We start from the raw sequence: 45,256 nt of genomic DNA, 5'->3' as shown, positions 1-45,256 counted from the left end.
GAGGGGGGGGACTCGAACCCCCACATCCTAAGGACACTAACACCTGAAGCTAGCGCGTCTACCAATTCCGCCACCTTCGCCCAGTGCGAGCAATATCAACGTGGATTATGGTGCGAGGGGGGGGACTTGAACCCCCACGTCCGAAAGGACACTAACACCTGAAGCTAGCGCGTCTACCAATTCCGCCACCTTCGCATACCATCGACACTCAAAAAGTATCGTTACCACGGAGGCGAATTCTAGAGATTTTATGCAGGGCGTCAACTGTTAATTATCGAACTTAACGTGATTGCCGAAAAAAAAGGCGTTTCTTCGGCTTTGGCGTTTTATGCAGGCCGGATAAGCGATAGCGCCATCCGGCGTTGCTCGATGTCACGCCGGATGGCGGTGTAAACGCCTTATCTGGCCTACAGCGGTTAGGCTTTTTTCGCCTGGCGCGTCATGATGGTGCGATAGACCTTGAAGCGCCCGGTCTGCGCGATAACTTCGTGGAAGCCAAACACTTCATCCAGAACCTTCGGATAAGGCAGGAAGGCGTTTGCCACGATACGCAGTTCACCGCCACTGTTCAGATGACGCACGGCGCCGCGAATCAGCGTTTGCGCGGCATCAAGGCTGGTCTGCATTCCGTCGTGGAACGGTGGGTTGGAGATGATCATATCAAATCGGCCCGTTACGTCAGAAAAGACGTTACTGGCGATGACGTCACCTTCAATGCCATTGGCTGCAAGCGTTGCACGGCTGGCTTCAACGGCGGCGGCGCTAACATCGCACAGGGTTAAGCGCACTTTCGGCGAGTGGCTGGCTAAGGCGACGGAGAGAACGCCTGCGCCACAGCCGACATCCAGCACTTTGCCTTTGGTGTGCGGCGTCAGCGTGGAGAGCAGCAGTTGGCTGCCAACATCCAGGCCGTCACGGCTGAAGACGCCCGGCAGCGTTTTGATGGTCAGATTTTCTGTCTGGTATTCATCCCAGTATTTTTCTGCATCAAAGACCGGCTGTTTTTCCAGACGACCGTGGTACAGGCCACAGCGACGTGCGCTGTCGACTTTGTTTAACGGTGCGTATTCGGCCAGCATCTGCTCTGCGCTACGTACGCCGCTGCGATTCTCACCGACAACAAAAATATCGGTGCCAACTGGTAACAGCGACAGAATGTTCATCAACTGGAACTGGGCTTCTGGCTTATTCTTTGGCCAGTAGTAGATCAGCGTATCGCTATCGGCAACGTCATCGGCCTGCGCGACGAGGCTGAAGCGGACGTTGTCGCCCATCTGGCGGTTAAGCACCTGCCAGTGGTGAAGTTGCTGAGTGTGCGCTCGGCTGGCGGCGCTTTCAAAATGGGCAGGCAGGTCATCCTGCAAATCACCGGCAAACAGAATACGGCTTTGTTCGAAATCATCACTGTGGCGCAGCAAGACTTCACTTGCCGGGGTAAAAGCAGACATGGAATGCTCCTTAAATTGTACAGCGGGGGATTATAGTTGTTTGATGGCACGGATTCGACAAATTTGCTATATTTGCGCCCCTGATAGACAGGAGTGTTTCGCTATGACATCCCGACGAGACTGGCAGTTACAGCAACTGGGCATTACGCAGTGGTCGTTGCGTCGTCCTGGCGCACTGCAGGGCGAGATCGCGATTTCCATTCCTGCGCATGTCCGTTTGGTGATGGTTGCTGCACAGTTACCCGCGCTAACCGAACCATTGATGAGCGATATTTTACGCGCATTAACCGTCAGCCCGGATCAGGTTTTACAACTGACGCCTGACCGTGTCGCCATGCTGCCGCAAGGCAGTCGCTGTAATAGCTGGCGGCTGGGAACCGAAGAGCCGCTGCTGCTGGAGGGCGCTCAGGTCGAGAGTCCTGCGTTTAATGAATTACGGGAAAACCCAGCGGCACGCGCCGCGTTATGGCAACAAATCTGCGCATATGAACACGATTTCTTCCCTCGAACCGACTGATTTACCCGCAGCATTTCATATTGAAAAACGCGCCCACGCTTTTCCGTGGAGTGAAAAAACATTTGCCAGCAACCAGGGCGATCGCTACCTCAATTTTCAGTTGAGAGTGGATGACGTGATGGCGGCTTTTGCGATTACGCAGGTCGTGCTGGATGAAGCTACGCTGTTCAATATTGCCGTCGATCCTGACTTTCAGCGTCGTGGGCTGGGGCGTGAGCTGTTGGAGTATTTGATCGATGAGCTGGAAAAGCGTGGCATTTTGACGCTGTGGCTTGAAGTGCGCGCCTCGAATGCGGCCGCTATCGCGCTGTACGAAAGCTTAGGCTTTAACGAGGCGACAATCCGTCGCAATTACTATCCAACGGCCGATGGTCACGAAGACGCCATCATCATGGCGTTGCCAATCAGCATGTAAGACAAGGTGTAATGATGAAGAAGTGGGACTGGATTTTCTTTGATGCCGACGAAACGCTGTTTACATTTGACTCGTTTACCGGCTTACAGCGGATGTTTCTCGACTATAGCATTACCTTTACCGCTGAAGATTTTCAGGACTACCAGGCCGTGAATAAACCGCTGTGGGTGGATTATCAAAACGGCGCGATTACCTCATTACAACTTCAGCATGCCCGTTTTCAGAGCTGGGCCGAACGCCTGAAGGTTGAACCGGGCCAGCTTAATGATGCATTCATCAATGCGATGGCGGAGATCTGCTCGCCGTTGCCGGGGGCGGTTTCTCTGCTCAATGCGATTCGTGATAAAGCGAAAATCGGCATCATTACTAACGGCTTTACCGCGTTGCAGCAAATCCGCCTTGAGCGGACGGGGCTGCGCGATTATTTCGATCTGCTGGTGATTTCTGAGCAGGTTGGGGTGGCAAAACCTGATTCCCGTATTTTTGACCATGCGCTGGAGCAGGCGGGCAATCCTGACCGTTCTCGCGTGCTAATGGTGGGTGACACCGCAGAGTCCGATATTCTTGGCGGCATTAACGCCGGGCTATCCACCTGCTGGCTAAATACGCACCACCGCGAGCAGCCAGCGGGCATTCAGCCGACCTGGACCGTAGCGTCATTAAGCGAACTGGAGCAGCTCCTGTGTAAACACTGATTGCCTCCCCCCCGTTGATGGGTAAAATAGCCGCAATTTTTCGTATTCAACTTGCCCGGCCCGTTGCCGTGCTTACCTAAGAAGATTTGACTATGACGTTGTCTCCTTATTTGCAAGAGGTGGCCAAACGCCGCACTTTTGCCATTATTTCTCACCCGGATGCCGGTAAAACGACAATTACTGAAAAGGTACTGTTATTCGGACAGGCCATTCAGACCGCCGGTACGGTAAAAGGCCGTGGCTCCAGCCAGCATGCAAAATCTGACTGGATGGAAATGGAAAAGCAACGTGGTATCTCCATTACCACCTCTGTGATGCAGTTTCCGTATCATGACTGCCTGGTGAACCTGCTGGACACCCCGGGGCACGAAGACTTCTCCGAAGATACCTATCGTACTCTGACGGCGGTGGACTGCTGCCTGATGGTTATCGATGCTGCAAAAGGCGTTGAAGATCGTACCCGTAAGCTGATGGAAGTTACCCGTCTGCGCGATACGCCGATCCTGACCTTTATGAACAAACTCGACCGTGACATCCGCGATCCGATGGAGTTGCTGGATGAAGTTGAGAACGAACTGAAAATCGGCTGTGCGCCGATCACCTGGCCGATTGGCTGCGGTAAGTTGTTCAAAGGTGTCTATCACCTTTATAAAGATGAAACTTACCTGTATCAGACCGGTAAAGGCCACACCATTCAGGAAGTGCGTGTTGTTAAAGGTCTTAACAACCCGGAACTTGATACTGCCGTGGGTGAAGACCTGGCGCAGCAGCTGCGTGACGAGCTGGAGCTGGTGCAGGGCGCGTCCAACGAGTTCGACCATGAGTTGTTCCTTGCGGGCGAAATCACCCCGGTCTTCTTCGGTACCGCGTTGGGTAACTTCGGCGTTGACCATATGCTGGACGGCTTAGTGGAGTGGGCGCCTGCGCCGATGCCGCGTAAAACCGACACCCGCGTCGTCGAAGCCTCAGAAGAGAAGTTCACCGGTTTCGTGTTTAAAATTCAGGCCAACATGGACCCGAAACACCGTGACCGTGTGGCGTTCATGCGTGTGGTATCCGGCAAGTATGAGAAAGGCATGAAAATGCGCCAGGTGCGCATTGGTAAAGACGTGGTGATCTCCGACGCACTCACCTTTATGGCCGGTGACCGTTCTCATGTGGAAGAAGCGTATCCGGGCGATATTCTCGGCCTGCATAACCACGGCACTATCCAGATCGGCGATACCTTTACCCAGGGCGAAATGATGAAGTTCACTGGTATTCCGAACTTCGCGCCGGAGCTGTTCCGTCGTATTCGCCTGAAGGATCCATTGAAGCAGAAACAGCTGCTGAAAGGGCTGGTTCAGCTGTCAGAAGAGGGTGCAGTGCAGGTATTCCGTCCGATCGCCAACAACGATCTGATCGTCGGTGCGGTGGGTGTGCTGCAGTTTGACGTGGTGGTTTCACGTCTGAAGAGCGAGTACAACGTTGAAGCGATTTATGAATCCGTCAACGTGGCGACTGCGCGCTGGGTAGAATGTTCTGACGTGAAGAAATTCGAAGAATTTAAGCGTAAGAACGAAATTCAGCTGGCGCTGGATGGCGGCGATAACCTCACCTATATCGCGCCAACCATGGTTAACCTGAATCTCACCCAGGAACGTTACCCGGACGTTCAGTTCCGTAAAACACGCGAACACTAATCGACCTTCCAGGGCACGGTATCCGCCGTGCCCTGCAACTTTTCCTGTCTTTTAAATCCCTTGCGGAATGTTCTTAAAACCTTGCGTTTTTCTTTTGTTTGCCTGTTTTTTAGTCAATTCGGGCAGCGATCACGAAATCCTGAACTATATTTAACAATGTGATGACATAAATATCGGCGTTAAATGCTTTTTAGGCTGCCTGTTGCAGCTTCTATTGCTGATATTTATTCCACTTACAAAATTAGTTGCTGGTTCAGGCCGTGTAACGGCAGAGCCTGGCTTTTAGCAAAACATACAGGAATACATCGATGACAATGACAGGACTTAAGATTTCTAAAACGCTGCTGGCCGTGATGCTGACCTCCGCTGTTGCAACGGGTTCTGCTTATGCAGAAAACGCCACGATGGATAAAGCGCAATCCGGCGTCGAAAGTGCGGGGCAGAAAGTCGATAGCTCTATGAACAAAGTCGGTAATTTCATGGATGACAGCACCATCACCGCGAAAGTAAAAGCCGCGCTGGTGGACCACGATAGCATTAAGAGCACCGATATTTCCGTCAAGACCGACCAGAAAGTAGTAACGCTAAGCGGCTTTGTTGAAAGCCAGGCGCAGGCTGAAGAAGCGGTGAAAGTGGCGAAAGGCGTTGAGGGTGTGACCTCCGTTAGCGACAAACTGCACGTGCGTGATAGTAAAGAAACCTCCGTTAAAGGCTATGCGGGCGATACGGCAATCACTAGTGAAGTAAAAGCCAAGCTGCTGGCCGATGATATTGTCCCATCCCGCAAAGTGAAAGTTGAAACCACCGATGGTGTGGTACAGCTTTCAGGAACCGTTGAATCACAAGCTCAAAGCGATCGCGCTGAGAGCATCGCCAAAGCGATTGATGGCGTGAAAAGCGTTAAAAACGATCTCAAAACTCACTAATTAGACTTAATTCGCCCTCCTGACGTTTGTCGGGAGGCGTATTGTGCACCACACTGAAAATATCGCCGATGGGTAGCCTGAGCGCTCATATCAAGCGGTGAAATTAACTATGGTAAAGGAGAAGCATATGTTTCGATGGGGCATCATATTTCTGGTTATCGCGTTAATTGCCGCTGCACTGGGTTTTGGTGGACTGGCGGGTACCGCTGCAGGCGCAGCGAAAATTGTTTTTGTGGTGGGTATCATTCTGTTTCTGGTCAGCCTGTTTACCGGGCGTAAACGACCCTAGTACGTAAACCGTAAAGATAACTTGCTACTGAGCCAGTCCAGCGGACTGGCTTTTACGGTTTTAGCTGCAGGCAATTTGCGTTACTTTGTTGTCCTATTACAAAAACAACAGGAAGGCAGAGGTGGGGCAGAGAATACCCGTCACGCTCGGTAATATCGCGCCGTTATCGTTACGTCCGTTTCAACCAGGCAGTATGGCGCTGGTGTGCGAGGGCGGGGGACAAAGAGGCATCTTCACCGCAGGCGTACTGGATGAATTCATGCGCGCGCAGTTCAATCCCTTTGATCTCTTCTACGGGACGTCCGCTGGTGCGCAAAACCTTTCAGCTTATCTCTGTAACCAGCCCGGTTACGGTCGTAAAGTCATCATGCGTTACACTACCCGACGTGAGTTTTTTGACCCGGTGCGCTTTGTGCGCGGGGGAAACTTAATCGATCTCGACTGGCTGGTGGATTCGACCTCGTCCCAAATGCCGCTGGCGATGGACAACGCTGAGCGCTTGTTTGCCGCGGGGAAAGCGTTTTATATGTGCGCCTGTCGGGGTGATGACTACACGCCGGGCTATTTTTCGCCGAACCGGCAAAACTGGCTCGATCTTATTCGTGCCTCCAGCGCGATTCCCGGGTTCTACCGCACAGGGGTTGTGCTGGACGGTGTGAATTACCTGGATGGGGGCGTCAGCGACGCCATTCCTGTGCAGGAAGCGGCGAAGCAGGGGGCGAAAACGCTGGTGGTTATCCGCACTGTGCCTTCGCAAATGTACTACACCCCGCAGTGGTTCAGGCGTATGGAACGTTGGCTGGGCGAAAGCAGCCTGCAACCACTGTTGAATCTGGTGCAGCACCATGAAGCTACCTATCGCGCGATTCAGAGCTTTATTGAGAAACCGCCGGGCAAGCTGCGTATCTTTGAGATCTACCCTCCCAAACCGCTCCACAGCATGGCGTTGGGAAGCCGTATTCCGGCCTTGCGGGAAGACTACAAAACCGGACGTCTGTGCGGTCGTTACTTCCTCGCTACCGTCGGCAAACTGCTGGGGAAAAACGTGCCGCTGCCTCGTCAGACGCCGAAGATTGTGGTGCCGGGACCGGTGGTGGTTCCTCCCGCGCCGGTGGCCAACGATGCCCACGCGCCGGTGGTGGCCAATGCGCCTCAGGCCAACGATACAACGTTTAATAATGAGGATTTGGCGTGAGTTATCGTTTTATCGATACGCACTGTCACTTTGATTTCCCGCCGTTTACCGGCGATGAACCTGTCAGCATTCAGCGCGCGGCGGAGGTTGGTGTACAGAGCATTATCGTTCCGGCCACCCAGGCGGCGAATTTTTCCCGTGTACTGGCGTTAGCGGAAAATTATCCTCCATTATTTGCCGCGCTTGGTTTACATCCCATTGTTATTGAACAACATAGTGATGACTGCCTGGACCAGTTGCAGCAGGTGCTGGATAAGCGCCCACAAAAGCTGGTGGCGGTAGGTGAGATTGGATTGGATCTGTATCGCGACGATCCGCAATTCGACAAGCAAGAGCGGGTGCTGGAAGCGCAACTTAAGCTGGCGAAGAGGTACGAACTGCCGGTGATCCTGCATTCGCGACGCACGCATGACAAGCTGGCGATGTACCTTAAACGCCATGCTTTGCCACGAACAGGCGTGGTGCATGGGTTTTCCGGGAGCGTGCAGCAGGCCGAACGCTTTGTGCAACTGGGATACAAAATTGGCGTGGGCGGCACCATTACCTATCCGCGTGCCAGTAAAACCCGCGAGGTAATGGCGCAGCTGCCGCTGGAGTCGCTGTTGCTGGAAACCGACGCGCCGGATATGCCGCTCAACGGCTTTCAGGGGCAGCCTAATCGCCCGGAGCAGGTAGTCAGAGTCTTTGACGTCTTATGCGAACTGCGCCCGGAACCTGCGGACGTGATCGCTGACGCGCTGTATCGTAATACCACGGCGTTGTTTGATTTTTGAATTCCGGATGCGGCGCTATTGCATCGCATCCGGCCATCACAGGTACAGCGCCGGGAAAATCAAATTATCCACCCCGCGTTCGCGCAATCTTTGCGCCAGGTGTTCCACATCCTCCGGCGTGGCGCTCGGCCAGTCCTTCGCTTCGCCATACACCCCGTGCGCATGAAAGGCATTCAGCCGTACCGGCACGTCACCTGAACCTCTGATAAACGCCGCCAGCGCATCAATATGCTGTAGATAATCCACCTGACCAGGGATAACCAGCAGGCGCAGTTCCGCAAGTTTCCCTTGCCCGGACAGAAAGGTAATGCTTTGTTTAATCAGCGTGTTATCGCGACCGGTCAACTGACGATGACACGTGCTGTCCCAGGCTTTTAAATCCAGCATTACGCCGTCGCACACCGGCAGCAGCTTCTGCCAGCCGGTTTCGTTCAGCATGCCATTGCTGTCGACCATACAGGTCAGGTGTTGCAGTTGCGGATCGGTTTTGATCGCACGAAACAGCGCCACAATAAACGGTAGCTGGGTTGTCGCTTCGCCGCCGCTGACCGTAATTCCCTCAATAAACAGTGCTGCCTTGCGAATATGCTGCAGCACCTCATCAACGCTCATGGTCTGCGCCATCGGCGTGGCCTGCTGGGGGCACATATGAAGACAGGTGTCACACTGCTGACATAAATCAGACTGCCACCACACTTTCCCCGCGCTCAGGCTCAGCGCCTCATGCGGGCAATGCAGCACACACTCCCCGCAGTCGTTGCAGCGTCCCATCGTCCACGGATTGTGGCAGTTTTTACAGCGCAGATTACATCCCTGCAGAAACAGAGCCAGGCGACTGCCCGGCCCGTCGACGCAGGAGAAAGGGATAATCTTACTTACCGAAGCGCATCTGCTGTTCATGGCTAATCACGCGAGGTTGTCGTTCCAGAATGCGCGTATTACGCGCGGCTTCTTCGCCAAGCCAGGTGGTGTTGGTGCGAGAACCTTCGGCGCGATATTTTTCCAGATCCGACAGACGCACCATATAGCCGGTAACGCGAACCAGATCGTTGCCGCTCACGTTGGCGGTAAACTCACGCATCCCGGCTTTAAATGCGCCGAGGCACAGTTGCATCAGCGCCTGAGGATTACGTTTGATGGTTTCATCCAGCGTGAGAATGTCGCTGATCCCCGCGTGATAAAACGCGTGATGCGGCGCGACGGTTTGCAGATGAGTGATCGGGTCTGGCTCATCGCCGTAAGGCAGGCGTGCCCCCGGCGTGGTGCCGATGTCAGAACTGATCCCCGACTGTGCATGCAGCATCGCACGCTGATTCCAGCCATATTTCACCGGGGTGTTTTCGACAAACTCCGCCAATTGGGCGCTGATGCGATAGCCAAGCTGATTGGCGAACTCATCTTTTCCGTAGCGCGCATTTTGTCCCGCCTTATCGCACAGTAGATTCACCGCCTCCGCCAGGCCATACATGCCGAACATAGGCACAAAACGTTCGGGATCAATCAACCCTTCCTGCACGAGGAAGCTATTCTCAAAGAAATGTGATTTTTCATAGAGGAATTCACATCGTGAATCAATGATGGCGATTTGCTGTTGGCAATAGTGCGGTAGAGTGCGCGTAAAGAAGTCATCGACAGAGGCGCTGCGCTCTGCGATGGCTTTCAGATTAAGCCTGACCAGCGTGCTACCACCCCCGGCGAGCGGCAAAGAGTTGTAACAGCTGACGACGCCATACTGGCCTTTTGTGAAAATTTTATCATTTTCAGGGCCATTGGAAATATGTGGCTTACTGCACTCGCAGATATTTTTCGCCACGCTGAGCAGCAGATCGTCAGGTGTGATTTGCGGGTCATAAATGAATGTCAGATTAGGTGAAACCTGCTTTAACTCTGCATCTGCGCGTAAAATTGCACGGGTAACTGGAGTATCGGCGGGGCCGATATTGGCATGCATAAACGCGTCTGGCAGGGTTCTGTCGAGATAACGCCAGAAACGTTTTATTCGAATATCGATCTCTTCTTGTGTTAGAATTCTAACATGCGGTTGCAGCAGAGCATCGAGCTGGCCGAGATAAACCGGCATCGACGTCACTGACGGAACGTGGTGGTACAGGATGGTGAGTAAGGATAACGCGTCATCAAGATCCTTTGCCCCTTCCAGCTCTAGCCACGATGAACCATTGGCCAGAAAACGCGCGTAATCGGGTAAAACGTAGCGCGGTTTGAACGGGGCATGACCTTCGTACATATCGCAGATTACCCCATCATCCAGCGCCTGACGTGCCTGTGCAGGTAGTTGCGGATAAGGCAGCGCGTTTTCAGCTTCCAGCGCCAGAAAGTGGCGTTTCTGCTCAGGGCTGAGCACCGGGCTGGTCACGATTTGTTGGCAACGCTGTTGCAGCGCGAGTTCGCTTGAAGTGGGCATCGTTGATTCCTTTTTGTCCCGAAGGTGTAACGCCATTGTAGAAAGCAACGCCGCCACAACCTTTGATCCGGATGCGCCTGATGCCACCGCATCCCTTTAGAAAAGGTAATTTATTTGAAGTAGATCTCATTAGAGTAATGCAAATCTGTATGTGGTTTTCATTAACTGTGATGTATATCGAAGTGTAATAGCGAGCGGATGTTAGAATACTAACAAACTCGCAAGGTGAAATTTTATACGGCGATGCCGTTGGAGAATGTTATGACCGATTTAACAGCAAGCAGCCTGCGTGCACTGAAACTGATGGACCTGACCACTCTGAATGACGACGACACCAATGAAAAAGTGATCGCGCTGTGTCATCAGGCGAAGACCCCGGTTGGCAACACTGCCGCAATCTGTATCTATCCGCGTTTCATCCCTATTGCGCGTAAGACTCTGAAAGAGCAGGGTACGCCGGACATCCGCATTGCAACCGTCACCAACTTCCCGCACGGCAACGACGACATCGAGATTGCGCTGGCGGAAACTCGCGCGGCGATCGCCTACGGTGCCGATGAAGTTGACGTGGTGTTCCCGTACCGTGCGCTGATCGCCGGTAACGAGCAGATTGGTTTTGATCTGGTTAAAGCTTGCAAAGACGCGTGTGCGGCGGCAAACGTGCTGCTGAAAGTGATCATCGAAACCGGTGAGCTGAAAGAAGAAGCACTGATTCGCAAAGCATCTGAAATCTCCATCAAAGCCGGTGCTGATTTCATCAAAACGTCTACCGGTAAAGTGCCGGTCAATGCGACGCCGGAAAGCGCACGCATCATGATGGAAGTGATCCGCGACATGGGTGTTTCTAAAACTGTAGGTTTCAAACCGGCTGGCGGCGTGCGTACTGCAGAAGATGCACAGCAGTTCCTGGCGATTGCCGATGAACTGTTTGGCGCTGACTGGGCTGATTCTCGTCACTACCGTTTTGGCGCATCCAGCCTGCTGGCTAGCTTGCTGAAAGCGCTGGGTCACGGCGACGGCAAGAGCGCAAGCAGCTACTAAGCCCGTAGGCCGGATAAGGCGCAGCCGCCATCCGGCATTAAGACGACTGCCGGGTGGCGCGTTGCTTACCCGGCTTACAACGGCCTTCTACTCTTTTCCCCTGGGGGTTACCGTGTTTCTCGCACAAGAAATTATTCGTAAAAAACGTGATGGTCATACGCTGAGCGATGAAGAAATTCGTTTCTTTATCAATGGCATTCGCGACAATACCATTTCTGAAGGGCAAATCGCCGCCCTGGCGATGACCATTTTTTTCCACGATATGACAATGCCTGAGCGTGTTTCGCTGACCATGGCAATGCGTGATTCAGGAACCGTGCTGGACTGGAAAAGCCTGCAGTTGAACGGCCCGATTGTGGATAAACACTCTACCGGCGGCGTAGGTGACGTAACGTCACTGATGTTAGGCCCGATGGTTGCTGCGTGCGGCGGCTATATTCCGATGATCTCCGGGCGTGGCCTGGGGCATACCGGCGGTACGCTCGATAAACTGGAAGCGATTCCTGGATTTGACATCTTCCCGGACGACGCGCGTTTCCGTGAAATTATTAAAGACGTGGGTGTGGCGATTATTGGGCAAACCAGCTCGCTCGCACCGGCGGATAAACGTTTTTATGCCACCCGCGATATTACCGCGACGGTGGATTCCATCCCGCTGATTACCGGTTCCATTCTGGCGAAAAAACTGGCGGAAGGGCTGGATGCGCTGGTGATGGATGTGAAAGTGGGCAGCGGTGCTTTTATGCCGACCTACGAGCTTTCTGAAGCCCTTGCTGAAGCGATTGTCGGCGTGGCAAACGGTGCGGGTGTACGTACCACCGCGCTGTTAACTGATATGAACCAGGTGTTGGCCTCCAGCGCAGGTAACGCGGTCGAAGTCCGCGAAGCGGTGCAGTTCCTGACCGGTGAATACCGCAATCCACGTCTGTTAGACGTCACCATGGCGCTGTGCGTGGAAATGCTGATCTCCGGCAACCTGGCGAAAGATGACGCCGAAGCCCGTGCGAAATTGCAGACGGTGCTGGATAACGGCAAAGCAGCAGAGATTTTTGGTCGCATGGTGGCGGCGCAAAAAGGCCCGACCGATTTCGTCGAAAATTATGCGAAGTACCTGCCGACGGCAATGCTCAGCAAAGCGGTATATGCTGATACCGAAGGCTTTGTCAGCGCGATGGATACCCGTGCGCTGGGAATGGCGGTTGTTTCCATGGGTGGTGGTCGTCGTCAGGCATCGGACACCATTGATTACAGCGTTGGCTTTAGCGATATGGCGCGTCTGGGCGACAGCGTAGACGGACAGCGCCCACTGGCGGTGATCCACGCCAAAGACGAAGCCAGCTGGCAGGAAGCGGCGAAAGCGGTCAAAGCGGCAATTAGCCTTGACGATAAAGCGCCAGAAATTACACCGACAGTCTATCGTCGTATTACCGAATAACTGTATACTGATCTGATCGCTTTTTTGCGGCGCAGATGTATGGAGAACAAGATGAAACGTGCATTTATTATGGTGCTGGACTCCTTTGGTATTGGTGCGACTGAAGATGCGGATCGCTTTGGCGACGTAGGTTCAGACACTATGGGACATATTGCAGAAGCCTGTGCGAAAGGTGAAGCTGACAATGGTCGCAAAGGTCCACTGAATCTGCCTAACCTGACCCGTCTGGGCCTGGTGAAAGCTCACGAAGGTTCTACTGGTAAAATTGCTGCTGGCATGGACGGCAACGCGGAAGTGATTGGTGCCTACGCATGGGCGCATGAACTTTCTTCCGGGAAAGACACGCCGTCTGGCCACTGGGAAATCGCGGGTGTTCCGGTTCTGTTTGACTGGGGATATTTCTCCGATCACGAAAACAGCTTCCCGCAAGAACTGCTGGATAAACTGGTAAAACGTGCCAACCTGCCGGGCTACCTCGGCAACTGCCACTCTTCCGGTACCGTGATCCTGGATCAACTGGGTGAAGAGCATATGAAAACCGGCAAGCCGATTTTCTATACCTCCGCTGACTCCGTGTTCCAGATTGCCTGCCACGAAGAGACTTTTGGCCTGGATAAGCTCTATGAGCTGTGCGAAATCGCCCGTGAAGAGCTGACCGAAGGTGGTTACAACATCGGTCGTGTTATCGCCCGTCCGTTTATCGGAGATAAAGCCGGTAACTTCCAGCGTACCGGTAACCGTCACGACCTGGCCGTTGAGCCGCCAGCACCGACCGTGTTGCAGAAACTGGTCGACGAGAAAGACGGTCACGTGGTTTCCGTCGGTAAAATCGCGGATATCTACGCTAACTGCGGCATCACCAAAAAAGTGAAAGCCACCGGTCTGGACGCGTTGTTCGACGCCACCATCAAAGAGATGAAAGAAGCCGGTGATAAGACCATCGTCTTCACCAACTTCGTTGATTTCGACTCTTCCTGGGGACATCGTCGCGATATCGCCGGTTATGCTGCGGGCCTGGAACTGTTCGACCGCCGTTTGCCTGAGTTGATGGAGCTGGTGGGTGAAGATGACATTCTGATCCTGACCGCTGACCACGGCTGCGACCCAAGCTGGACCGGCACTGACCATACCCGTGAGCACATTCCGGTACTGGTTTACGGCCCGAAAGTGAAACCAGGTTCTTTAGGTCACCGTGAAACCTTCGCGGATATCGGTCAGACGCTGGCGAGCTACTTTGGTACGTCGCCGATGGACTACGGTAAAAATATGCTCTGATGCAATTGCCCGGTGGCGCTTCGCTTACCGGGCCTACGGTTTTGTAGGCCGGGTAAGGCGCAGCCGCCACCCGGCAAAAACAACAATATAAAAGGAACTGAAGATGGCAACTCCACATATTAATGCAGAAATGGGTGATTTCGCTGACGTCGTATTGATGCCGGGCGACCCGCTGCGCGCAAAGCATATTGCTGAAACTTTCCTCGAAGATGTTCGTGAAGTGAACAACGTTCGCGGCATGTTAGGCTTCACCGGTACTTACAAAGGCCGTAAGATCTCCGTAATGGGCCACGGTATGGGTATCCCGTCCTGCTCCATCTACACCAAAGAGCTGATCACCGACTTCGGCGTGAAGAAAATCATTCGCGTAGGCTCCTGCGGCGCTGTGCGTATGGACGTTAAACTGCGTGACGTGGTTATCGGTATGGGCGCTTGCACCGACTCCAAAGTTAACCGTATCCGTTTTAAAGATCATGACTTTGCAGCTATCGCTGACTTCGACATGGTGCGTAACGCAGTTGATGCGGCAAAAGCGCTGGGTGTAGACGCTCGTGTGGGCAACCTCTTCTCCGCTGACCTGTTCTACTCTCCGGACGGTGAAATGTTCGACGTGATGGAAAAATACGGCGTTCTGGGCGTGGAAATGGAAGCGGCGGGTATCTACGGCGTGGCGGCGGAATTCGGTGCGAAAGCGCTGACCATCTGCACCGTATCCGACCATATCCGTACCCACGAGCAGACCACTGCCGCTGAGCGTCAGACGACCTTCAACGACATGATCAAAATCGCACTGGAATCCGTTCTGCTGGGCGATAAAGAGTAAGTTTTGTTGTGGCCCGGAGGCGCTGCGCTGGCCGGGCCTACGGGAATGCCGCTATTAATGCCTGATGGCGCTTCGCTTATCAGGCCTACGGGAGCGGTCTTGTAGGCCGGATAAGGCGCAGCCGCCATCCGGCAATTCGCCACTAATCGCTTAGCGAACGGCCTTCGCTACCCAAGCAGCCAGCTCACGCAACTCGCTTTCCTGATCTGGATACTCCGCAAGCAGCGCTTCACAAGTCTGCTGTAAAATATCGGCGCGATACTGGCAGCCCTGTAGTCGTTCTGCCAGTACTTCCAGCGGCGCAGGATTGAGGCTATCGGTGTAGACTTGGGTGCGGGTAATCACGCCTTTTTCGACGTCGAAATGCAGCTCAACGCCACCCCAGGTGAAACGTTCGTCCAGTAAATGTGAAAAAGCAGGCGCCTGACCAAAATTCCACTCCCAACTGCTCTGGCGGGCAAAGGTTTCGGCGAAGTTCGGCAGATCCGGCGCTTTGTCTGGGGAGATGATCTCGGCTTCTACGCGTTCGCCGTAGTGGGCAAAAAAGGCTTCCGTGATGGCCTGACAGACCTGTTGATGAGTGATGCCCGGTAACAGCTCGGTCAAATTCGCTACGCGCGAGCGAACCGAAGTGATGCCTTTGGCGGCAAGTTTCTTTTTATCGGGATTGAGATAGTTTGCCAGGCGGCTGAGATCGGCATTCAACAGCAGCGTGCCGTGGTGGAATCCGCGATCTTTCGTTTCCCGATAAGCAGAGCCGGAAACTTTGCGATCGCCGTCCGGCGTTTTCACCACCAGATCGTTACGCCCGGAGGCATCAGCTTCTACGCCCAGCGAATTCAGCGCATTGAGGACGATCGCGGTGGAGATGGTTTTGTCGTATTCCGGTTTACCAGCCATAAAGGTAAAGCAGGTATTGCCTAAGTCATGGAACACCGCGCCGCCACCGCTGCTGCGCCTGGCGAGCCGCACGTTGTCTTCTTCCATGCGGCGTGTATTACACTCTTTCCACGGGTTTTGCGCCCGGCCAATTACCACCGTATCGGCGTTACGCCACAAGAACAGAACGCGCTGCGTGGCGGGCATCTGGCGAAAAATGCACTCTTCGACCGCGAGGTTAAACCACGGATCGTAAGAGTCTGAGATAAGCAGGCGTAGTGTTGTCATGGTTGATTTCCCTTCTGTTTTACAGTTTTTACAGCTTTTACTCTATCTTCTCGTTGTCTTCTTCCTGCACCGGTTTGTTGGCAGTGAGAAGGAAAGGAGATTGCTGCCAGCGGGTACGCTTACCTTGCAATAAGGTACGGGTCAGCACTACACCGATTGCCAGTGACAGTAGCAGCATCAGGCGTAAGATGTTGGTGGTGTTATCCACCTGCTTGGCTTCAGTGGCAAGAGTGTGGGTATCCAGCGTCAGGCGCAGATAGCCCAGCGGACCATTTTTTCCCTGAATGGGTTCGACGATCTGCTGGTTAAAATAGCCTCCGGCTTTTTTGCCGTCGAGCGCCAGACGATCACGAACATTGACGCTCTCACCGGTGCGCGTAATCAGGTCTCCCTGTTCGTCGTACACGCCTGCGTCCAGAATACGGCTACTCTCCGTCAACTGTGTGAGCACCGCCTTAATACGCTTTTCATCCGGCGTTTCGGTACGCATCAGCGGGGCGACGTTCAGCGCGACCTGACGGGCCAGCGTGCGGGCCAGCTCTTCGAGCTGCGGATTACGCTGCTGCTGGTGGCTTTGACTAAACCAGGAAGCCCCCTGCATCAGCGCGACGAGCAGCGCAAGGCAGGACAATACAATCACTGCACGATGAAGTCGGAATTTTAGTTTTGTGCGAGCCATATTCCACCTGCTGAAAATTTGAGACTTAATGTTGCCAGAAGCGCTGGTTACAGGGTAGCCTCATGCGTTATTTTCCCCTGATGATTCCGACCCGAACGATTTTACAGGAGCTTTAATGCCTAACATTACCTGGTGCGATCTACCTGAAGATGTCTCTCTGTGGCCAGGTCTGCCCCTCTCTTTAAGCGGTGATGAAGTCATGCCGCTGGATTACCACGCGGGCCGCAGTGGCTGGCTGCTGTACGGTCGTGGGCTGGATAAACAACGGTTAACGCAATACCAGAGTAAACTGGGCGCGGCGATGGTGATCGTGGCGGCGTGGTGCGTTGAGGATTATCAGGTAATTCGTCTGGCGGGCTCGTTAACGCCGCGTGCGGCAAAACTGGCGCATGACGCCAAACTGGATGTTGCGCCGTTGGGTAAAATTCCGCATCTGCGCACGCCGGGTTTGCTGGTGATGGACATGGATTCAACGGCTATCCAGATCGAATGCATTGATGAAATTGCTAAACTGGCCGGAACCGGCGAGATGGTTGCCGAAGTCACCGAACGTGCAATGCGCGGCGAGCTGGACTTTACCGCCAGCCTGCGCAGCCGCGTGGCGACGCTGAAGGGCGCTGATGCCAATATTTTGCACCAGGTGCGCGAAACATTGCCGCTAATGCCAGGCCTGACTCAGTTGGTGTTAAAACTGGAAACGCTTGGCTGGAAAGTGGCTATCGCTTCCGGCGGGTTTACTTTCTTTGCCGATTATCTGCGCAACAAGCTGCGCCTGGCGGCAGCTGTGGCGAATGAGCTGGAGATCATGGACGGTAAATTTACTGGCAACGTGATCGGCGATATCGTCGATGCTCAGTACAAAGCCAGTACTCTGACCCGCCTGGCGCAAGAATATGAGATCCCGATGGCGCAGACGGTGGCGATCGGCGACGGTGCCAACGATCTGCCGATGATCAAAACGGCCGGGCTGGGGATTGCGTATCATGCGAAACCCAAAGTGAATGAAAAGACGGAGATTACTATCCGTCACGCTGACCTGATGGGCGTGTTCTGCATTCTCTCTGGCAGTATGAATCAGAAATAATGAGGTAAAACGTGGCAAAAGCTCCTAAACGCGCCTTTGTTTGTAATGAATGCGGGGCCGATTACCCGCGCTGGCAGGGGCAATGCAGCGCCTGTCAGGCCTGGAATACCATTACCGAGGTGCGCCTTGCCGCATCGCCAACGGTGGCGCGCAACGAGCGACTCAGCGGCTACGCCGGAAATGCGGGCGTTGCAAAAGTGCAGAAGCTCTCTGACATCAGCCTTGAGGAACTGCCGCGTTTTTCTACCGGATTTAAAGAGTTTGACCGCGTGCTCGGCGGTGGTGTGGTGCCCGGCAGCGCCATACTGATTGGCGGTAACCCCGGCGCGGGCAAATCAACGCTGCTGTTGCAAACGCTGTGCAGGCTCGCCGAGCAGATGAAAACCCTGTACGTCACCGGCGAAGAGTCGCTGCAACAGGTGGCGATGCGCGCGCATCGGCTTGGCCTGCCGACGGCGAACCTGAACATGCTGTCGGAAACCAGTATCGAACAAATTTGCCTGATTGCTGAAGAAGAACAGCCGAAGCTGATGGTGATCGACTCCATTCAGGTGATGCACATGGCGGATATTCAGTCTTCGCCGGGCAGCGTGGCGCAGGTGCGTGAAACCGCTGCTTACCTGACGCGCTTTGCTAAAACGCGCGGCGTGGCTATTGTGATGGTCGGCCACGTCACCAAAGATGGCTCGCTGGCCGGGCCGAAGGTACTGGAGCACTGTATTGACTGCTCGGTGTTGCTCGACGGCGACGCCGATTCCCGCTTCCGTACACTGCGTAGCCATAAAAACCGCTTTGGCGCGGTGAATGAGCTGGGCGTCTTTGCCATGACGGAACAGGGGCTGCGTGAAGTCAGCAACCCTTCTGCAATTTTCTTAAGCCGTGGCGATGAAGTCACTTCCGGTAGTTCGGTGATGGTAGTCTGGGAAGGCACGCGCCCGCTGCTGGTCGAGATTCAGGCGCTGGTCGATCACTCAATGATGGCGAACCCGCGTCGTGTGGCGGTCGGTCTGGAACAGAACCGTCTGGCGATTCTGCTGGCAGTGTTACATCGTCATGGCGGCTTGCAGATGGCGGATCAGGACGTGTTCGTTAACGTAGTCGGCGGCGTAAAAGTCACCGAAACCAGCGCCGACCTGGCGTTGCTGCTGGCAATGGTCTCCAGCCTGCGCGACAGGCCGCTGCCACAGGATTTAGTGGTCTTTGGCGAAGTGGGGTTGGCGGGAGAAATCCGTCCGGTACCCAGCGGGCAGGAGCGTATTTCGGAGGCGGCGAAACACGGTTTTCGCCGGGCGATTGTTCCTGCCGCTAACGTACCGAAAAAAGTACCGGAAGGGATGCAGGTCTTTGGCGTTAAGAAGCTTGCGGATGCGTTAAGCGTGTTTGACGACCTATAATCAAATACCCGTACGTACTGAATTTGTAGGCCTGATAAGCGATGCGTCATCAGGCAGTGTTACGCGATTTTTCCAGCAGGAGGCTCTTGTGTCATTTGATTATCTGAAAACCGCCATTAAGAAAAAGGGTTGTACCCTGCAACAGGTGGCAGATGCCAGTGGCATGACCAAGGGATATCTAAGCCAGCTTCTGAATGCCAAAATTAAAAGCCCCAGCGCGCAAAAGCTGGAGGCGTTGCACCGTTTTCTCGGACTGGAGTTTCCGCGCCAGCAGAAAAATATCGGTGTGGTATTTGGTAAGTTTTATCCGCTGCATACCGGCCATATCTATCTTATCCAGCGCGCCTGTAGTCAGGTTGATGAACTGCATATCATCATGGGCTATGACGACACGCGCGATCGCAGCCTGTTTGAAGACAGTGCCATGTCGCAACAGCCTACGGTGCCCGATCGTCTACGCTGGCTGCTGCAAACCTTTAAGTATCAGAAAAATATCCGTATTCATGCCTTCAACGAAGAGGGCATGGAGCCGTATCCACACGGTTGGGACGTGTGGAGCAACGGGATCAAAACGTTTATGCAGGAGAAAGGGATCCAGCCAAACTGGATCTACACCTCTGAAGAATCAGATGCCCCGCAGTATCTCGAACATCTGGGGATCGAAACCGTGCTGGTGGATCCCAAGCGGACGTTTATGAGCATCAGCGGCGGGCAAATCCGTGAAAACCCGTTTCGCTACTGGGAGTATATTCCGACCGAAGTGAAGCCGTTTTTCGTGCGCACCGTGGCGATCCTCGGCGGGGAGTCGAGCGGTAAATCGACGCTGGTGAACAAGCTCGCCAACATCTTTAACACCACCAGTGCGTGGGAATATGGGCGTGATTACGTCTTCTCCCATTTGGGCGGCGATGAGATGGCGTTACAGTATTCTGATTACGATAAAATCGCCCTGGGACAAGCGCAATACATTGATTTTGCTGTTAAGTACGCCAATAAAGTGGCGTTCATCGACACCGATTTTGTGACCACTCAGGCTTTCTGCAAAAAGTATGAAGGGCGTGAACACCCGTTTGTGCAAGCGCTGATTGACGAGTATCGCTTCGACCTGGTTATCCTGCTGGAAAACAACACCCCGTGGGTAGCGGATGGCTTGCGCAGCCTTGGAAGTTCGGTTGACAGAAAAGCGTTTCAGACGCTGCTGGTCGAGATGCTGCAGGAAAACAATATCAATTTTGTGCACGTTCAGGAGCCTGACTACGACGGCCGCTTCCTGCGCTGCGTGGAGCTGGTGAAAGAGTTGATGGGCGAGCAGAGATAGGTTTTTAATGCCGGATGCGCTGCGCTTATCCGGCCTACAAGTCGCGCTAACCTCGTAGGCCGGATGTGGCATCACGCCGCCATCCGGCGCTTAACGCTAATTACTTAGAAATACGCTTGTACTTAATACGCTTCGGCTCCAGCGCATCGGCGCCCAGCGTGCGTTTCTTGTACTCTTCGTATTCGGTAAAGTTACCTTCGAAGAACTCAACCTTACCCTCATCCTGGTAATCCAGAATGTGGGTCGCGATACGGTCAAGGAACCAACGGTCGTGCGAGATAACCATCGCGCAGCCCGGGAACTCCAGCAGGGCGTTTTCCAGCGCGCGCAGGGTTTCGATATCCAGGTCGTTGGTTGGTTCATCGAGCAGCAGCATGTTGCCGCCAACTTGCAGCAGCTTCGCCAGGTGCAGACGACCACGCTCACCGCCGGACAGCTCGCCAACGCGTTTACCCTGATCCACACCTTTGAAGTTGAAGCGGCCCACGTAGGCACGGCTTGGCATTTCGGTGTTGCCGATCTTCATGATATCCAGCCCGCCGGACACTTCTTCCCACACGGTTTTGCTGTTGTCCATGGCGTCACGGAACTGGTCAACGGAGGCCAGTTTGACGGTTTCACCCAGCGTGATGGTACCGCTGTCAGGCTGTTCCTGGCCGGACATCATACGGAACAGGGTTGATTTACCCGCGCCGTTCGGACCGATGATGCCGACGATAGCGCCTTTCGGTACCGAGAAGCTCAGGTCGTCAATCAGCACGCGATCGCCGTAGGATTTACGCAGATTGGTAACTTCAACGACTTTATCGCCCAGACGTGCTCCAGGTGGGATAAACAATTCGTTGGTTTCGTTACGTTTCTGGTATTCAGTGTTGTTCAGCTCTTCAAAGCGTGCCAGACGGGCTTTGCCCTTAGACTGACGGCCTTTCGCGCCCTGACGAACCCACTCCAGCTCTTTCTCAATGGATTTACGGCGAGCCGCTTCCTGAGAGGCTTCCTGGGCCAGACGCTGATCTTTCTGCTCCAGCCAGGAAGAGTAGTTACCTTCCCACGGAATACCTTCACCACGGTCCAGCTCCAGGATCCAGCCGGCAACGTTGTCGAGGAAGTAACGGTCGTGGGTAATTGCCACTACGGTACCTTCGAAGTCGTGCAGGAAGCGTTCCAGCCACGCGACGGATTCGGCGTCCAGGTGGTTAGTCGGTTCGTCGAGCAGCAGCATGTCTGGTTTTTCCAGCAGCAGGCGGCACAGCGCGACGCGGCGGCGTTCACCACCGGAGAGATTCTCAATTTTAGCGTCCCAGTCCGGCAGACGCAGGGCGTCAGCGGCACGCTCAAGCTGCACGTTCAGGTTATGACCGTCGTGCGCCTGAATGATCTCTTCAAACTTGCCCTGCTGTGCGGCCAGCTTATCGAAGTCAGCGTCCGGTTCGGCGTACTTGGCGTACACTTCATCCAGACCTTTCAGCGCGTTAACCACTTCGGCAACCGCTTCTTCCACGGATTCACGAACGGTATGTTCCGGGTTCAGTTTTGGTTCCTGAGGCAGGTAACCGATTTTAATGCCAGGCTGTGGGCGAGCTTCACCTTCGATATCAGTATCAATACCGGCCATGATGCGCAGCAGGGTAGATTTACCCGCACCGTTCAGACCGAGAACACCGATTTTGGCGCCAGGGAAGAAGCTCAGTGAGATGTTTTTAAGAATATGACGTTTCGGCGGAACGACCTTGCCGACACGATGCATGGTATAAACGAATTGGGCCACGTTGGACTCGCCTCTATGTTTATCCCGTCATACTTCAAGCCGCAGATGCGTTGGCTGTGTCGTTCACCCCAGTCACGTACTTTTGTACGCTCAGGGGATTCACTTCCTCGCCGCCTTGCTGCAACTTGAATTATTTAGGGCTAATTATTGGTAAATAGTTATCAAAGGCGAAGTGTAGCCTTTTTCATTGTCCAATCCCAGCCAGCAGATCCCACTCGCAACAAAAGTAAAAAAGTGTCCGTGACGTGGCGCATTCTGCAATGTCTGGTTAGCATGAATGAATTAAGCGGCATGATGCTGCACAGACGTAACATGAGAAGAGGAAGAGCTTGTGGACAAAGCCAAACAATTTACCTGGCGCCTGCTGGCTGCCAGCGTATGTCTGCTGACGGTCAGTCAAGTAGCGCGAGCGGATTCCCTGGATGAGCAGCGCAATCGCTATGCGCAAATTAAGCAGGCCTGGGATAACCGGCAGATGGATGTCGTAGAGCAGATGATGCCTGGCCTGAAGAACTATCCTCTGTATCCTTATCTGGAATATCGCCAGATCACTGACGATCTGATGAATCAGCCCACCATTACCGTCACCAATTTTGTGCGCGCCAACCCGACGCTGCCCCCGGCGCGTACTCTGCAATCTCGTTTCGTGAATGAACTGGCGCGCCGCGAAGACTGGCGTGGGCTGCTGGCGTTCAGTCCGGAAAAACCGGGCACCACCGAGGCGCAATGTAACTATTACTTCGCGAAATGGAGTACCGGACAAACTGAAGAAGCCTGGCAGGGGGCGAAAGAACTGTGGCTGAGCGGAAAAAGTCAGCCGAACGCCTGTGACAAATTATTCGGCGTATGGCGTGCCTCAGGCACCCAGGATCCGCTGGCGTATCTGGAGCGTATTCGTCTGGCGATGAAAGCCGGGAATACCGGACTGGTCACGGCGTTGGCCGGACAGATGCCCGCGCAATACCAAACCATTGCTTCAGCGATCATCGCGCTGGCCAACGATCCGAATTCGGTAATGACCTTTGCTCGCACCACCGGCGCAACGGATTTCACCCGCCAGATGGCGGCGGTCGCCTTTGCCAGCGTGGCGCGTCAGGATGTGGAGAATGCCCGCCTGATGATCCCTTCCCTGGTGCAGGCGCAACAGCTGAATGACGAGCAAACCCAGGAGCTGCGCGACATTGTCGCCTGGCGTCTGATGGGCAATGACGTTACCGACGAGCAGGCCAAATGGCGTGATGATGCGATTATGCGCTCCAACTCCACCTCGCTTGTGGAGCGCCGGGTGCGCATGGCGCTGGGAACCGGCGATCGTCGTGGCCTGAATACCTGGCTGGCGCGTCTGCCAATGGAAGCCAAAGAAAAAGATGAGTGGCGCTACTGGCAAGCGGATCTGCTGCTGGAGCGCGGACGCGATGCGGAAGCCAAAGAGATCCTGCACCAACTCATGCAGCAGCGCGGTTTCTATCCGATGGTGGCGGCACAGCGCCTGGGCGAAGAGTACGAGCTGAAAGTGGATAAAGCACCAGCGAACGTTGATTCTGCGCTGACTCAGGGCCCGGAAATGGCACGCGTCCGCGAGCTAATGTACTGGAACATGGATAATACTGCGCGCAGTGAATGGGCGAATCTGGTCACCAGCCGTACCAAGTCCGAGCAGGCTCAGTTGGCGCGTTACGCGTTCAATAATCACTGGTGGGATCTAAGCGTTCAGGCGACGATCGCCGGAAAACTGTGGGATCATCTGGAAGAGCGCTTCCCATTGGCCTATAAAGATCTTTTTACCCGTTACACCAGCGGCAAGGATATTCAGCCAAGCTATGCGATGGCGATAGCGCGTCAGGAAAGCGCCTGGAACCCGAAAGTGAAATCACCGGTTGGCGCAAGCGGGCTGATGCAGATTATGCCGGGTACGGCGACGCATACGGTGAAAATGTTCTCGATTCCAGGTTACAGCAGTCCGAGCCAGCTATTGGATCCTGATACCAACATCAACATCGGAACCAGCTATTTGCAGTACGTGTATCAGCAATTTGGCAATAACCGCATCTTTGCGTCAGCAGCCTATAACGCCGGTCCGGGACGCGTTCGCACCTGGCTTGGCAATAGCGCTGGCCGCATTGATGCCGTCGCGTTTGTCGAGAGCATTCCATTCTCAGAGACGCGTGGTTATGTGAAGAACGTGCTGGCTTACGATGCGTACTATCGCTATTTCCTCGGCGATAAACCGGAGTTGATGAGCGACGCAGAATGGCAACGTCGTTACTGATCGTGTCGATTGTGTTATGCTATCGTACTCGTTAAAGAGTACAAAAGGGGGAGGCAAGCACGCTTCCCCCGCAACGATGGCGATATCTTATGACTCAGCAATCACCCTATTCAGCAGAGATGGCAGAACAACGTCACCAGGAGTGGTTACGTTTTGTCGATCTGCTTAAACAAGCCTACGAACAAGATTTACACCTGCCACTGCTCAATTTGATGTTAACGCCGGATGAGCGTGAAGCGTTGGGCACGCGTGTGCGTATCATTGAAGAGCTGCTGCGCGGTGAGATGAGCCAGCGTGAGCTTAAAAACGAGCTCGGGGCGGGGATTGCTACTATTACGCGAGGGTCGAACAGCCTCAAATCCGCACCGGTGGATCTGCGTCAGTGGCTGGAACAGGTGTTGCTCGGGAAAAATTGATCCGCCGGATGTGGCTTTGCCTTATCCGGCCTACGATTGAACATCCGGCACAATGCTATAAATACACCGCGTTATGAAACGGGCTGAGCGCCAGAATCACCGCCTGGTGGTAGACGCTCGAACGCGTCAGCTTACCCGCGGTAAAGACGCCGATTGCGCCCTCTTTACGGCCAATCTCATCAATACCTGTATAGTCCGACATCACCGGGCCGAGTGCTTCACCTTTGCGGACTCTGTCGAGAATGACAGTAGGCAATGGCAGCGTGGCTGAACGGGCTTCACCGCGCTGGATGCCGTTATCAATTACTACCCAACTGAACGTGGCATCGTCGTCAATTCCTGCTTCAATGGCGACCCAGAAATCAGCCTGCGGGTGCTGGCGGCGAGCGTTATCAACGCGATTTCGTGCGCCAGTGCGCGTTTCCTGGTTTCCGAAAGGTTGTTCCGGCACGCCACTCTCGACGGCGACGGGTTCAATATGGCAGGATCCTTCCCCGAAAATCTCTTCAAATGCCCGCAGAATTGCCTGAATTTTGGCAGGATTGGTGGTCGCAGAGATAACCTTGTGCATAATTAAGCTCAGTTTGAAAATTCATCGCATCGCAGTATAACGGAAAAAAAGCATGTTACAGGTATACCTTGTTCGCCATGGCGAAACGCAGTGGAACGCCGAGCGACGTATTCAAGGCCAGTCAGACAGCCCACTAACCGCTAAAGGTGAACAGCAAGCCATGCAGGTGGGTGAACGCGCTCGCTCGTTTGGTATTACGCATGTCATCAGTAGCGATCTTGGTCGTACACGACGCACCGCAGAAATCATCGCCCAGGCCTGTGGCTGTGATATCACCTATGACTCCCGTCTGCGCGAGCTAAATATGGGTGTGCTGGAAAAACGTCACATCGATACGCTGACGCCGGAGGAAGAGGGCTGGCGTCGCCAGTTGGTGAACGGTACGGTGGATGGTCGTATCCCGGAAGGAGAATCGATGCATGAATTGAGCGATCGCGTCAACGCAGCGCTGGCATCCTGTCTGGAATTGCCGCCGGGAAGTCGTCCGCTGCTGGTCAGTCACGGTATCGCGCTGGGTTGCCTGGTGAGTACAATTCTTGGATTACCGGCATGGGCTGAACGTCGCTTGCGTCTGCGCAACTGTTCTATTTCTCGCGTTGATTACCAGGAAAGCTTATGGCTGGCGCCGGGATGGGTCGTTGAAACGGCAGGGGACATCTCACATCTGGACGCCCCTGCGTTGGATGAACTACAGCGCTAGCGGCGAATCGGAATCAGGAATTCGCAGCGCAGGTTGATCGGGCGATCTCCCGCTTTGGCATCTTCTGCCGGGTAATATCGCTCGATATCCTGTCCTTTACGGCGCGTCAGGTTCAGCATTGGCATGCATGTGCCGTAAACCGTCAGGATAAACTCTTGCACGCCGGTTCCCAGCCCTTCGTAGGTAAACATCACGTACTCGCCACCCTGTAACAGGATAGGCTGCGCCGACGGCACATAGCCATTGGCCTGTTCCGGCGTCAGTGCAGTGGTGTAAAACACTTCCTGCTCGTCATCTTTTTCAATGCTCGGACGCGTTTCGTTAAGCCCGTACAGGACTGGCGGGATCGCAGGAGCCTGACTGAGGAAGTCGCGCCAGAACTGAATACGCATTTCATGACGGAAATCTGAAATCTGTTCCAGCGAGCAGGAATAGCTTTGCGTGGTGCCGAGTAGTTGCGTATCTTCCAGGGTGACAAACTCGTGCGCAGGCATCGCAAATTCACCCAGGCGCATTGGCGGGCGAATACCAAACGCACTCCATTCCGGGGAGCGACGATACAGAGCAGGCGTTTGGGAAAACTGTTTCTTGAACGCGCGAGTAAAGGTTTGTTGAGAGTCGAAGCGATATTGCAGCGCAATATCCAAAATTGGGCGCGCAGTCAGGCGCAGCGCCACTGCAGATTTCGATAAACGACGGGCGCGGATATAGGCGCCAATAGCATGGCCCGTCACGTCCTTAAACATTCTCTGCAGGTGCCACTTGGAATAGCCCGCTTTTGCCGCCACATTGTCAAGCGACAAAGGCTGATCCAGATGACCTTCCAGCCAGATTAATAGGTCGCGAATAATGCCAGCCTGATCCATAAAATATCCTCATCCTTTCAACAACGAGTACCTGACGTCAGGTATGAGGATAATAGCATTTTTTGCTGTTTTAGCATTCAGTGTTTTTTTTGCTCATAAATGCTTTTTTCGGACATACGAAAGCGTGATTATTGTAATCCTGTGATCTGTATACGTTTTATCTTAGAATGTCGAATAATTGCACAGAGTAACTTTTAAAAATGGTAACAATATGAAATATAAGAGCTTAGTTATTTCCTCAATTCTGCTGATGTTGGCGCAGGTTGCCCATGCGGAGCAGATTGGATCTGTCGATACGGTGTTCAAAATGTTTGGCCCGGACCATAAAATTGTGGTCGAAGCGTTTGACGATCCGGATGTTACTAACGTGACCTGCTACGTGAGTCGGGCGAAGACTGGCGGCATCAAAGGTGGTCTGGGGCTGGCGGAAGATACCTCCGATGCCGCCATTTCCTGCCAGCAGGTTGGGCCGGTAGAACTGAGCGACAGAATCAAGAACGGTAAAGCTCAGGGCGAAGTGGTATTTAAAAAACGTACCTCGCTGGTGTTTAAATCTTTACAGGTCGTGCGTTTTTACGATGCGAAACGTAATGCGCTGGCCTATCTGGCTTATTCAGATAAAGTCGTCGATGGATCGCCCAAAAATGCCATTAGCGCGGTACCCATCATGCCGTGGCGGCAATAACAAGGAAGCACAATGCAACAGCCGTTGATCTGGTTGGTTGAGGATGAGCAGGGAATCGCTGATACGCTTATCTACATGCTGCAGCAAGAGGGGTTTAGCGTAGAGGCGTTTGAGCGCGGATTTCCCATGCTGGAGAAATCTCGCCAGCAATGCCCTGATGCCATCATTCTGGATGTCGGGCTACCGGATATAAGCGGTTTTGAACTGTGCCGACGTTTACTTGAACGCCACCCGGCGTTGCCGATCCTGTTTCTGACCGCACGCAGCGATGAAGTGGATCGCCTGTTGGGGCTGGAAATTGGCGCGGATGACTATGTTGCCAAGCCTTTCTCGCCGCGTGAAGTGTGCGCTCGTGTGCGTACGCTGCTGCGGCGGGTGCAAAAATTCTCCACGCCTTCATTGACAACGCGCTGTGGGGATTTTGAACTTAATGAGCTGGCCGCGCAGATTACCTGGTTCGGCATGCCGTTGAACCTGACGCGCTATGAATTCCTGCTGCTGAAAACATTCCTGATGTCGCCGGGACGTATTTACTCCCGCCAACAACTGATGGATTTAGTCTGGGCCGATGCGCAGGATACCTTTGACAGAACGGTCGATACCCACATCAAAACGCTGCGCGCCAAGCTGCGGGCCATCAACCCCGAGCTTTCCCCCATCAATACGCATCGTGGTATGGGATACAGCCTGAGGAGCGTCTGATGCGCATTGGCATGCGTTTGCTGCTCGGCTATTTTCTGATTGTTGCCGTCGCTGCCTGGTTCGTTCTGTCTATCTTTGTGCAGGAAATTAAGCCAGGCGTCCGTCGAGCGACTGAAGGCACATTGATTGATACCGCCACGCTGCTGGCTGCGCTGGCGCGTGATGACTTACTCTCTAACTCTCCCGCCAACGGCAAGCTGGCGCAGGCCTTTTCGCAACTGCATAACCGCCCATTCCGCGCCAATATTAGCGGCATTAACAAAGTACGTAATGAATACCATGTCTACATGACGGACGCGCAGGGCAAGGTGGTGTTTGATTCAGCTAATCAGGCCGTCGGTCAGGACTACTCCCGCTGGAACGACGTGTGGTTAACATTACGTGGGCAGTATGGCGCTCGTAGTACGCCGCAAAATCCGGACGACCCGGAAAGCTCGGTGATGTACGTTGCCGCGCCGATTGTAGACGGTGGTCGTATTATCGGTGTGCTCAGTGTCGGCAAACCAAATGCAGCGATGGCGCCGGTGATTAAACGCAGTGAACGGCGAATGCTGTGGGCCAGCGCCGTATTGCTGGGTATTGCCCTGGTGATTGGCTTCGGGATGGTATGGTGGATAAACCGCTCCATTGCCCGGCTGGCGCGTTATGCCGATTCCGTTACTGAGAATTGCCCCGTCCCACTGCCTGATTTAGGCAGTAGCGAGTTACGCAAACTGGCGCAGGCGCTGGAAAGTATGCGTCTGAAGCTCGAAGGCAAGAACTACATTGAGCAGTATGTCTACGCGTTAACGCATGAGCTGAAAAGCCCGCTGGCGGCCATTCGTGGCGCGGCAGAGATACTGCGCGAAGGTCCGCCGCCAAACGTGGTAGCGCGCTTTACCGATAATATTCTGACGCAAAATGCGCGCATGCAGGCGCTGGTTGAAACCTTGTTACGTCAGGCGCGACTGGAGAATCGGCAGGACATTACGTTGACGCCAGTGGCGGTAGATGCACTGTTTGCTCAGCTCAAAGAGGCGCGTAGCGTGCAGCTGGCGGCAAAAAACATCACGCTGACCATTTTGCCTTCATCGCTTAGCGTCGCAGCCGATCCCGCGTTACTGGAGCAGGCATTGGGGAATTTACTCGACAACGCTATCGACTTTACGCCACAGGACGGGACGATTGTGCTGAGTGCACATCAGCACGAGGATCGGGTCACGTTGCAGGTTACCGACAGCGGTAGCGGGATCCCTGACTTTGCGTTGCCGCGTATTTTTGAGCGCTTCTACTCGCTGCCCCGCGAGAATGGACACAAGAGCAGCGGTTTGGGGCTGGCGTTTGTCAGTGAAGTTGCACGACTGCATGAAGGCGCGGTGACATTATCTAACCGACCAGAGGGCGGCGCACAAGCTTCGTTTACGCTTCACCGTCACTTCACATAACTTCAAATTCTCCGCACATAGCTGTTCTACCTTGCTGATATTGCAAAGGAGAACGCTATGTTGAAATCACCCCTGTTCTGGAAAATCGTCACTCTGGGTGGCGCCATGCTGCTGCTGTTAATTCCCCTGACAATGGTCAGGCAGATAATCGTAGAGCGATCGGATTATCGCAATGACGTTGAAGATGCAATCCGCCAGAGCACCAGCGGACCGCAAAAGATGGTCGGCCCGTTGATAGCCATTCCGGTGACAGAGCTTTATACCTCGCTGGAGGATGGCAAAGAGATCCAGCGTAAGCGAAGCTATATCCATTTCTGGCTGCCGGAGTCGTTGGTGGTTGAGGGGAGTCAGAACGTTGAAGCGCGTAAAATCGGTATTTATGAGGGCCAGGTCTGGCACAACGATATCTCGGTGAAGGCCGAGTTTAACGCTGAACGTTTGCGTGATTTAAACCATCCCAACGTCAGCGTCGGCAAACCATTTATCGTGGTTGGCGTGGGGGATGCGCGCGGGATTGGTGTGGTGCAAGCGCCGCAGGTCAATGGAACGCCGCTGGCGGTTGAGCCGGGGACGGGGCTGGATGGACGTGCGCAGGGGATCCACATTCCGTTACCCGACGCGAGCTGGGCGGAGCAAAACCTGAGCATGACGCTGTCGCTGAATTTGAGCGGAACAGGAGATTTCTCCGTTGTTCCGGTTGGCCGTAACAGTGAAATGACCTTAACCAGCAATTGGTCGCATCCCAACTTTCTTGGGGATTTTCTTCCGGCTAAGCGCGAAATCAGTAAGTCTGGATTCAATGCCCAGTGGCAAAGCAGTTGGTTTGCCAATAACCTCGGCGAACGCTTTGATGGCGAAAAGATTGGCTGGGAGGGAATGCCTGCATTTAGCGTCGCTGTCGCCACGCCTGCGGATCAATACCAACTGACGGACAGGGCGACAAAATATGCCATTTTGCTGATTGTGCTGACCTTTATGTCTTTCTTTGTCCTTGAAAGCATGACCAGCCTTCGACTGCACCCGATGCAGTACCTGCTGGTGGGATTATCGCTGGTGATGTTTTATCTGTTGCTGCTGGCGTTGTCAGAACATATTGGTTTTACCGCCGCGTGGATTACGGCCAGTCTGGTGGGGGCGTTGATGAACGGTGTGTATCTGCAGGCGATATTACAGGGTTGGCGTAAGAGTATTTTGTTCACCGTAGCGCTGCTGGGGTTGGATGGTGTGATGTGGGTGTTGCTCCGTTCACAGGACAGCTCTTTACTGCTGGGAACCGGCGTGCTGTTGGTCGCGTTGTGTGGCGTGATGTTCCTGACGCGTCATCTTGACTGGCACTCGCTGGCACAGCCAAAACCAAAGCCGACAGAAATTTCGGAGTCTCAGCCTGCGCAGAGTGACGAGTTTCGCTTATGGAAATAGGGCTGTGGTGAAATGAAAAACGGCGCATATTGCGCCGTTTTTTTACCTGTGAGGATCGAATTAATCCTGCAGGTCGCCGCAGAAACGGTAGCCTTCACCGTGAATGGTGGCGATGATTTCTGGCGTATCCGGCGTTGATTCGAAATGTTTACGAATGCGGCGGATAGTCACGTCAACGGTACGGTCATGCGGCTTCAGTTCGCGACCGGTCATTTTTTTCAGCAGTTCTGCGCGAGACTGGATTTTGCCCGGATTCTCACAGAAGTGAAGCATGGCGCGGAATTCGCTGCGTGGCAGTTTATACTGCTCGCCATCAGGACCAATCAGAGAGCGGCTGTTGATGTCCAGCTCCCAGCCATTGAATTTGTAGCTCTCGACGCTACGGCGTTCTTCGCTGACGGTACCCAGGTTCATGGTACGCGACAGCAGGTTACGAGCACGGATAGTCAGTTCGCGCGGGTTAAACGGCTTGGTGATGTAATCGTCTGCGCCGATTTCGAGGCCGAGAATTTTATCGACTTCGTTATCACGGCCCGTCAGGAACATCAGCGCAACGTTAGCTTGTTCGCGGAGTTCGCGCGCTAACAGGAGGCCATTTTTCCCAGGCAGATTGATATCCATAATCACAAGGTTGATGTCATATTCAGAGAGAATCTGATGCATTTCCGCGCCATCTGTCGCTTCGAATACATCATAGCCTTCTGCTTCGAAAATGCTTTTCAACGTGTTGCGTGTTACTAACTCGTCTTCAACGATAAGAATGTGCGGGGTCTGCATGTTTGCTACCTAAATTGCCAACTAAATCGAAACAGGAAGTACAAAAGTCCCTGACCTGCCTGATGCATGCCGTAAATTAACATGATCGGCGTAACATGACTAAAGTACGTAATTGCGTTCTTGATGCACTTTCCATCAACGTCAACAACATCATTAGCTTGGTCGTGGGTAGTTTCCCTCTGGACCCGACAGTGTCAAAAACGGCTGTCATCCTAACCATTTTAACAGCAACATAACAGGCTAAGACATGCCGGACACCCAATAAAACTACGCTTCGTTGACATATATCAAGTTCAATTGTAGCACGTTAACAGTTTGATGAAATCAACGTATCCAAATGTTTGCTTTCATCACAAAATTGCAATATTACAACTAGTTGCACGCGCTAATTAATAAATGTAATGAATCCAACCAATGCGATCCATTTTAAATTAAATTATCATGGATAAACAGAAGGATATGCAACTTTTGTTAACATAAAGGGCAATAGTTCAGTCTGGAAATAGTTTAGCATTTTTTACCGGATGCGAAATGCTTTTTCAGTGATTTCTGTTAAAAATATGTAAATTCGCGCTGCGTAATATGTTGATGCATGTCACATTATTACCTGCACACAGGCCAAAAGAGTATCGAAATGCGTTTAACAATTATTCTGGTTGCCCCCGCCAGAGCGGAAAATATTGGTGCGGCTGCCCGTGCGATGAAGACCATGGGATTCACCCAGTTGCGAATCGTTGACAGCGAGGCCCACCTGGAACCCGCCACGCGATGGGTTGCGCATGGTTCGGGTGATATTATTGATAATATTAACGTTTTTCCAACGTTAGCCGAGGCGCTTCACGACGTGGATTTTACCGTCGCGACCACGGCGCGCAGCCGCGCGAAGTTTCATTATTACGCTACGCCGGTCGAACTGGTTCCCCTGTTGCAGGAAAAATCAACGTGGATGGATCACGCCGCGCTGGTTTTTGGTCGTGAAGATTCGGGGCTGACCAACGAAGAATTGGCTCTGGCGGATGTCCTCACCGGGGTACCTATGGTGGCTGACTATCCATCACTCAATTTGGGGCAGGCGGTGATGGTGTATTGCTATCAATTAGCAGGTTTAATACAACAACCGGCCAGAAACATTGAGATGACGGATGAGCATCAGCTACAGGCATTGCGCGAACGTGTTTTGCGTTTATTAGCCACGCTGAACGTTTCTGACGACATTAAGTTGACGGACTGGCTGCAACAGCGAATGGGTCTGTTAGAGCAGCGAGACACGGCAATGTTGCACCGTTTTTTACATGATATAGAAAAAAATCTAACAAAATAAAGTGTTGATCAATGTTTGTTGTGCAGTGTTTTGCTCTGGTTTCAAGTGGACGAGACATGCTGTATTGGTTGAAAGTAAAAGGGCAAGCAGTCGCTCATGAACAAGTTTCGGAATGTGATCAATTTAAAAATTTATTGACTTAGGTCAGCAGATACTTTAACCCTTAAAGAATACAGGACAGATAATAAATAATTACAGAGCACACAACATCATGAAACGCATCAGCATCACTATTACCACAACCATCACCATTACCACAGGTAACGGTGCGGGCTGACGCGTACAGGAAACACAAGAAAAAGCCCGCACCTAAACAGTGCGGGCTTTTTTTTTCGACCAAAGGCAATGAGGTAAACCATGCGAGTGTTGAAGTTCGGCGGTACATCAGTGGCAAATGCAGAGCGCTTTCTGCGGGTTGCCGATATTCTGGAAAGCAATGCCAGACAGGGGCAGGTCGCGACCGTGCTCTCTGCCCCCGCAAAAATTACTAACCATCTGGTGGCGATGATTGAGAAGACCATCGGTGGTCAGGATGCTTTAGCCAATATCAGCGACGCCGAACGTATTTTCTCTGAGCTGTTGGTGGGTTTGGCCGCTGCGCAGCCGGGTTTTCCGCTGGCTCCGCTCAAAGCCTTTGTTGAACAAGAGTTTGCCCAGATTAAACACGTCTTGCATGGCATCAGCCTGTTGGGACAGTGCCCGGACAGCATCAATGCCGCGCTTATCTGCCGCGGCGAAAAAATGTCGATCGCCATCATGGCTGGCCTGCTGGAAGCGCGCGGGCACAACGTGACGGTCATCGACCCGGTGGAGAAATTGCTGGCAGTCGGCCATTACCTCGAATCTACCGTTGATATCGCCGAATCTACGCGCCGCATTGCCGCCAGCCGTATTCCTGCGGACCACATGATTTTGATGGCCGGATTTACCGCCGGGAATGAGAAAGGTGAGTTAGTAGTGCTGGGGCGTAATGGCTCCGACTACTCTGCCGCCGTACTGGCCGCCTGTTTGCGCGCGGATTGTTGTGAGATCTGGACCGATGTTGACGGCGTATATACTTGCGATCCGCGTCAGGTACCCGACGCCCGACTGCTGAAGTCGATGTCTTATCAGGAAGCGATGGAGCTTTCTTACTTCGGCGCCAAAGTGCTGCACCCGCGCACCATTACCCCTATTGCCCAGTTCCAGATCCCTTGCCTGATTAAAAATACCGGCAATCCACAAGCGCCTGGCACGTTGATTGGCGCCAGCAGTGATGACGACGATTTGCCGGTAAAAGGTATTTCTAATCTCAATAACATGGCTATGTTTAGCGTTTCCGGCCCAGGAATGAAAGGCATGGTGGGTATGGCGGCACGCGTTTTTGCCGCAATGTCGCGTGCGGGCATCTCGGTAGTGCTGATCACCCAATCCTCTTCCGAATACAGCATCAGCTTCTGCGTCCCGCAGGGCGACTGCGCGCGTGCGCAACGCGCGATGCAGGATGAATTCTACCTCGAACTGAAAGAAGGCCTGCTGGAGCCGCTGGCGGTGACTGAGCGTCTGGCTATCATCTCTGTTGTTGGCGATGGTATGCGTACTCTGCGTGGCATTTCGGCGAAATTCTTTGCCGCGCTGGCTCGTGCGAACATCAATATCGTGGCGATCGCCCAGGGTTCGTCTGAGCGTTCTATTTCAGTGGTGGTGAACAACGACGACGCGACTACCGGCGTTCGCGTGACCCATCAAATGCTGTTCAACACCGACCAGGTGATTGAAGTGTTTGTGATTGGCGTAGGCGGCGTGGGCGGTGCGCTACTGGAGCAGCTTAAACGTCAGCAAACCTGGCTCAAAAAGAAGCATATCGATCTGCGCGTGTGCGGCGTGGCGAACTCGAAGGCCCTGTTGACCAACGTCCATGGTTTGAATCTGGAAAACTGGCAGTCGGAGCTGGAAAGTGCGAAAGAGCCTTTCAACCTTGGGCGCTTAATTCGCCTGGTGAAAGAATATCATCTGCTTAATCCGGTGATTGTCGACTGTACGTCAAGCCAGGCGGTGGCAGATCAGTATGCTGATTTCCTGCGCGAAGGCTTCCATGTGGTTACGCCGAACAAAAAGGCCAACACCTCGTCGATGGATTACTACCATCAGCTGCGTTTTGCCGCCGCGAAGTCCAGGCGTAAATTCCTCTACGACACCAACGTGGGCGCAGGCTTGCCGGTAATTGAAAACCTGCAAAACCTGCTCAGCGCAGGTGATGAATTGCAGCGTTTCTCCGGTATTCTTTCCGGCTCGCTGTCGTTTATTTTCGGCAAGCTGGATGAAGGCATGAGCTTCTCGCAAGCCACCACCATGGCGCGTGAGATGGGCTATACCGAGCCCGATCCGCGTGACGATCTTTCCGGCATGGATGTGGCACGTAAGCTGTTGATCCTCGCCCGTGAGACCGGTCGTGAGCTGGAGCTTTCAGACGTGGTCATTGAACCAGTTCTGCCAAAAGAATTTGATGATTCCGGTGATGTATCCGCGTTTATGGCGAAATTACCGCAGCTGGATGACGTGTTTGCCGCGCGCGTGGCGAAAGCCCGTGATGAGGGAAAAGTATTGCGTTATGTTGGCAATATCGAAGAGGACGGCGTTTGTCGCGTGAAAATTGATGCAGTAGACGGCAACGATCCGCTGTTTAAAGTGAAAAACGGTGAGAACGCGCTGGCATTCTATAGCCACTACTATCAGCCGTTACCGTTGGTTCTGCGCGGATATGGCGCGGGTAACGACGTGACGGCAGCGGGCGTCTTTGCCGACCTGCTACGCACCCTTTCATGGAAGTTAGGAGTCTGACATGGTGAGAGTTTATGCCCCGGCTTCCAGTGCCAATATGAGCGTCGGGTTTGATGTGCTCGGTGCGGCGGTAACTCCGGTGGACGGTTCGCTGTTGGGCGATGTGGTGACCGTTGAGGCGGCTGATCAGTTCAGCCTGAACAACCTTGGGCGCTTTGCCAACAAGCTGCCGTCAGAGCCGCGCGAAAATATTGTCTATCAGTGTTGGGAGCGATTCTGCCAGGAGCTGGGTAAAACGGTTCCGGTGGCGATGACGCTGGAAAAAAATATGCCGATTGGCTCCGGGTTAGGCTCCAGCGCCTGTTCCGTCGTGGCGGCGTTAGTCGCTATGAACGAACACTGCGGTAAGCCGCTCAACGATACGCGCCTGTTGGCGATAATGGGCGAGCTGGAAGGGCGTATCTCCGGCAGTATTCATTACGATAACGTTGCCCCGTGCTTTTTGGGCGGCATGCAGTTAATGATTGAAGAAAACGGCATTATTAGCCAGCAGGTGCCAGGCTTTGATGAGTGGCTATGGGTACTGGCGTATCCGGGGATTAAAGTGTCCACGGCAGAAGCGCGGGCGATTCTACCTGCGCAGTATCGCCGTCAGGACTGTATCGCCCACGGGCGACATCTGGCTGGATTTATCCATGCCTGCTATTCCCGTCAGCCTGGGCTTGCCGCGAAGCTGATGAAGGACGTCATTGCTGAGCCGTATCGTACCCGCTTGCTGCCAGGCTTTAGTCAGGCGCGTCAGGCGGTAACAGAAATTGGCGCGCTGGCCAGCGGGATCTCCGGGTCAGGGCCGACGCTGTTCGCCTTGTGCGATAAGCCAGATACGGCGCAGCGCGTAGCAGATTGGCTGAGTAAAAATTACCTGCAAAATCAGGAAGGCTTTGTTCATATTTGCCGGCTGGACACGGCGGGCGCACGGGTACTGGGATAATCAATGAAACTGTATAATCTGAAAGATCATAACGAGCAGGTCAGCTTTGCGCAGGCCGTCACGCAAGGGCTTGGCAAGAATCAGGGATTGTTTTTTCCGCACGATCTACCGGAATTCAATCTGACAGAAGTGGATGAGATGCTGAACCAGGACTTCGTTAGCCGCAGCGCGAAGATCCTGTCCGCATTTATTGGTGATGAGATCCCTCAGGAAATTCTGGAAAAACGCGTGCGTGCTGCATTTGCTTTTCCGGCACCGGTTGCTCAGGTTGCCGCAGATGTCGGCTGTCTGGAACTGTTCCACGGCCCTACGCTTGCATTTAAAGACTTTGGCGGGCGCTTTATGGCGCAAATGCTGACGCACATCAGCGGCGACAAGCCGGTAACCATTCTGACGGCGACCTCAGGTGATACCGGCGCGGCGGTTGCACATGCCTTTTATGGCCTGAAAAATGTGCGCGTGGTGATCCTCTACCCGAACGGCAAGATCAGCCCATTACAGGAAAAACTGTTCTGTACGCTGGGCGGTAACATTGAAACTGTAGCGATTGATGGCGATTTTGATGCCTGCCAGGCGCTGGTGAAACAGGCGTTTGATGACGAAGAGCTGAAGGTGGCTCTGGGACTGAACTCGGCTAATTCAATTAACATCAGCCGTCTGCTGGCGCAAATCTGTTACTACTTTGAGGCTGTGGCTCAGCTACCGCAAGAGGCGCGGAATCAGCTGGTGATTTCTGTTCCCAGCGGTAACTTTGGCGATCTGACCGCCGGGCTGCTGGCGAAATCACTGGGCTTGCCGGTGAAGCGTTTTATCGCGGCGACTAACGTTAACGATACGGTTCCGCGTTTCCTTGCTGAAGGTGAGTGGGCGCCGAAAGCGACTCAGGCGACGTTATCGAATGCGATGGATGTCAGCCAGCCGAACAACTGGCCGCGCGTGGAAGAACTGTTCCGCCGTAAAATCTGGCGTCTGAATGAGCTGGGTTATGCCGCCGTTGATGATGCCACGACTCAGGACACCATGCGTGAGTTACATGAGATAGGCTACACCTCAGAACCGCATGCGGCGGTGGCTTACCGTGCGCTGCGTGACCAACTGAACCCTGGCGAGTACGGCCTGTTCCTTGGTACTGCGCATCCGGCGAAGTTTAAAGAAAGCGTTGAAGAGATTCTTGATCTGACGTTGGCGTTGCCAAAAGAGCTGGCGGAACGCGCGGACTTGCCGCTGCTTTCTCATCACCTGCCTGCTGATTTTGCGCAACTGCGTAAGCTGATGATGACCCGCAGTTAACGGTGGTGCCCGCTGGCGCTTTGCTTAGCGGGCCTACAAAACCTGTAGGCCGGATAAGGCGTTAGCCGTCATCCGGCATGAAAATTATTGCTCGTGGCGTTTAAACACCAGTTCGCCGTTTCCTGACGCTTCTTCATCAAAGAAATAGCCTTCGCTGTTAAATGCGGTCAGCTGTTCCGGCTGCGTTAAGCGGTTCTCAATGATGTAGCGGCTCATCAGGCCGCGCGCTTTCTTGGCATAAAAGCTGATGACTTTGAACTTGCCGTTTTTCTCGTCGAGGAAGACTGGTTTAATCAGCTCGGCATTGAGCTTTTTCGGCTTCACGGATTTAAAATACTCATCCGAAGCGAGATTAATCACCACGCTGTCGCCTTGTGCTTCAAGTGCTTCATTAAGTTTATCGGTGATGATATCTCCCCAGAACTGGTAGAGATCTTTACCCTTCGCATTGGCCAAACGAATGCCCATCTCCAGACGATAAGGCTGCATCAAATCCAGCGGACGTAGAACGCCGTACAGTCCGGACAACATCCGTAAATGCTGCTGAGCGAATTCGAAATCCGCCTCGCTGAAGGTTTCAGCCTGCAGCCCGGTATACACGTCGCCCTTAAATGCCAGAATGGCCTGGCGCGCATTGTCCGGCGTGAAGTCAGGCTGCCAGTCATGGAAACGCGTGGCATTCAAATCCGCCAGTTTGTCGCTAATTCCCATCAGCTTGCCAATCTGCGGCGCAGAGAGCTGGCGCGCCACATGGATAAGCTGCTGAGAGTGATCCAGCAGTTCGGGTAGCGTATGGCGTGTTGTTGCCAGCGGACTTTGGTAGTCGAGCGTTTTTGCAGGTGAAATCAGAATCAGCATATCCAGTCCTTGCAGGAAATTTACTGCGACTTTAGCAAAAAAAACGACAGATTTGATCGATGGTTGTGATTGCCGCGCTATCCGCGCGGCGTTTGATCCCAGCTTTCGGGGGCAAGCTGTTGTCTGATATCAGGATAACGGTGCGGATCGAATTCCGGGCGCACCCCGAGTTTACGCTGGCGCAGATAGTCGCTGGCGATGGTATGGACAACCGGAGAAAGCAGCAGAATCGCCGTCAGGTTAGTGATGGCCATACAAGCCATAATGATATCGGCCAACTGCCAGACCAGCGGGAAGCTGACAAACGTTCCGCCGATAATGGTGCTAATGGTAGCGATTCGCAATAGCCAGATGACGCGCATATTGTCCAGTTTCAGAAAGACGAGATTGTTCTCCGCATAGATGTAGTTGGCGACGATCGAGCTAAAGGCAAACAGAATCACAATAAAAGCCACGAATCCGGCTCCCCATTCTCCCGTCAGCGTTACCATTGCTTTCTGAAGTAACTGGATGCCTTCCATTGGGACATAGCTGGTGCCATTGCCTGCCAACAGAATAATCATCGCGCTAGCCGTACAGACCACGAGAGTGTCGCCTAATACCCCAATCATTTGCACAATGCCTTGTGCCGCAGGATGCGGTGGCCAGGAGGCGGCCGATGCGGCTGCATTCGGCGTAGATCCCATTCCGGCTTCGTTAGAAAACATGCCGCGCTGAAAACCGTTGGCAATAGCCTGGCTTAGCGTATATCCGGCCGCACCCGCTGCTGCTTCCTGCCAGCCAAAGGCGCTTTTTATAATGGTGACGATAATGTCGGGAAGCTGCCCGATATGCCACAGACAGATGATGATGCTACTTCCAACCCACAGCAGTGCCATCATCGGAACGAACCATTGCATCAGGCGTGCGACGCCTTTAATACCGCCGACGATGACCAGTAATGACACTATTGCCAGTGCGATACCGGAGAAGAGGGGAGGGATGTCAAAAGCAAAGGTCAACGCACGAGAGACCGAGTTCGCCTGAACGCTGTTAAAAATCAGTCCATAGGCAATCAGTAAAAAGATGGCAAAAAGGACGCCCATCCAGCGCATGCCCAGACCACGTGCCATATACCACGCAGGACCACCGCGGAACTGTCCTTTGCTATCGCGTTCTTTATACAGTTGGGCAAGTGAGCACTCGGCGAATGACGTTGCCATACCAATGACCGCTGAGACCCACATCCAGAAAATGGCTCCAGGGCCGCCAGCGGCGATCGCCAACGCTACGCCGGCCAGGTTCCCGCTACCGATACGCGCGGCAAGGCTGGTGCACAGAGCCTGAAAGGAAGTTAAACCGCCCGGCTGCGGGCTAATGCTGTTTTTAAGACTTGTGCCAAACTGGCGAATGTAGCGGAACTGCACGAACCCTGTACGCCAGGTGAACCAACATCCTGCGCCAAGCAGGAGGTAGATCATCACCGATCCCCAGAGTATTTCATTAATAAATGAGAAAAAATCAGGCATTAACATCCCTCTTGTTGATGCCGGTAAGCGCGAAGATTTCCGTGTAAGCGCTACCAATAATCGACCAGTATATACCTTGTCATGAGAGTGATTGCGGGAGTTTATCATAACAATCGTTATATCCCGCAATTGCGCATCACAGGCTTTGAGATGCGTAATCAGGGCTGAGCAGCGGGTCGGACAATCCAGGCGGTTGCGCTGAGAGTGCGTCGTGCTATCATCAGGGAAGATCGGTTACATCCCCCTAACAAGCTGTTTAAAGAGAATCGCTATCATGACGGACAAATTGACCTCCCTTCGTCAGTTCACCACAGTAGTGGCCGACACCGGAGACATCGCGGCAATGAAGCTGTATCAGCCTCAGGATGCCACAACTAACCCTTCTCTCATTCTTAACGCAGCGCAGATCCCAGAATACCGCAAGCTGATTGATGACGCTGTAGCCTGGGCTAAGCAGCAGAGCAACGACCGCGCACAGCAGATCGTCGACGCGACCGACAAACTGGCAGTAAATATCGGTCTGGAGATCCTGAAACTGGTCCCGGGTCGTATCTCTACTGAAGTTGACGCTCGTCTGTCTTACGACACCGACGCGTCCATCGCGAAAGCAAAACGTCTGATCAAGATGTACAACGACGCTGGCATCAGCAACGATCGCATTCTGATTAAACTGGCTTCAACCTGGCAGGGCATCCGTGCCGCTGAGCAGCTGGAAAAAGAAGGCATCAACTGTAACCTGACTCTGCTGTTCTCCTTCGCGCAGGCACGTGCATGTGCAGAAGCTGGCGTATACCTGATTTCTCCGTTCGTTGGTCGTATTCTTGACTGGTACAAAGCCAACACCGACAAGAAAGAGTATGCACCGGCAGAAGATCCGGGTGTGGTTTCCGTAACGGAAATCTACGAGTACTACAAACAGCACGGTTACGAAACCGTGGTGATGGGGGCGAGCTTCCGTAACATCGGCGAAATCATTGAGCTGGCAGGCTGCGATCGTCTGACGATTGCTCCGGCACTGCTGAAAGAGCTGGCGGAAAGCGAAGGCGCTATCGAACGTAAACTGTCCTTCTCCGGCGAAGTGAAAGCGCGTCCTGCACGCATCACCGAAGCTGAGTTCCTGTGGCAGCACAACCAGGATCCGATGGCTGTAGATAAACTGGCGGACGGTATCCGTAAGTTTGCTGTAGACCAGGGTAAACTGGAAAAAATGATCGGCGATCTGCTGTAATCATTTAAGCGTGGCCCTGATATGGGTCACGCTACCTCTTCTGAAACCTGTCTGTCCTTCCTTTCGCAGTGTATCATTCTGTTTAACGAGACTGTTTAAACGGAATAATCATGAATACTTTACGCATTGGCCTGGTTTCCATTTCTGACCGTGCTTCCAGCGGCGTTTACCAGGATAAAGGTATCCCGGCCCTTGAAGAGTGGCTGGCATCTGCCCTTACCACCCCTTTTGAGCTGCAAACGCGACTGATCCCGGATGAACAGGCGATCATCGAACAGACCTTATGCGAGCTGGTGGATGAAATGAGCTGTCATCTGGTGCTGACTACCGGCGGAACGGGTCCGGCACGTCGCGACGTGACCCCCGATGCTACGCTTGCCGTCGCTGACCGCCAGATGCCAGGCTTTGGCGAACAGATGCGCCAGATAAGTCTGCACTTTGTGCCAACGGCTATTCTCTCCCGCCAGGTCGGTGTGATTCGCAAGCAGGCGTTGATCCTGAATCTGCCTGGGCAGCCGAAATCGATCAAAGAAACGCTGGAAGGCGTGAAAGATGCCGACGGTAAGGTTATCGTACCAGGTATTTTTGCAAGTGTACCGTATTGTATACAGTTGCTGGATGGGCCGTATGTGGAAACCGCACCGGCTATTGTAGCATCTTTTCGTCCTAAAAGCGCAATTCGCGACACAAACGCCTGAAAGTAGCCCGATCGTGACATAAGTGCCAATCACAGTGGAGTATTGAATTGTTTACGATATAGTAATTTTTGCTTTACATGTATCGACAGACAGATTCAATAACTCCACTGACTGATGGTTTGCTATGTCACAACACACTCGATCGCTGAATCGCCAGGATTATAAAACTCTTACGCTTGCTGCCCTCGGCGGCGCGCTTGAGTTTTATGATTTCATTATCTTCGTCTTCTTTGCCGCTGTTGTTGGTGAACTCTTCTTTCCAGCAGACATTCCTGAGTGGCTACGTCAGGTGCAAACCTTCGGCATTTTTGCCGCCGGATATCTGGCGCGTCCGCTGGGTGGCATCATCATGGCGCACTTTGGCGATCTGGTCGGGCGTAAGAAAATGTTCACCCTGAGCATTTTGCTGATGGCGATACCGACGCTGGCGATTGGTCTTTTGCCTACCTACGCCTCAATGGGGATCCTCGCACCGTTGTTGTTACTGCTGATGCGCATTTTGCAAGGCGCTGCCATCGGCGGAGAAGTGCCGGGCGCGTGGGTGTTCGTGGCGGAGCATGTACCGGAGCGCCGCATCGGCATTGCCTGTGGCACGCTGACCGCCGGGCTGACGGTGGGGATTCTGTTGGGGTCGGTGGTTGCGACGCTGGTGAACACCAACCTGACGCAACAGGCGGTGCATGACTACGGCTGGCGTATCCCGTTCCTGTTGGGGGGCGTTTTTGGGCTGGTGGCGATGTACCTGCGTCGCTGGTTGCAGGAAACGCCCATCTTCCTAGAAATGCAGCAGCGTAAAGCACTTGCGCAAGAGCTACCGGTGAAGTCGGTGGTGAGTAAGCATAAAAAAGCGGTGGTTATTTCAATGCTGCTGACCTGGTTGTTATCGGCCGGGATTGTGGTGGTGATCCTGATGTCACCAGTCTGGTTGCAGAAGCAGTATGGCTTTGCACCCGCGCTAACGCTACAGGCCAACAGTGTCGCTACCATTATGCTGTGCGTCGGCTGTCTGCTGGCCGGATTTATTGTCGACCGGGTCGGCGCCAGCAAAACCTTTATTGTCGGCAGCCTGCTGCTGGCCTGTTCGAGCTGGTTTTTCTATCACCTGACCGGCAGCCATCCTCAGCACTTGTTCCTGTTATACGGGCTGGTGGGATTATGCGTTGGCGTGGTCGGCGCAGTGCCTTATGTAATGGTGCGGGCGTTTCCGGCGGAAGTCCGTTTTACCGGTATTTCCTTTTCCTATAACGTCTCATATGCCATTTTTGGTGGTCTGACGCCAATCGCCGTGACGATGTTAATGGGCGTGTCGCCAATGGCTCCGGCCTAGTATGTGCTGGCGTTATCGCTGGTGGGGTTAGGTCTGGGGATTTGGCTGCGACAGGATATTTATCATCGCGATACGAGCGTACAGGGAGAGTTACAGCGTTTGTAAGGAATATCCCCCCTTCAGGGGGGATATTGTCAGATTAGTGCGCTTCACCAATCGGCAGGATGGTACGGCCAAACTGTTCGTTCAGCACTTCACCCATCGCCAGGTAAATGGCGCTTGCACCACACACTAAGCCAACCCAACCCGCTACGTGAATGATTGCTTCGTTACCTGCAATGTTGCCAACGGCCAGCAGGGCGAACAGCACTGTCAGGCTCAGGAACACGAACTGCAGCATGCGCGCGGCTTTCAGCGTACCGAAGAACATGAACAGAGTGAACACGCCCCACAGACCCAGGTAAGCGCCCAGGAACTGACCATTGGTTGCATCCGCGAGGCCCATTTTCGGCATCAGCAGAATCGCAACCAGCGTCAGCCAGAACGAACCGTAGGAGGTAAAGGCGGTTAAACCGAAGGTGTTGCCTTTTTTATATTCCAGAAGACCGGCAAAAATTTGCGCGATACCGCCGTAGAAAATGCCCATCGCCAGAATAATAACGTCTAAAGCGAAGAAACCCGCGTTATGCAGGTTAAGCAGAATGGTGGTCATGCCAAAGCCCATCAGGCCCAGCGGTGCCGGATTAGCCAACTTAGTGTTGCCCATAATTCCTCAAAATCATCATTGATTGAATGGTGAAATAGTTTCCCCGAATAACGATCGCTGTCTTCGGGGCGCGGCATAATAATCAGGGGAGAGGGCACTGTCTATGATCTAACGAAGGGAAAACGAATTATTTTCCCTGTGATGGGCATCACGCTTGTGTGTGGTTGAGCATTCTGCGCAGGCAGGCAATGTGGAGTACAGCCGGGATCGTCACCCGATAAGCGCTGCCGCTCACCGCTTTAACCCCGTTTAAAGCCGCACCTACCGGGCCGCCAAGTCCGGCTCCGCGCAGTAATCCGTGCCCTATTACGCTGACGGCGGCGTGGGTTCGCAGAATTTTGGTTAACTGGCCGGAGAGCAGGTGAGAGACGCCTTTTGCCAGGTGACGATCCTT

The 45,256-nt window shown here is 53.6% G+C and carries 43 protein-coding genes, 2 tRNA genes, 1 pseudogene and 1 other annotated feature (1 of these 47 only partly in view); of the genes and pseudogenes, 31 read left to right on the top strand and 15 right to left on the bottom strand.

Translation table 11 applies throughout. The annotated features are described in order from the left end of the window. The 3 genes from OGV74_RS22210 to rsmC form a co-directional block, all read right to left on the bottom strand. A tRNA-Leu gene (locus OGV74_RS22210) sits at nt 1-80 on the bottom strand. Between the two features lie 28 nt (nt 81-108). Then, nucleotides 109-195 (bottom strand) — tRNA-Leu (locus OGV74_RS22205). A 221-nt stretch (nt 196-416) separates the two neighbouring features. Then, nucleotides 417-1,448 carry a 16S rRNA (guanine(1207)-N(2))-methyltransferase RsmC gene (rsmC, locus tag OGV74_RS22200; protein ID WP_003829990.1) on the bottom strand — a complete coding sequence of 344 codons (1,032 nt, stop codon included), beginning with the start codon at nt 1,446-1,448 and terminating at the stop codon, nt 417-419. A 103-nt stretch (nt 1,449-1,551) separates the two neighbouring features. On the opposite strand from rsmC, the gene holD reads away from it, so the two are divergent. From holD to OGV74_RS22160, 8 genes are all read left to right on the top strand, one after another. Continuing rightward, complete coding sequence (gene holD / locus OGV74_RS22195) at nt 1,552-1,965, top strand: DNA polymerase III subunit psi (protein WP_003837254.1); 414 nt, start codon at nt 1,552-1,554, stop codon at nt 1,963-1,965. Beyond that, nucleotides 1,934-2,380, top strand: coding sequence for a ribosomal protein S18-alanine N-acetyltransferase (gene rimI / locus OGV74_RS22190; protein ID WP_048219765.1), 447 nt, complete (start codon nt 1,934-1,936; stop codon nt 2,378-2,380). The genes holD and rimI overlap by 32 nt, the downstream gene beginning before the upstream one ends. Before the next feature lie 14 nt (nt 2,381-2,394). Further along, on the top strand, nt 2,395-3,075 hold the full coding sequence (yjjG, locus tag OGV74_RS22185) for a pyrimidine 5'-nucleotidase (protein WP_003019088.1): 681 nt from the start codon (nt 2,395-2,397) through the stop codon (nt 3,073-3,075). A gap of 92 nt (nt 3,076-3,167) precedes the next feature. Further along, on the top strand, nt 3,168-4,757 hold the full coding sequence (gene prfC / locus OGV74_RS22180; RefSeq protein WP_003019086.1) for a peptide chain release factor 3: 1,590 nt from the start codon (nt 3,168-3,170) through the stop codon (nt 4,755-4,757). Between the two features lie 308 nt (nt 4,758-5,065). After that, the gene (gene osmY / locus OGV74_RS22175) at nt 5,066-5,683 is read left to right on the top strand and encodes a molecular chaperone OsmY (protein WP_003019084.1); all 618 of its coding nucleotides are present in this window, start codon (nt 5,066-5,068) and stop codon (nt 5,681-5,683) included. Nucleotides 5,684-5,810: 127 nt separating this feature from the next. Further along, nucleotides 5,811-5,972 (top strand): DUF1328 domain-containing protein, encoded by a 162-nt coding sequence (locus OGV74_RS22170; protein ID WP_003019081.1) that lies wholly within the window; start codon nt 5,811-5,813, stop codon nt 5,970-5,972. Nucleotides 5,973-6,093: 121 nt separating this feature from the next. After that, nucleotides 6,094-7,167, top strand: coding sequence for a patatin-like phospholipase family protein (locus tag OGV74_RS22165; RefSeq protein WP_086504866.1), 1,074 nt, complete (start codon nt 6,094-6,096; stop codon nt 7,165-7,167). Continuing rightward, nucleotides 7,164-7,940 carry a metal-dependent hydrolase gene (locus OGV74_RS22160; protein ID WP_032948474.1) on the top strand — a complete coding sequence of 259 codons (777 nt, stop codon included), beginning with the start codon at nt 7,164-7,166 and terminating at the stop codon, nt 7,938-7,940. The genes OGV74_RS22165 and OGV74_RS22160 overlap by 4 nt, the downstream gene beginning before the upstream one ends. Before the next feature lie 36 nt (nt 7,941-7,976). On the opposite strand, the gene OGV74_RS22155 is transcribed toward OGV74_RS22160, so the two are convergent. Beyond that, nucleotides 7,977-8,840, bottom strand: a complete 864-nt coding sequence (locus tag OGV74_RS22155; protein WP_048219763.1) for a YjjW family glycine radical enzyme activase — start codon at nt 8,838-8,840, stop codon at nt 7,977-7,979. Then, a complete protein-coding gene (locus OGV74_RS22150; protein WP_286521563.1) occupies nt 8,812-10,362 on the bottom strand; it encodes a YjjI family glycine radical enzyme in 1,551 nt (516 codons plus the stop codon). The genes OGV74_RS22155 and OGV74_RS22150 overlap by 29 nt, the downstream gene beginning before the upstream one ends. A 261-nt stretch (nt 10,363-10,623) precedes the next feature. Between OGV74_RS22150 and deoC the strand changes: the two genes are divergently transcribed. The 4 genes from deoC (at nt 10,624) to deoD (ending at nt 14,936) form a co-directional block, all read left to right on the top strand. After that, nucleotides 10,624-11,403, top strand: a complete 780-nt coding sequence (gene deoC, locus OGV74_RS22145; protein ID WP_003019042.1) for a deoxyribose-phosphate aldolase — start codon at nt 10,624-10,626, stop codon at nt 11,401-11,403. A 112-nt stretch (nt 11,404-11,515) separates the two neighbouring features. Next, nucleotides 11,516-12,838, top strand: a complete 1,323-nt coding sequence (deoA, locus tag OGV74_RS22140) for a thymidine phosphorylase (protein ID WP_003019040.1) — start codon at nt 11,516-11,518, stop codon at nt 12,836-12,838. A gap of 51 nt (nt 12,839-12,889) precedes the next feature. Beyond that, nucleotides 12,890-14,113 carry a phosphopentomutase gene (deoB, locus tag OGV74_RS22135; RefSeq protein WP_003019037.1) on the top strand — a complete coding sequence of 408 codons (1,224 nt, stop codon included), beginning with the start codon at nt 12,890-12,892 and terminating at the stop codon, nt 14,111-14,113. A gap of 103 nt (nt 14,114-14,216) precedes the next feature. Then, the gene (gene deoD, locus OGV74_RS22130; protein WP_000224864.1) at nt 14,217-14,936 is read left to right on the top strand and encodes a purine-nucleoside phosphorylase; all 720 of its coding nucleotides are present in this window, start codon (nt 14,217-14,219) and stop codon (nt 14,934-14,936) included. 150 nt (nt 14,937-15,086) lie between these two features. On the opposite strand, the gene lplA is transcribed toward deoD, so the two are convergent. Together lplA and OGV74_RS22120 are read right to left on the bottom strand one after the other, a co-directional pair. Continuing rightward, on the bottom strand, nt 15,087-16,103 hold the full coding sequence (gene lplA / locus OGV74_RS22125) for a lipoate--protein ligase (RefSeq protein WP_003019035.1): 1,017 nt from the start codon (nt 16,101-16,103) through the stop codon (nt 15,087-15,089). Nucleotides 16,104-16,140: 37 nt separating this feature from the next. Next, complete coding sequence (locus tag OGV74_RS22120; RefSeq protein ID WP_003019032.1) at nt 16,141-16,782, bottom strand: YtjB family periplasmic protein; 642 nt, start codon at nt 16,780-16,782, stop codon at nt 16,141-16,143. 115 nt (nt 16,783-16,897) lie between these two features. Between OGV74_RS22120 and serB the strand changes: the two genes are divergently transcribed. The 3 genes from serB to nadR all read left to right on the top strand — a co-directional run bounded on the left by serB (nt 16,898) and on the right by nadR (nt 20,578). Next, nucleotides 16,898-17,866, top strand: a complete 969-nt coding sequence (serB, locus tag OGV74_RS22115) for a phosphoserine phosphatase (RefSeq protein ID WP_286521561.1) — start codon at nt 16,898-16,900, stop codon at nt 17,864-17,866. 11 nt (nt 17,867-17,877) lie between these two features. Then, on the top strand, nt 17,878-19,260 hold the full coding sequence (gene radA, locus OGV74_RS22110) for a DNA repair protein RadA (protein ID WP_001728171.1): 1,383 nt from the start codon (nt 17,878-17,880) through the stop codon (nt 19,258-19,260). 88 nt (nt 19,261-19,348) lie between these two features. After that, the gene (gene nadR / locus OGV74_RS22105) at nt 19,349-20,578 is read left to right on the top strand and encodes a multifunctional transcriptional regulator/nicotinamide-nucleotide adenylyltransferase/ribosylnicotinamide kinase NadR (protein WP_003019021.1); all 1,230 of its coding nucleotides are present in this window, start codon (nt 19,349-19,351) and stop codon (nt 20,576-20,578) included. Nucleotides 20,579-20,678: 100 nt separating this feature from the next. Here the strand turns inward: nadR and ettA are convergent, their stop codons facing one another. Then, nucleotides 20,679-22,346: an energy-dependent translational throttle protein EttA gene (ettA, locus tag OGV74_RS22100; protein ID WP_003019019.1), complete on the bottom strand. Its 1,668-nt coding sequence runs from the start codon at nt 22,344-22,346 to the stop codon at nt 20,679-20,681. A 331-nt stretch (nt 22,347-22,677) separates the two neighbouring features. Here ettA and sltY point away from each other — a divergent pair, with 331 nt between their 5' ends. Both sltY and trpR read left to right on the top strand, forming a co-directional pair. Continuing rightward, nucleotides 22,678-24,615 (top strand): murein transglycosylase, encoded by a 1,938-nt coding sequence (gene sltY, locus OGV74_RS22095; protein ID WP_003019016.1) that lies wholly within the window; start codon nt 22,678-22,680, stop codon nt 24,613-24,615. Between the two features lie 89 nt (nt 24,616-24,704). After that, nucleotides 24,705-25,031: a trp operon repressor gene (gene trpR / locus OGV74_RS22090; protein WP_086504868.1), complete on the top strand. Its 327-nt coding sequence runs from the start codon at nt 24,705-24,707 to the stop codon at nt 25,029-25,031. A gap of 55 nt (nt 25,032-25,086) precedes the next feature. Here the strand turns inward: trpR and yjjX are convergent, their stop codons facing one another. Beyond that, nucleotides 25,087-25,602, bottom strand: coding sequence for an inosine/xanthosine triphosphatase (gene yjjX, locus OGV74_RS22085; protein ID WP_003019009.1), 516 nt, complete (start codon nt 25,600-25,602; stop codon nt 25,087-25,089). A 52-nt stretch (nt 25,603-25,654) separates the two neighbouring features. On the opposite strand from yjjX, the gene gpmB reads away from it, so the two are divergent. Next, nucleotides 25,655-26,302 carry a 2,3-diphosphoglycerate-dependent phosphoglycerate mutase GpmB gene (gpmB, locus tag OGV74_RS22080; protein ID WP_086504869.1) on the top strand — a complete coding sequence of 216 codons (648 nt, stop codon included), beginning with the start codon at nt 25,655-25,657 and terminating at the stop codon, nt 26,300-26,302. Here the strand turns inward: gpmB and robA are convergent. Further along, the gene (gene robA / locus OGV74_RS22075) at nt 26,299-27,168 is read right to left on the bottom strand and encodes an MDR efflux pump AcrAB transcriptional activator RobA (RefSeq protein WP_003837295.1); all 870 of its coding nucleotides are present in this window, start codon (nt 27,166-27,168) and stop codon (nt 26,299-26,301) included. The two genes, gpmB and robA, sit on opposite strands and share 4 nt — an antisense overlap. Nucleotides 27,169-27,379: 211 nt before the next feature. Here robA and creA point away from each other — a divergent pair, with 211 nt between their 5' ends. From creA to creD, 4 genes are read left to right on the top strand one after another with little or no spacing between them, the layout of a single operon-like run. Continuing rightward, nucleotides 27,380-27,853 (top strand): protein CreA, encoded by a 474-nt coding sequence (gene creA / locus OGV74_RS22070; RefSeq protein WP_003018998.1) that lies wholly within the window; start codon nt 27,380-27,382, stop codon nt 27,851-27,853. A gap of 12 nt (nt 27,854-27,865) precedes the next feature. Beyond that, complete coding sequence (gene creB / locus OGV74_RS22065; RefSeq protein ID WP_086504870.1) at nt 27,866-28,555, top strand: two-component system response regulator CreB; 690 nt, start codon at nt 27,866-27,868, stop codon at nt 28,553-28,555. Beyond that, nucleotides 28,555-29,979, top strand: a complete 1,425-nt coding sequence (gene creC, locus OGV74_RS22060; RefSeq protein ID WP_086504871.1) for a two-component system sensor histidine kinase CreC — start codon at nt 28,555-28,557, stop codon at nt 29,977-29,979. The genes creB and creC overlap by 1 nt, the downstream gene beginning before the upstream one ends. Before the next feature lie 57 nt (nt 29,980-30,036). Then, nucleotides 30,037-31,398, top strand: a complete 1,362-nt coding sequence (creD, locus tag OGV74_RS22055) for a cell envelope integrity protein CreD (protein ID WP_086504872.1) — start codon at nt 30,037-30,039, stop codon at nt 31,396-31,398. 60 nt (nt 31,399-31,458) lie between these two features. Here the strand turns inward: creD and arcA are convergent, their stop codons facing one another. Beyond that, on the bottom strand, nt 31,459-32,175 hold the full coding sequence (gene arcA / locus OGV74_RS22050; protein ID WP_001194359.1) for a two-component system response regulator ArcA: 717 nt from the start codon (nt 32,173-32,175) through the stop codon (nt 31,459-31,461). 95 nt (nt 32,176-32,270) lie between these two features. Here arcA and yjjY point away from each other — a divergent pair, with 95 nt between their 5' ends. The 6 genes from yjjY to thrC all read left to right on the top strand — a co-directional run bounded on the left by yjjY (nt 32,271) and on the right by thrC (nt 38,537). Continuing rightward, nucleotides 32,271-32,411: a YjjY family protein gene (gene yjjY, locus OGV74_RS22045; RefSeq protein ID WP_042998021.1), complete on the top strand. Its 141-nt coding sequence runs from the start codon at nt 32,271-32,273 to the stop codon at nt 32,409-32,411. Nucleotides 32,412-32,809: 398 nt separating this feature from the next. Beyond that, nucleotides 32,810-33,496: a tRNA/rRNA methyltransferase gene (locus tag OGV74_RS22040; RefSeq protein ID WP_003018988.1), complete on the top strand. Its 687-nt coding sequence runs from the start codon at nt 32,810-32,812 to the stop codon at nt 33,494-33,496. 206 nt (nt 33,497-33,702) lie between these two features. Continuing rightward, nucleotides 33,703-33,829, top strand: a sequence feature (Thr leader region). Continuing rightward, entirely contained in the window at nt 33,708-33,773 is a 66-nt protein-coding gene (gene thrL / locus OGV74_RS22035) for a thr operon leader peptide (RefSeq protein WP_032337689.1), read from the top strand. It overlaps the preceding feature by 66 nt. A gap of 24 nt (nt 33,830-33,853) precedes the next feature. Then, nucleotides 33,854-36,316, top strand: coding sequence for a bifunctional aspartate kinase/homoserine dehydrogenase I (gene thrA, locus OGV74_RS22030; RefSeq protein WP_003018985.1), 2,463 nt, complete (start codon nt 33,854-33,856; stop codon nt 36,314-36,316). 1 nt (nt 36,317) lies between these two features. After that, nucleotides 36,318-37,247, top strand: coding sequence for a homoserine kinase (gene thrB / locus OGV74_RS22025; RefSeq protein ID WP_048219758.1), 930 nt, complete (start codon nt 36,318-36,320; stop codon nt 37,245-37,247). A gap of 3 nt (nt 37,248-37,250) precedes the next feature. Continuing rightward, entirely contained in the window at nt 37,251-38,537 is a 1,287-nt protein-coding gene (gene thrC, locus OGV74_RS22020) for a threonine synthase (RefSeq protein WP_003018980.1), read from the top strand. A gap of 84 nt (nt 38,538-38,621) precedes the next feature. Here the strand turns inward: thrC and yaaA are convergent, their stop codons facing one another. Both yaaA and OGV74_RS22010 read right to left on the bottom strand, forming a co-directional pair. After that, a complete protein-coding gene (gene yaaA / locus OGV74_RS22015) occupies nt 38,622-39,395 on the bottom strand; it encodes a peroxide stress protein YaaA (RefSeq protein ID WP_286521552.1) in 774 nt (257 codons plus the stop codon). A gap of 77 nt (nt 39,396-39,472) precedes the next feature. Continuing rightward, on the bottom strand, nt 39,473-40,903 hold the full coding sequence (locus tag OGV74_RS22010; RefSeq protein WP_086504986.1) for an alanine/glycine:cation symporter family protein: 1,431 nt from the start codon (nt 40,901-40,903) through the stop codon (nt 39,473-39,475). A 274-nt stretch (nt 40,904-41,177) separates the two neighbouring features. Between OGV74_RS22010 and tal the strand changes: the two genes are divergently transcribed. From tal to OGV74_RS21995, 3 genes and pseudogenes are all read left to right on the top strand, one after another. Beyond that, nucleotides 41,178-42,131: a transaldolase gene (gene tal, locus OGV74_RS22005; RefSeq protein ID WP_003018974.1), complete on the top strand. Its 954-nt coding sequence runs from the start codon at nt 41,178-41,180 to the stop codon at nt 42,129-42,131. Nucleotides 42,132-42,241: 110 nt separating this feature from the next. Beyond that, a complete protein-coding gene (gene mog, locus OGV74_RS22000; RefSeq protein WP_048219756.1) occupies nt 42,242-42,829 on the top strand; it encodes a molybdopterin adenylyltransferase in 588 nt (195 codons plus the stop codon). A 124-nt stretch (nt 42,830-42,953) separates the two neighbouring features. Then, nucleotides 42,954-44,261, top strand: a pseudogene (locus OGV74_RS21995) (MFS transporter). 34 nt (nt 44,262-44,295) lie between these two features. Here the strand turns inward: OGV74_RS21995 and satP are convergent. Next, nucleotides 44,296-44,862: an acetate uptake transporter gene (satP, locus tag OGV74_RS21990; RefSeq protein ID WP_003018969.1), complete on the bottom strand. Its 567-nt coding sequence runs from the start codon at nt 44,860-44,862 to the stop codon at nt 44,296-44,298. A gap of 148 nt (nt 44,863-45,010) precedes the next feature. Further along, a protein-coding gene (msyB, locus tag OGV74_RS21985; RefSeq protein WP_286521549.1) for an acidic protein MsyB crosses the window boundary here: on the bottom strand, nt 45,011-45,256 show its 3' portion. 468 nt of this gene lie beyond the right edge of the window; 246 of the gene's 714 nt are visible here — the last part of the coding sequence; the start codon falls outside the window, past its right edge; it ends in the stop codon at nt 45,011-45,013.

Origin of the sequence: Citrobacter sp. Cf116, from assembly GCF_030336505.1 — a bacterium.
In the GTDB taxonomy this organism is placed as follows: Bacteria; Pseudomonadota; Gammaproteobacteria; order Enterobacterales; family Enterobacteriaceae; genus Citrobacter; species Citrobacter freundii.
This window is presented reverse-complemented; position numbering and strand designations above follow the sequence as displayed.

Bases quoted from the DNA above. Each gene is read 5' to 3' on its own strand.
- rsmC (WP_003829990.1), bottom strand. From the start codon at position 1,448: ATGTCTGCTTTTACCCCGGCAAGTGAAGTCTTGCTGCGCCACAGTGAT.
- holD (WP_003837254.1), top strand. From the start codon at position 1,552: ATGACATCCCGACGAGACTGGCAGTTACAGCAACTGGGCATTACGCAG.
- rimI (WP_048219765.1), top strand. From the start codon at position 1,934: ATGAACACGATTTCTTCCCTCGAACCGACTGATTTACCCGCAGCATTT.
- yjjG (WP_003019088.1), top strand. From the start codon at position 2,395: ATGAAGAAGTGGGACTGGATTTTCTTTGATGCCGACGAAACGCTGTTT.
- prfC (WP_003019086.1), top strand. From the start codon at position 3,168: ATGACGTTGTCTCCTTATTTGCAAGAGGTGGCCAAACGCCGCACTTTT.
- osmY (WP_003019084.1), top strand. From the start codon at position 5,066: ATGACAATGACAGGACTTAAGATTTCTAAAACGCTGCTGGCCGTGATG.
- OGV74_RS22170 (WP_003019081.1), top strand. From the start codon at position 5,811: ATGTTTCGATGGGGCATCATATTTCTGGTTATCGCGTTAATTGCCGCT.
- OGV74_RS22155 (WP_048219763.1), bottom strand. From the start codon at position 8,840: ATGAACAGCAGATGCGCTTCGGTAAGTAAGATTATCCCTTTCTCCTGC.
- OGV74_RS22150 (WP_286521563.1), bottom strand. From the start codon at position 10,362: ATGCCCACTTCAAGCGAACTCGCGCTGCAACAGCGTTGCCAACAAATC.
- deoC (WP_003019042.1), top strand. From the start codon at position 10,624: ATGACCGATTTAACAGCAAGCAGCCTGCGTGCACTGAAACTGATGGAC.
- deoB (WP_003019037.1), top strand. From the start codon at position 12,890: ATGAAACGTGCATTTATTATGGTGCTGGACTCCTTTGGTATTGGTGCG.
- deoD (WP_000224864.1), top strand. From the start codon at position 14,217: ATGGCAACTCCACATATTAATGCAGAAATGGGTGATTTCGCTGACGTC.
- lplA (WP_003019035.1), bottom strand. From the start codon at position 16,103: ATGACAACACTACGCCTGCTTATCTCAGACTCTTACGATCCGTGGTTT.
- OGV74_RS22120 (WP_003019032.1), bottom strand. From the start codon at position 16,782: ATGGCTCGCACAAAACTAAAATTCCGACTTCATCGTGCAGTGATTGTA.
- serB (WP_286521561.1), top strand. From the start codon at position 16,898: ATGCCTAACATTACCTGGTGCGATCTACCTGAAGATGTCTCTCTGTGG.
- trpR (WP_086504868.1), top strand. From the start codon at position 24,705: ATGACTCAGCAATCACCCTATTCAGCAGAGATGGCAGAACAACGTCAC.
- yjjX (WP_003019009.1), bottom strand. From the start codon at position 25,602: ATGCACAAGGTTATCTCTGCGACCACCAATCCTGCCAAAATTCAGGCA.
- gpmB (WP_086504869.1), top strand. From the start codon at position 25,655: ATGTTACAGGTATACCTTGTTCGCCATGGCGAAACGCAGTGGAACGCC.
- robA (WP_003837295.1), bottom strand. From the start codon at position 27,168: ATGGATCAGGCTGGCATTATTCGCGACCTATTAATCTGGCTGGAAGGT.
- creA (WP_003018998.1), top strand. From the start codon at position 27,380: ATGAAATATAAGAGCTTAGTTATTTCCTCAATTCTGCTGATGTTGGCG.
- creB (WP_086504870.1), top strand. From the start codon at position 27,866: ATGCAACAGCCGTTGATCTGGTTGGTTGAGGATGAGCAGGGAATCGCT.
- creC (WP_086504871.1), top strand. From the start codon at position 28,555: ATGCGCATTGGCATGCGTTTGCTGCTCGGCTATTTTCTGATTGTTGCC.
- creD (WP_086504872.1), top strand. From the start codon at position 30,037: ATGTTGAAATCACCCCTGTTCTGGAAAATCGTCACTCTGGGTGGCGCC.
- arcA (WP_001194359.1), bottom strand. From the start codon at position 32,175: ATGCAGACCCCGCACATTCTTATCGTTGAAGACGAGTTAGTAACACGC.
- yjjY (WP_042998021.1), top strand. From the start codon at position 32,271: ATGACTAAAGTACGTAATTGCGTTCTTGATGCACTTTCCATCAACGTC.
- OGV74_RS22040 (WP_003018988.1), top strand. From the start codon at position 32,810: ATGCGTTTAACAATTATTCTGGTTGCCCCCGCCAGAGCGGAAAATATT.
- thrA (WP_003018985.1), top strand. From the start codon at position 33,854: ATGCGAGTGTTGAAGTTCGGCGGTACATCAGTGGCAAATGCAGAGCGC.
- thrB (WP_048219758.1), top strand. From the start codon at position 36,318: ATGGTGAGAGTTTATGCCCCGGCTTCCAGTGCCAATATGAGCGTCGGG.
- thrC (WP_003018980.1), top strand. From the start codon at position 37,251: ATGAAACTGTATAATCTGAAAGATCATAACGAGCAGGTCAGCTTTGCG.
- yaaA (WP_286521552.1), bottom strand. From the start codon at position 39,395: ATGCTGATTCTGATTTCACCTGCAAAAACGCTCGACTACCAAAGTCCG.
- OGV74_RS22010 (WP_086504986.1), bottom strand. From the start codon at position 40,903: ATGCCTGATTTTTTCTCATTTATTAATGAAATACTCTGGGGATCGGTG.
- tal (WP_003018974.1), top strand. From the start codon at position 41,178: ATGACGGACAAATTGACCTCCCTTCGTCAGTTCACCACAGTAGTGGCC.
- mog (WP_048219756.1), top strand. From the start codon at position 42,242: ATGAATACTTTACGCATTGGCCTGGTTTCCATTTCTGACCGTGCTTCC.
- satP (WP_003018969.1), bottom strand. From the start codon at position 44,862: ATGGGCAACACTAAGTTGGCTAATCCGGCACCGCTGGGCCTGATGGGC.